Genomic DNA, 56,676 nt, shown 5'->3' with positions numbered 1-56,676 from the left:
CCTGTCGCCGGTGAGTTCGATCGTGCGCACGCCCGCGAGCCGCGACCCCAGCCCGATCCGGTCCACGAACGCCTCCAGCATGGGACCCCAGGCGTGGCCGCCGGTGACGATGGCAAAGCGCGCGCCGAGCTGCGCGGCGACATGGCACGAGGCGTCGGCCATGCCGAGCACGGGAACGGGCAAGAGCGCGCGCGCTTCGAAGAGGCCGGGGTCGCCGAAGCAGGCGATCATCACCGCGTCGGGCGGTCCGGCCGTCGCGAAGGCCTCGGCCATGCCGCGAACCACCTCGCCCGCGCGGGCTGCCGCTTCGGGCGTCGAGATGTAGGGCGCGCCTTCGGGCGCCGTGTGACCTTCGATCGCGACGCCCGCCGGCGCCAGTCGCCGCGCGGCGTCCACCATCCGTTCCGTCATGGCCCGGGTCGTGTTGGCGTTGATCAAGGCGATGCGCGTCATGGCGGGTGCGATTCGGAAAGCGTTCGGGAGATCACCATCAGCGAGTCGATGCAGAAGGCCAAGCCCCTTGGGGGAAGGATTGGAACGTCGGGCCAATATCGGGAAGATGCCGACGGCCAAACGCGGACCTCCGAGCGCCCCGCAACGTTCGCTCGGAATCGAAGCTGGAGATTTGCTGGGTAAGGAGATTCACGCGCCGGCAAAAGCCGCCGACGAAATCCCGCCTCATCAAGGGGAAGCGAAGCGGGTTCCGTCGGCCTCGTCCAGGGTTCGCAACGGGCTAAGCGGGCAGCGCGAAGCGGCGGCCGAGCATGGTCCCGGCGAAGATCGCGCGCGATCGGCGATCCCATCGGCCCCGCCCGCGCCGGTGCCCGAAGACCGCCCGGTCAGCCCTTGCGCATCTGCCGGGCTGCGTAGCGCGCGTCCCGCTTGGCCTTCTGGGCCGCCTGGTCCTCCATGGCCTGCGCGATCAGCTTGTCGCGCTCGGACACGGCGGCCTGCTCGGCGGCTTCCTTCGCGGCGGCCCGCTCCTGCGCCAGCGCGGCCTCCCGCTCGGCCTCGGCCTCCTGCCGCTGACGGCGCTTGGCCGCCTCGCGCTCCTCGCGGGCCGCGACGACGGCGGCCCGCTCGGCGCGGCGCGCTTCCAGCTCCGGGTCGTTCTGTTTCGCCTTCATCTTCTCCAGGAGGGCTGCCTTGGCATTCTTGGCAGCGTTCCGGCGATCGATGAAATCGGTGTCTGTCTTCAAGGCTTAAGTCCCATTCGATGTTGGGATGCCGCCGGTGCGGCATCGTGGTTCCTTCCGGCGCAAGTGCGCCGGAAAACCGGCTATATCACGGCTCGGGGCGATAAATCCTCAAGCGTCGCGAGCGGCCATGTAGGCGTCGAGCTTTCGGCGGGAGGGCCCATAGCGCTTGATGATCGTCTTCGCCTCGCCGGCGGGAATGCCGAACTTGCGCGCGAAGGCTTCGGGTTCGTACGGCTCCTCGTGGGGAGCCGTCTTCGGCGACTTGCCGGACGACTTGTTGGCGGCCATGGGTGGAATTCCTTTTTTCTCGTTCAACTCGGAGAAGGGGAAGCGGGAGGCGTCTCGTGCGCGGCCGCGTCATCGCGGGGCTCGTTCCCGTCCGCCTTGGCAGCGGCTTTGGCGGCGGCCTTCTCAGCCTTCTTGGCGGCCTTGGCCCGATCGCGCTCCTGGCGTTCGAAATTGTAGTTCGGTGTCCGCATCGGGGATCGATCCTTTCGTGTCGAAAGAATTCATATGGGGATGATCGGGCGGAAAGTCGCCCTTACACGCTTCGATGGCGCCGACTTTCGCTCATCCATCGGGAAAAGAGCGTCCTCGCCAGTCCCCGTCGATGCTTCCGGGACTTAGGCCCCAGCCACCGATCGCTCTTCGGGTCGGTCTCATAGAACCCGCAAACGCTGGAAGGGCTTCGCGACGGACGGACGTACACTGACCATTACCGCTCGACGGACACTCGCATCTTCCCAAATCAAACTGTTGTAAAACTCATTTTACAAATGTAGTTTGGCATCTGCCTCGATCGCCGAAGGGATGTCGGCTCGGGTGCGGAGGGCGCATCGATGCGCTGGAGGAACGGGAGACAAGCCATGAAGAAACTCGCACTCGCATTGGCGGGCGCCGCCGCGCTCATGCTGCCGACGGTGGCCGGCGCCCAGGACGCGCCCGGCACCGTGAAGAAGGACAGCTACCGCTTCCTGATCGTGCCCAAGGTCGTCCATCCCTGGTTCGACAAGGTGAACGAGGGCGCCCAGATGGCGGCGGCGGCCCTCAAGGCGCAGACCGGGGCCGATGTCGAGATCGTCTACTCGGCGCCGCAGACCGCCGACGTCGTCCAGCAGGTCCAGATCGTGGAAAGCGCGATCTCCACCCGCCCCGACGGCATCGCGATCGACCTTCTGGACCCCGCCGGCAACCGCGCTTCGCTGGAAGCGGCGCAGGGTCAGGACATTCCGCTGGCGATCTTCGATTCCGTCGCGCCCGAGGGCATGAAGATCCCGACGATCGGCATGGACTTCTGCGAGCAGGCCAAGATCGCCGCGCGCCGTCTCGTCGAGATTCTCGGCGGCGAAGGCGAGGTCGCCATCATGATGGGCGTGCCGACCGCCCCCAACCATTCGATCCGCGCCCAGTGCCACCGCGACGTCTTCGCCGAGCACCCCGGCATCAAGGTCGTGGCCGAGGGCATCGACAACGACAGCATCGAGACCGCGCAGCAACAAGCGGCCGCGATCATGCAGGCCAACCCGAACCTCAAGGGCTGGGTCGCCTCCGACGCGGCGGGCCCGATCGGCATCGGCCAGGCGATCGTCGAAGCCGGCAAGGGGGACCAGGTCAAGCTCGTCGGCCTCGACAATCTCGCCGAGATGCTCGACCTCATCCGCTCCGGCGTCGCCGACAGCTCGTCGGCCTCCCTGCCGGAGATGCAGGGCTACTGGTCGGTCATGCTGCTCTGGGCGCAGGTCACCGGAGCGCCGGTGCCGGACTATGTCGACACCGGCAGCGCCTTCCTGACCAAGGACAACATCGGCGGCTGATCGATCGCGGGTGCGGGGGGCAAGGCGAGCGACCTTTCCCCCCGCGCCCCGGCTTCGCCGACCGGGCGTCGTCGTCGAAGGGGGAGGGAACCCATGGCTTATCTCGAAACGCGCGGTCTCACGCGCGATTTTCCGGGCGTCAAGGCGCTGTCGGGCGTCGATCTGTCGATCGAGCTCGGACGCTGCCACGTCCTCGCCGGCGAGAACGGGGCCGGCAAGTCGACGCTGGTCAAGATCCTGACGGGCTCGGACCGCGCCAGCGCCGGCACGGTGTCGATCGAGGGCCGCGACCCGCTCGAACACGGCGAACTGTTCCGCCGGATCGCCTATGTGCCGCAGGAACTTTCGCTGTTTCCCGACATCAGCGTCGCGGAAAACCTCTTCATGCCTTTCGACCGGACGGGGCATGGCGGCTTCGTGAACCGGCGCCGCATGCGCGCCGAGGCGCAAGGGTATCTCGACCGTTTCGGCATCGAGGCGCGCCCGGGCGACCTCGTGCGCCACATTTCCGTGCCCGACCAGCAGCTTCTCCAGATCGCGCGGGCCTCGACCAACGCCGAGATGAAGGTGCTGATCCTGGACGAGCCGACCTCCGCGCTCACCGCGCGCGAGGTGGAGCGCGTCTTCCGGGTGATCCGCGGCTTCCTCGACCGCGACCATGCGGTCGTCTTCATCTCGCACAAGATGGAGGAGGTCTTCGCCATCGGCGACGACTACACGGTCCTGCGCAACGGCGAGAAGGTCGAGGCGGGCCGCATGGCCGATATCAACGAGCCGCGCCTGATCCGCGCCATGTCGGGACGCGAGATCGCGATCGACGACCATTTCCGCCCCGCCTGCGCGGCGGGCGCGCCGATCATGGAGGTCGCGCATCTGTCGGGCGACATGTTCGAGGACGTCTCGTTCACGCTCCGGCGCGGCGAGATCCTGGGGCTTGCCGGCCTCGTCGGCGCCGGCCGCTCCGAGCTGATGCAGACCGTCTTCGGCTTTCGCAAGGCGCGCGCCGGATCGGTGCGCGTGGAGGGCAAGGCCTGGCGCCTCGGCGACACGGCCGCGTCGGTGGCGGGCGGGATGCTGTACCTGTCGGAGGAGCGCAAGCACCACGGCATCTTCCCGCTTCTGTCCTTGCGCGAGAACATCGGCATCTCGGTCCTGTCGCTGACCTCGGGCCCGGCCGGCATCGACTTCGCCAGGGAGCGCAGCCTCGTCGGGCGCGTCATCGACGACTACGGCATTCGCGCCGCCGGCATGGGCCAGCGCATCTCGCTCCTGTCGGGCGGCAACCAGCAGAAGGCCATCATCGGGCGCGCCATGGCGACCACCCCCCGCATCCTGATCTTCGACGAGCCCACCAAGGGCATCGACATCCGCACCAAGGCCGAGATCTACCGCATCATGAAGACGCTGGCCGAGGAGGGCGTCGGCATCGTCCTGATCTCCTCCGAGATGACCGAGCTGCGGCGCTGCGCCAGCCGCATCCTCACCCTGCATTCGGGCCGCCTCACCGGCGACTTCGACGCCGCCACGACCGAGACCGAGACCCTTGTCGGCGCGATCTTCGCGACCGGCCCCGCAACGCCCGCCCAGACCCGCTCGGAGGCTCGCCATGTCGACTGAAGCTGCAACGGCCAAGGAGGCGGGCGCCCGTCGCGCCGGCTGGCTGGCGCTCCTGATCCGCAATCCGCTGGCCGGCGTCTTCGCCGCGCTTCTCGCGATCTTCGTGATCTCGTCGCTGGTCTCGCCCTACTTCCTGTCGGGCTACAACATGTCGGTGATCGCGCGGGGTCTCGCCTTCGTCGGGCTCATCACCATCGCGCAGTCCTCGCTGATGATCCTGGGCGAGCTCGACCTGTCGCTCGGCGTGATCGGCGGCCTGTGCGGCATCGTGTCGGGCATGCTGATGGTCCAGGCCGGCCTGCCGCCGGTGGTCGCCCTGCCGCTGGCGCTTCTCCTCGGCGCTATGCTCGGCTTTCTCAACGGTCTTCTGGTGACGCGGCTCGGGCTGCATTCGCTGGTGCTCACCATCGGCACCGCCGGCATCTACGGCGGCGCCATCCTAGTCCTGACCAAGGGCGTCGCCATCACCGGCATCCCGGCCGACATCCAGTTCCTCGGGCGCGGCGACTGGCTGGCGCTGCCCGTGCCCTTCGTCGTCATGCTGGTGGTGCTGGCGCTGGCCTTGTTCCTGACGGTGAAGACGCCGATGGGCCGCTACATGTACGCGATCGGCAACAACCCGGCCGCCGCGCGCATGCTCGGCATCCGCGTCGACCGCATCCGCCTCCTGGTGTTCACGCTGGCCGGGCTCCTGTCGGCGCTGGCGGGCCTTCTCATGGTGGCGCGTCTCGGCACCGCCCAGCCTTCGATCGGCCAGACCTGGGTGCTGGCGCCGATCGCGGCCGCCGTGATCGGGGGCGTGGCGACCACGGGCGGCGTCGGCTCGCCGCTCGGCGCGATCTTCGGCGCGGGCATCATCGCCATCATCGAGAACATCATCGTCCTCTTCGGCGTCTCGCCCTATTGGCAGGGCGTCGTGTCGGGCGCGATCGTGGTGCTTGCCATTTCCTTCGACGCGCTGTCGCGCCGCTACCTTCGCCGCGACGCGGCCTGACCTTTCGGAGACCTCGCGTGGCCAAGACCAAGAAACTCATCAACGCTCCCGAGACGATCATCGACCAGATGATCGGCGGCATGACGGGCGCGCATCCCGACCTCCTGCGCGTCGAAGGCCATACCGGCCGCGCGGTCGTGGCCGTGGATGGCCCGCGCGATGGCAAGGTCGGCATCGTCGTCGGCGGCGGATCGGGGCATGAGCCCGCCTTCGCCGGCTATGTCGGGCGGGGCCTGGCGGACGCGGCGGCGGTCGGCAACATCTTCGCCTCGCCCTCGCCCGAGCACATCCTCGACGCCGCGCGCGCGGCCGACGGCGGGGCGGGCGTCGTTCTTCTCTACGGCAACTACACGGGCGACGTCCTGAACTTCACCATGGCGGCCGAGGAACTGGAAGCCTCCGGCGTGCCGGTGCGCCATGTGGCGGTGGCCGACGACGTCGCCTCCGCGCCCTTCGACAAGCGCGCCGAGCGGCGGGGCATTGCGGGCGACTTCTTCGTCTTCAAGATCGCGGGCGCGGCCGCCGACCGGGGCGAGCCGCTGGCGCGCGTCGAGGCGCTGGCCCGCAAGGCCAACGACGCGACCCTTTCCATGGGCGTCGCGCTCGGCGCCTGCTCGCTGCCGCAGACCGGCAAGCCGAACTTCGAGATCGGCGACGACGAGATGGAAATCGGCATGGGCCTCCATGGCGAGCCGGGCGTGCGTCGCCAGACGCTGGCCTCCGCCGACGCCGTGACGGACGAGCTGATGGAGACGATCCTCGCCGAACTGAACCCCGGCGAGGGCTCGCGCGTCGCGGTTCTCGTCAACGGTCTCGGCTCGACCTCCTATGTCGAGCTCTACATCGTCTTCAACCGCGTCCGGCAGATCCTCGACGCGCGCGGCGTCTCGATCCACCGGTCCTGGGTCGGCGAATACGCGACCTCGCTGGAAATGGCGGGCGCTTCCATCACGCTCCTTCGCCTCGACGACGAACTCGCGACGCTTCTCGACCATCCCTGCCGGACGGTCGCCCTGACGGTCGGATCGGTGCCGGCGGGCTCGACGAGCGCCGTGCGCAGCGTCCAGTCCGCGCAGAAGCGTGTGTCCGCCGCGCCCGTCTCGAACGGCGCCGGCCCGCGCAGCCTCAAGCGCGAGGGCGCGGTAACGCCCGCGATCTTCCGCGCGATGATGCGGCGCGTCGGCGACGACATCATCGCCGAAAAGGCCTGGCTGTCCGAACTCGACGGCGTGATCGGCGACGGCGACCACGGCATCACGATGGAGATCGGCTGGAAGGCGGTGCAGAGCGCGCTCGCCGGCAACGACGAGGACGACACGATCGAGGCGATCTGCAAGCGCATGGCCAAGGCGTTCCTGGATGCCGTCGGCGCCTCGTCCGGCCCGCTCTACGCCACCGCCTTCCTGCGCGCGGGCGCGGCGGTGAGCGACCGGCTCCACCTCGACGCGGCGGGCGTCGCGACCTGGCTGGGCGCCGCCCTCCAGGGCATCCAGGATCGCGGCCGCGCCGAGCCCGGCGACAAGACGATGATCGACGCCTGGGTGCCGGCGGTGGCGGCCGCGCGCGAAAGCGCCAGTGCCGGCGGCTCGGAACTCGACGTCCTTCGCGCGGCGCGCGACGGGGCGGAAGCGGGCATGCGGGCCACAGCCGATTTGGAATCGCGCCGCGGGCGCTCCGCCAAGCTCGGCGCCCGCTCGAAAGGTCATATCGACCCGGGCGCGGCGTCCTCCTTCGTGATCATGCGCGCCATGACCGCCGCCTTGGAAAACTCGGAACCGGACGTTCGGGCGGCCTGACGGGTGGCGGCAACCGCCACCGCATGGTTCCTCGAACGCTTCAGCGCGGGCCCGCCAGAAGGGCCCGTGCGACGCCCTCGTTGGTGACGAGCCGGTTGACGTAGCCGGCTCTCAGAATGGCGCGGATGATCGGGATCTTGTCCGTGCCGCCAGACACCAGCACCGAATAGGGCTTCAGCTTCAGCTTGTCCGGGCTCAGCGCGATCACCGCCTCGTTGAGGAAATGGTCGATCGGGCGCCCTTCCATGTCGAGGAAGCAGCCCATGAGTTCGCCCACCGCGCCGAGCCGCAGGATGTCGTCGAGATGGTCCTTCACGACGCGGATGTGGGTGAGCGTCGTATCCTCTGCGAGCGATCCGCAGGAGGTCATCGCGAAGTCGGCGATCTCGGTGCGGGCGAGAACGTCGGTCAGCTCGTCGTTGAGAAGCAGCGCTTCGCGGCTTTCCGCCGTCGCGCAGTAGATCGGGGCGGTGAGATAGTGGCACTCGACGCTGAGAAGCCGGGCGAAGCTCGTCGCGACTTCGAACGTGTTGGTGCCCGACGAGCGCGTGACGCCCCCGGTGAGGCCGACGATCCAGGAGCTCGGGTGCGGCTTGGCCGGGATCGCGCGCACCGCGAAGCTCAAGGTGCGACCGCTGGCGATGCCGATCCCGAAGTCCTGGCCCTCGATCAGCGCCGCCGTCATCGCGCCGGCCGCCTCGCCGATGACGCGCTTCTGCTCGATATAGTCCTCGATGTCGGGCACCACGACGACGTCGACGAGGCCGTAGCGCTGGCCCACATCCTCGGCGAGCGCGATGCAGTCGACCAGCGGCAGCCGGACGTCGACCTGAACCTGGCCCTCGGCCTGAACCTGTCCGATGATCTTGTTGACCCGCAGCCGCGTCAGGCCGAGGCGCGAGGCGATCTCCTGCTGCGTCAGCCCGCCGATGAAATAGAGCCAGGCGACGCGGGCTCGCTCGAGGTCTTCGGTCAGGGCTTCGTATCGTGCGCGCATGAGGCGCTCTTAGCATAGGCCTGCGTCGCAGGCGCCGGGCAAAGAACCGGGGCTCGGTCGAAAAATCCGCGGCGGAGCGCGCTCCTGCTTCAGAAGGACACCCACGATCTCGGCAGCATCAGCAACACCAAGAGAAGGAGCATCGGCGCGTAGGTGATTAGGAAGTGGACCGACCGGACGGTTCGCGCCACCATCCGCACCCGCGGCCAGCCGCGCTTTCGCGCCTGCCGCTCGACCAGGAAGCAGACCAGCAGCGACGGGAGATAGCTGAGCGCCACGACATAGCCGGTGAACCACCACGAGGCTTGCCCTCGCCCCGGCTCCGCCTCGCCGATGAGGCCCGTCGCCCAGAGAAGGATGGCGACGGGATAGCCGAGGATGCCGATATAGGGGATGACGTCCATCGCCTGCGCGAAGCCGCGCGCGACCTCCCGGGGGCGCCAGACGAACCGGTCGGGCAACTTCACGCGTTCGCTCTTCCCCTTCGTCGTGGCCCCGGTCGTTCGTTGCCAGGCCCTTCCACGCTATCGCGCCCGCAAGCGATTGGCCACGCACGTGCGAAGGGCTCCGCCCGGCGACGGCCGGTTCAAGTTTCGGGGTCGATGCGTGCCCATTCCTTCTCGAGGAATCTGCGCAGCAGCCAACGCTGGAGAAGCGCCCGGCGCGGCCTACCCGGCGCGTGCAGGCGGGCGAGGATCGAGGCCCGCAATTCCGCCTCGTCCCAGCCGTCCCAGACGCCGGCGCCCGAAAGGAGGTTGGCGTGGAGAACGGGCGCGACCTCGCGCTCCAGAATGTCGCGCAACTCCCGGCTGCCGTATCCTGATCGGAGGAGCGTGCGGCGAATGGATCGGTACCCGGCCTCGGTCAGCTCCGTGTCGAGGAAGAGCTCGGAAAAGGCCATCCACACCGGCATCCTGCGAGCGACATCCCGATCCTCCATGCGGTGCCTCCCGGCGAAGACAAGCGACGCGGTGAAGGCTGAAGCGCCTGTCGACGCCGCCCCGCTCGCAAGCTTTCACCGGCGATCATCCGGCAACGCCGGCCGACGATCAACCGCTCCCCTCTGCCAAGCCGCCATGAACCCTCGGGAACAGGGGTGCGCGAGGATCAGGTCGCGGCGCAGCGCTCAGGCTGCGGCGCGCAGCAGCATTCCGAAGAGATCGCGGGGCTCGTCGGGATCGGCGAGAAGGTCGAGCTCCTCGAAGAAGGGGGCTTCCACCAGCTTGTCGCTGACGTAGCGCAGCGCCGAGAAGTCTTCCGTGGCAAAGCCGACCGAATCGAAGAGCGTGATCTGCGCCGCGTCGCGCCGGCCGGGCGTCCGCCCGTCGATGACCTGCCAAAGCTCGCTCACCGGATGGTCGGGCGCGAGTTGTTGTATCTCGCCCTCGATGCGGGTCTGCGGCGGGTACTCCACGAAGATCGCGGCGCGGCGCAGGATGTCGGCGTGCAGCTCGGTCTTGCCCGGGCAGTCGCCGCCGACCGCGTTGATGTGAAGGCCGGCGCCGACGAGGTTGTCGGTGAGGATCGTGGCATTCTGCTTGTCGGCCGTCACCGTGGTGACGATGTCGGCGCCCTCGACCGCCTCGGCGGTGGAGGCGCAGATGCGGATGTCGAAGCCGAGTCCTTCGAGGTTGCGCGCGCATTTCGCGCTCGCCGCCAGGTCGATGTCGTGGAGGCGAAGACGATCGACGCCGAGGAGCGCCTTCATGGCAATGGCCTGGAACTCGGCCTGCGCGCCGTTGCCGATGATCGCCATGGTGCGGCTGTCCGGCCGGGCGAGGTGCCGTGCGGCGACCGCCGAGGTGGCGGCGGTGCGAAGGGCGGTGAGGATGGTCATCTCGGTGAGAAGCACGGGATAGCCGTTGGCGACATCAGCCAGGACGCCGAAGGCCGTCACCGTCTGGCGCCCGTCGCGCGTGTTCTTCGGGTGGCCGTTGACGTACTTGAAGGCGTAGGCCGCCCCGTCCGAGGTCGGCATCAGCTCGATCACGCCTTCGTCCGAATGGGCGGCGACGCGCGCCACCTTGTCGAAGCTCTCCCAGCGCCGGAAGTCCTCCTCGACATAGGCGCTCAGCTCGGTGAGGAAACGCTCCACCCCGACCTGGAGGACCAGCTTCATCATGTGGTCGACGCTCACGAAGGGAACGACGTTCAGCTTGGGGGTCATGGTTCTGGTTTTCCGCTTCGTCGGGAGATCAGGCCGAAAGGGTTGCATTCTGCTCGCCGCGCTCGGCGAGGTGGATTCCGGCCAGCATGCAGCGGACCGAGCCGCCCGCGAGTTCGATCGTGGGCACCTCGATTGGCAGGAGCGGGGTCACCGCCTCGATCGCTTCGCGCTGCGCGGGCGTCAGCGAGGCGGCCGCGCGCGCCGAAATGGCGAGAAAGCGTCCGTCCCGTCCGCGAAGCTCCAGCGCGTTGCCGGCGAAGTCGGCGATCTGCGCATGGGACAGGTCCACCACGAGCCGCCCGGTTTCCTCCAGACGCTGGCGCACCTCGGCCCGGCGCGCGGGCTCCACGATCGAATCCATTCCCACCAGCGCGATCTCGGTGCCCACGCACATGATCACGTTGGTGTGGTAGATCTTCGCCCCGTTCGCGTCGGCGGCCTCGAAGAGCATGGGCTCGAAGTTGAAATGAGTGCAGAAGCGCTCCAGCGCGACCTCGTTGGTGCGGTTGGAGCGCGCCGCATAGGCGATGCGCCCGATATGGTCGAGCACCATCGCGCCGGTGCCCTCCAGAAAGACGTTGTCGGGTTCGAGGCCGGAATAGTCGATGACGTCCTGCACGCGGTAGCGGGTCTTCAGCATTTCGACGACGTCGGAGCGGCGCTCTCGTCGCCGGCTCGGATTGAACATCGGATACACCGCGACGTGGCCGCCGGCATGGGTCGAGAACCAGTTGTTGGGAAACACCGAATCGGGCGTTTCGCGCTTCTCGTCCTCGAACAGGTGGACGGTGACGCCGGCCTCGCGCAGGCGCCCGGCCATGCGCGTCACCTCGTCGAAGGCGGCCTCTGCGATCTCGCCGGCCGTTCGCAGCCCGTCCGCCGTCTGGAAGACGTTGTCGGCAGCCGTTTCGGGGTTGGGTGTGAAGTGATGAGGGCGGATCATCACGACGCCGGACGGCGCCTGAACGGCAAAACCACGCATGGACGACGATCTCGGACGGGTTGGAAGAAGGGAGAACGAGAAGGAGGATAGCCGCGCAGAATGACAGCCGAAATTGCGAACATGGGTAGGAATGCATGATAGATTGCGCAAATCGATCGATCCGACCGGATAATTTGCATGTACCAGTTCGACGAACTCGATCGACGCATGATCGAGGTCCTTAGGGGCGACGGACGGGCGCCCGTGTCCAAGCTGGCGGAGATCCTCGGCGTGACGCGGGGCACCGTGCAGGCGCGGATCGACCGGCTGACGGAGAGCGGGGCGCTTCTCGGCTTCACCGTGCGCGTGCGCCAGGACAACGAGGCGGGAGCGATTCGGGCGGTGATGATGATCGAGGTGGCCGGCAAGTCCACCACGGCGATCATCAAGCGCCTGCGCGGCATGCCGGAGCTGCATTCGCTGCATACGACCAACGGGGCGTGGGACCTGATCGCCGAGCTTCGCGCCTCCTCGCTCCACGACTTCGACCGGGTGCTGCGCGAGGTGCGCCAGATCGACGGCATCCTCAACAGCGAAACGAGCATTCTCCTCAGCTCGGTCTGAGTGCCGAACGCGAAACGGCCTCCCGGCTTCAGCTCGAAGCGCGGGAGGCCGTCGGTTCCGGTGGGCGCTGGGAGAGGGGCCGTCAGGCCTTCTGGCGGGCGATCACGCCGAGCGCGGTGGTGATGACGCGCGCGAAGAACAGGGCGCCGATCCCGTCGACGTCGCGTTCGGGCATGAACTCGACGAAGTCGATCGCCGCGATGCGACCGCGCGCGGCCGCGCCGCGCACGAGGTCGGTGATCTCGTCATAGGTGAGCCCGCCCGGCGAGCGGGCGATGACGCCGGGAACGAGCGACGGGTCGATCGCGTCGGCGTCGATGCACACGATGATGTCGCTGCCCTCGGGAATGAGGTCGAGCGCCGCCTGGACGCCGGCGCGGTGCAGCTCGCGCGCGGGCACGAAGGAAACGCCCCAGGCCAGCGCATCCTCGTAGTCCGTGGTCGCCGCCGATCCGATGCCGCGCGCGCCGACCTGCACGATGCGCTCGACGTGCGCCATTTCCGAGGCACGGCGCATGGTGGACGACAGGCCCATCGGCTCGTTCATGTGCGTCTGGCGCCAGTCGATATGGGCATCGATCTGGAGGATGGTGAACCGGCGCTCCCCGGCCGTGTCCCCGATCGCCTGCAGCATCGGGATGGGAATGGAATCGTCGCCGCCCAGAAGTACGGGAACCGCGCCGCGATCCAGGATGGTGCGCACGGCGCCGCGAATGGCATCGCGGTTGGCCGCCCCGTCGCTCTCGTCGAAGGCGAGGTCGCCGCAGTCCACCGCGCGAAGGCGCTTTTCGGGGAAGACCTGGCCGCCGCTGTCGAAGTCGTGGCGTTCCAGGTTGGCGGTGAGAGGGGCCGTCGCCTGACGAAGGGCTGCCGGCGCGTTGCGGCAATAAGGGCCGACGGATGCGTAAGGGGTCGCGCAGGGAACGCCGAGGATCGCGATCGGCGCGTCGAGCGTCGAAAGATCGGTGCAGGCGTCGAGGCCGAGAAAGGTCGAGGTCTCGCCCGCGCCGAACAGGGCGCCGAGATCGGGCTTCTGGTTCATGGAATGTCCTTCGAGCAAGGCGCGGTCAGATCCGCGCCTGGAGATAGCCGGCCCACCGGCTTTGGGCGAGCTGGAAGAGGAGCACGAGTACCAGCGTCAGCGCGAGGTAGATCCCGGCCGCCGTCACGTAGGGCTCGAACATGATGTAGGAGTTGAGGGTGATGTTGCGCGCGACGCCCGTGACCTCCAGAAGCGTCACCGTGCTGGCGAGCGAGGTCGCGTGGAGCATCATCACCGTTTCGTTGCCGTAGAGCGTCAGCGAGCGCGTCAGCATGGCCGGCAGGAGGATGCGCCGCGCCCGCGTGAAGGGCGACATGCCGTAGGCTCTCGCCGCTTCGATCTCGCCGGGCGGCAGGTGACGAAGCGCGCCCGCGAAGATTTCCGTCGTGTAGGCGCCCGTGTTGAGGACGAAGGTCAGGATGACGCAGACCAGCGGGCTCGACAACCAGGGCCACAGGACGCTGGTGCGCACGAGATCGAACTGGGCGAGGCCGTAGTAGATCAGGAACAGCTGGACGAGGAGCGGCGTGCCGCGAAACACCAGCGTATAGGCGGCGATGGCGTTGCGCAGGATCGCGTTGTGCGAGTTGCGCCCGAGAGCGAGCGGCAGCGACAGGAGAAAGGCGAGGCCGAGGGAGGCGATCGTCAGCCAGAGCGTCAGCTGCGCGCCTTCAGCGAAGAAGCCGAGATTGTCGGCGATGATGTCCCAGCTCATCGGGCCAACTCCTTGACGCCGACCTCGTAGCGCCGGGCGATCCGCGACAAGACGAGAAGCGAGACGGCGGTGACGAGGAGATAGAAGCCGGCGGCGACGAGATAGAAGGTGAAGGGCTTGGCGGTCGCTTCCGCCGCGCCCTTGGCGCGGAACATCACGTCCTGCAGGCCGAGAAGCGAGACGAGCGCCGTCGCCTTGGCCAGAACCAGCCAGTTGTTGGTGAAGCCCGGCAGCGCGAGGCGCGTCATCTGCGGCAGGAGGATGCGCCAGAAGATTCGCAACCGCCCGAGCCCGTAGGCCTCGGCCGCCTCCACCTGGCCCTTGGGAATGTTCATCAGGGCGCCGCGGAAGGTTTCGGTCATGTAGGCGCCGAAGATCAGGCCGAGCGTCACGGTTCCGGCCACGAACGGGCTGAACTCGACATAAAGGTCGTATCCCCGGTCCTGCGCCGCCTGGTTGACGAGCGCGGGCAGGGAATAGAAGACGAGCAGCATCATGACGAGGTCCGGGATGCCCCGGACCACGGTGGTGTAGAACGTGGCGCCGACGCGCAGGACGCGCGAGCGCGACAGCTTGGCGAGCGCCGCCGCCACGCCGATGAGGACGGCCAATGCCAGCGACGCGAAGGCGAGCGACAGGGTGATCCACCCTGCCGCCAGCACGGATGCGACATAGCCGCCGATCATCGCTCAGCCCTTGTTCGCGCCGAAATACTTGGCGTCGATCGCGGCCAGCTCGCCGTTCTGGCGAATGGTGGCAAGCCCAGCGTTGATCTTCTGGAGGAGGTCGGTGTTGCGCCGGTTGATGGCGATGGCGACGCCCTCGCCGAACTCCGGCGCGTCCTGGCCGGTGTATTGCGGGCCGACCAGCTCGAAGCCGCTGGCGTTGTCGCCCGTCAGGAAGCTGTGGGTGATCTGCGCCTCGTAGCTCATGTGCAGGTCGGCACGGCCGGCCGTCAGTTCCAGATAGGGCGCGCTGCCGCCGTCGTAGCGCTTGATCGTCGCCTCGGGGAAGGTCTTGGTGACGAAGGCGTCCATCGGGGTGCCGGTCTGCACCGCGATCGTCTTGCCGGCGAGGCCGCCCGGCTTGATGTCGAGACCGGCGCCCTTCTTGGCGACGAAGCGGAAGGTCGGGTGCGAGTAGATGTCGGAGAAGGCCATGATCTTGCGGCGCGCGTCGGTGACGGTGAGCTGCGAGATCAGGGCGTCGTACTTGCCGGCCGTCAGCCCCGGGATCATGCCGTCCCAGGCGGCGGCGATGATGTTGCAGTCGAGCTCGGCCGCCTTGCACACGGCTTCCATCAGCTCGACGTCGTAGCCGACGAGCTTGCCGTCGGCATCCACCGACTCGAAGGGCGGGAAGGTCGCGTCCGTCGCGACCGTGACCTGTTCGGCCCGGGCGGCGCCCGAAAGGGCCATCGCCAGAAGGGTGCCGAGAACGATACCACGCAGTTCCATATGCCGTCTCCGATTGGGTTTTGAACGAACGCATTCCATCCGGCCCCGCGAGAAGGGCACCGGGATCTCTCGGGCGGTCCGGCGCCGGGCCGGCTCGGCCGTCAGGCCTGAAGGCGACCTGCCAGGAACTGGCGAAGCCGCGGGCTTTGCGGGGCGTCGAAGAGGGCCTCTGGCGGTCCTTCCTCCTCGACGCGGCCCTCGTGCAGGAACATCACCTTGGAGGACAGGTGGCGCGCGAAGCCCATCTCGTGGGTCACCACGACCATGGTGCGGCCTTCCTCGGCCAGGCTCTGCATGACGCGCAGCACTTCGCCGACCAGCTCGGGATCGAGCGCGGAGGTCGGCTCGTCGAACAGCATCACGTCCGGCTCCATGGTCAGGGCGCGAGCGATGGCGACACGCTGCTGCTGGCCGCCGGACAGCTGGGAGGGGTAGCGATCGAACGTCTCGGGCTTCAGCCCGACCTTGGCAAGGTTGCTCTTCGCGCGCTCGGCGGCCTCCCGGCGGGACAGTCCGAGCACGCTGACGGGCGCCTCGGTCACGTTGTCGAGGACGCTCATATGCGACCACAGGCAGAAGTTCTGGAACACCATGGCGAGGCGCGAGCGCAGCCGCTGCAACTGGGCTGCGTTCTTCGCCCTCAAGGTGCCGTCGCGCCGATCCGGGACGAGCTCGAGCGTTTCGCCGCCCACCCGGATCGTGCCGCTGTCGGGACGCTCCAGCATGTTGATGCAGCGCAGAAACGTGCTCTTGCCCGAGCCGCTCGATCCGATGATCGAGATGACGTCCCCGGCGGCGGCCTCGAGGCCGACGCCCTTGAGGACCTCGGTGGCCCCGAAGCGTTTGTGGATGCCGGATATCTGAAGCTTGTGCATGGTGCGCTCGAAGAACGGGAACGAGGTCAGGCCGGCGGCGGCACGATGGTCCACAGCGTGACGCAGGGCTCGCTCGTGGACGGATTGCGCCAGGTGTGGGGGATCTTCGGATCGAAGCTGAGCGTGTCCCCGGACGTCATGTGGTAGTCCTCGCCGCCGACCGATATGTCGAGTTCGCCGCTGATGACGTGGACGAGGTCGAGATCGGCGCGGATGGCGTAGGCTTCCGGTCCCGAGCCGCCGCCCGGTGCGATGACCGAATGCAGCGCCATCATGTGTTCGTTGCCGACACCGCCGACGATGCGCTCGCGCATTCCGACCCCGCCGAGATTGATCGGGGCGCCTTCGCCCGCCTTCACGAAGCTCGTCGCCGGCGGATCGAAGATCGCGCCCGGCTTGACGTCGATCGCATCGCAGATGCGCAGGAGAGTGGCGATCGACGCTTGAACGAGGTCGCGCTCGAAGCGGCTGAGAAACGACTTGCTGACGCCGGCCTTGTTCGCCACGACGTCGATCGAGATGTTGCGCTGTTGGCGGAACGCGCGCAGCCGGGCTCCGACGTTGAAACCGTTCGGAGAACCCGAGACCGGTTCGATCTCGGCGTCCGGCAGTTCTGTGTCGGTGGTCGGTGCCTGATTCATCGGCTGGCCCGGAAGTTGCTCTACAGGCAACTTTTCACCAAACCATTGCCTTTTCAAGTCCGTATATTAAGCAAATACGGGGTCGGATAGGTTGCTTATTAGGCAACGAGACCGCCCCGGGTTCTTGCTGCGCGCTTCGATGCCGAAACGTCGCATCCTCAGTAAGGGTGTCGGCGAGGCGCTCAACCTGTGTGTTTGCCCTGATGCGGCAACGAGGGCGTGCCCGGAGCCAGCCGGAGAACCGCGGCGCCCGCGGCCATGCTGAGAAGCGATCCCATGAGAACGCCGACCTTGACCTCGGCTTCGAGATCGGGCCGTTCGGCAAAGGCGAGGAGGCCGATGAACAGGCTCATCGTGAAGCCGACGCCGCATAGGAGCGCCACCCCGTAGACCTGCGTCCAGGACGCATGCGCCGGACGAGGAGCCAGTCCCGACTTCACGCTCAGCCACACGGTCGCGAAGACGCCCATCTGCTTGCCCAGAAAGAGGCCGAGCGCGACGCCGAGCGTGACGGGGGCGAAAAGCATCGACCCCGTGAAGCCGGCCAGCGACACCCCCGCGTTGGCGAAGCCGAAGAGGGGAACGACGAGATAGGCCGACCAGGGCAGGATCGCATGTTCCATCCGGTGCAGCGGCGAGGCGCGAACATCGGGCCGGCCAGGGCTTTCGCGCAAGGGGATGGTGAGGGCCAGGACGACGCCGGCGATCGTCGCATGGACGCCCGAGCCCAGAACCAGGGCCCACAGGACGACGCCCAGGATCGCGTAGGGCGCGAGCGAGCGGACGCCGATCCGGTTGAGGCCGGCGAGAGCCGCCGCCGCGAGGGCCGCTCCGGCCAGCATCGGCCACGACAGTTCGGCCGTGTAGAACAGGGCGATCACGAGAACCGCGCCGAGATCGTCGAGGATGGCGAGCGCGGCCAGGAACACTTTCAGCGAAACGGGAACGCGCGGGCCGACGAGCGCCAGGACCCCCAGCGCGAAGGCGATGTCGGTGGCGGCCGGAATGGCCCAGCCCCGGAGCGTGTCGGGCGAGGACGCGTTGACGACGAGGTAGACGAGGGCCGGCATCGCCATGCCGCCGAGCGCCGCCATGCCGGGAAGGATGCGGTCGGGCCAGGTCCGCAACTGGCCGTCCAGAAGCTCTCGCTTGATCTCCAGCCCGACCACGACGAAGAACAGGACCATCAGCCCGTCGTTGATCCAGTGGAGGACGCTCAAGGGGCCGAGATGGGCGCCGAGGATCGCGAAATAGGCCGGCCCGGCGGGCGAATTGGCGACCAGAAGCGCCAGCGCGGCACAGGCCATCAGGACGAGCCCGCCCCCGGTCTCCCCACCAAGCACGGCACGAAGAGCGGAAAACGGACGGCGGGTCTGGAACGAGGGCAAGGGCACGGATCTCCGCCGCTGGCGGCCCGACCAACGCGACGTTCACCTGCCGATCCACGATGAACCCGCACCCGAGACCGGTATCGCATCGCCGGCCAGGCGTTGCAACAGGTGGGCCGGCTCAGATCTCCGCTGCGATCGCTTGGAGCATTCGTTTGTCGGGTTCGAACTCGAGCGCCCGCTCGGCTCGTTCCAGCGCCTGGCCCGAATGTCGACGCGCCGCCGCCGAAAAACCGGGATGGTCGATGCGCGACAGCGTCCGCAGCGCCTTTTGCAAGCGGGTGCCGACTTCGACGACGCTCGCCCCGTCCCGCCCGATCGCCAGAAAGGCATCGTCGAAGAGGTCGTCGACACGAAGCGGCGGCACGAAGACGTTGTCGATCGTGTCGTCGTCGGCCTCGGCCGGCTCGGCCCAGGCGGCCAGGACGCGCAGGAGGCGTCCGATCACATCCACCGCCGTACCCAGATCGTTGGTGGCGGGCGAAAGCGCGCGGCTGGCGACCTCGGTGAGGACACAGATGCCGAAGCGTGGATCCTGGTCGAAGGAGCGCCGGTCGCCGATGGTGAAGCAGTCACACAGTGCCGTGGCGTCGAGCTCGCCACCGGACACGGCCGCGATCGCTTCCGTGGGGTCTGTCAGTTCGCCGGGAAGCCGGCGAACGTAGATCACCGCATGCGCCTTCGCCGCCAAGGCGGACAGGGCTTCCACGTCCACATGCTGCACGTAGCCGATGGACGCGGCCATGACCGGCCGGGCGGCTGCCGGAATGTCTCCTTTCCGATCCCACAAGGGTCGACAGCCCAGATGCGGATTGCGACGGCGATCGCGGATGGCCCGGATCGCGGCTTCCTCGACACGCTGCGTGGTCTCGGTAACGCGCCCCAGCCGCGACAGATGGTCGATCCAGCGCAGAAGCGTGACCACGATGAAGCCGATGACCAGAATGGTGACGCCGAAGAGGATGACGCGGCCCCGCTCGCCGTAGGCTCCGGTGGACAGCGCGATGATGCCGACCAGGCTGAACAGGAACGAGCCGATGAAGGTCGACAGGACGTTCTGAGTGGTGGCGTCCTCCATGATCAGGACGTTGGCGCGCGGCGTCACGTTCGAGGTCGCCGCCGAATAGGCCGAGACCATGGTGGACAGCGAGAAGGTCGTCACCGTCAGCATGGACGAGGCGAGGATCGCGAGGATGTTGTCGACCGCGTCCGATCCGATCTTGGCGGACAGATCGAGCGGGATGAAGGGGCTCGCCCAGGCGCCCAGAAGAGCGGTCGCGATCGCCAGAAGCGAAAACAGCCCGGCCCGGAACCAGATGCGCCGTGTGACCTGGCGCAGAAGCCATTGCCAGCGCCCGGTCATGGCTTGCGCCCTTCCTCAACCGCTCGCCTCTGCCGCAGGACATCGGCCACGAAGTTGCGCGACAGGCTGTGATAGAGCGGCGCGCCCGACACGAGGCGGGCGGTTCCGAAGCCGAGGATCGAGGCGAGCATGATGGGCACGACGCTCGCCCGGTTGCCGGTCATCTCAAGGATGATGACGAAGGCGGTCATCGGCGCCTGGACGACGCCCGCGAAATAGCCTGCCATACCCAGCGTCGCCGCCAGCCCCGAGCCGGCGCCCAGCACCAGCCCGATCGTCGAGCCGAGCCCCGCCCCCACCGCCAGCGACGGCGCGAAGATGCCGCCCGGAATGCCCGACACCATGGAGGCCAGCCCGGCCGCGAACTTCTGCGCGAAGAAGAACGGGGGCAGGGGGGTGCCCTCGATCGCCGAGCGGGCCTCCTCGTAGCCGGTGCCGTAGGTGGTGCCGCCCGACACGAGGCCGACCAGGGCGACCGCGAGACCGCAGGCGGCGGCAAAGCCGACGATCCTGGGCATCGAACCGCGGGTCCAGCGACGCACCCGGCGCAGGAGAGCGAGCGCTCCAGCGCTGAACAAGGCGCCGAGCGCGCCGCCGAGGACGCCGCAGGCGACGACCAGCCCCCAATCGCCGGCGGTGGCGACCAGCGCCTCGCTGCGGCCGAAATAGGTGTAGTTGCCGGTCAGCCCGAGCGAGGCGAGCCCGGCCAGCACCACGGCCGAGATGACGAGGCCGTTGGTGCGCGCTTCGTAGGCCCGCCCCATTTCCTCGATCGCGAACACGATGCCGGCGAGCGGCGTGTTGAACGCCGCGGCGATCCCGGCCGCCGATCCCGCCAGGATGAGGCCGCGCGCGTGCGCCATGCCGCCGAACCGCCCCGCCGCCAGCATGATCGCCGCGCCCACTTGGACGGTCGGCCCTTCGCGCCCGATGGAGGCGCCCGACAGGAGGCCGAGAACGGTGAGCAGGATCTTGCCCGCGGCGATGCGCAGCGACAGGAGGAGGCCGCGTTCGCCGTCGCTTTCGAGATGGCGGGCGGCAATCGCCTGCGGGATGCCGCTTCCGCCCGAATGGGGAAAGAAGCGCAGGGCGAGGTAGCTCGACAGCGCGAAGCCGAGCGGCGGCACGAGGATCGCCGCCACGGGGCCGGCGGACGACGACGCGCGCAGGGCGGCAAACACCTTCTGAGCCTCGTCCGCGAGCTCGGCGAACGCCACGCTCACCAGCCCGACCGCGAGCGCACCCAGCCAGAACACGAGACGGGGCCGCCAGAGCCGGGGCGACATCCAGACCGCGCGCGAGCGTCGCACCATCGGGGCGCGGCGCAGGCGCGCGCGGGTCCGGGCAATGTTGGGCTGTGGCATGAACGACGACCGTGGCTGGTGATCCGTGGCCGTGATGACGGTGCGGGGACCACATGTCGAGACCCAACGCTCGTTCCGGGCGGTCGATGGACCCCTTGCGATCGCGAAGGTGCCGGGGACAGTGTCGCGGCCGAGCCTAACTCGCTTCGCGTCCGTCCTTGCGCCCTTCTTCGCCGTTCCGTGCCCTCGATGGGCCCGGTCCTATCGCCAGAACAGGCAGGTCGGGCGGCCGTCGATGCGCTGCACGGGGAAGGGGACGCCGTAGATCGTCTCCAGAACCTCGGTGCGCACGATCTCGTCCGGCGTGCCCTGGCATGAGACGCGCCCGCCGCGCATGGCCACGATATGGTCGGAATGCCAGGCGGCGAAGTTGATGTCGTGGAGCACCACCACCACGGTGCGGCCGAGTTCGTCGGCCGCGCGGCGCAGGAGCCGCATCATGGCCGCCGCGTGCGGCATGTCGAGATTGTTGAGCGGCTCGTCGAGGAGCAGGGTGTCGGTGTTCTGGCACAGGACCATGGCGACGAAGGCCCGCTGGCGCTGGCCGCCGGAGAGTTCGTCCAGGAAACGGTCCGCCAGATCCGCGAGGTTCAGGTAGGCAAGCGCGCGCGACACGTGTTCCGCATCGCCTGGCCCCGGTCGTCCGCGCGAATGGGGATAGCGACCGAAGGCGACGAGGTCGCGCACCGTCAGGCGCGCGGTCATGGGATTGTCCTGGCGCAGCACCGCGAGCCGGCGCGCCAGAACCGGCCCGGCGGTGGTCGTGACGTCGAGCCCGCCGACGCGGATCCGGCCGGCGTCCAGCCCGACAAGGCGCGCGATCAGCGACAGGAGCGTCGACTTGCCGGCGCCGTTCGGGCCGATGATCGAGGTGAGCCCGCGCGACGGAAGGGTGAGCGTCACGTCGTCCACCACCAGCGTGCCGCCGTAGCGCTTGGTGGCACCCTGAATTTCGATCATCGGGCCGCTCCGCGCGTGACGAGGACGATGAAGACGATGCCGCCCAGGAACTCGACGATCACCGACAGGGCCGTGTCGAAGGCGAAGACGCGCTCCAGGACGGTCTGCCCCCCGACCAGCGCGATCACGCCGAGCAGGACGGCCGCCGGAAGAACGTCGGCATGGCGGCTGCGGCCGACGAGGGCGTGCGCGAGGCTGGTGACCAGGAGGCCGAAGAAGGTGATCGGCCCGACCAGCGCGGTGGACACGGCGACCAGCACCGACACGGCGGCCAGGATGGCGAGGACGGTGGGCGCGTAGTCGACCCCGAGGTTGATCGCATGGGCGCGGCCGAGCGCCAGGACATCGAGGGCCGGGCCGAGGCGCCACAGCACAAGCGTGACCACCCCCGCCAGGGCGTAGGACAGGCCGAGAAGGGTGGTGTCGACGGTCCCGAAGCTCGCGAACAGGGTGTCCTGGAGAACCTGGAAGCTGTTGGGGTCGAGCAGGCGCTGGAGAAAGGTCGAGGCCGAGCGGAACAGGATGCCGAACACGATGCCGACCAGGACGAGAAGATGCAGGCTGCGCTCTTCGCCCAGAAACAGCCATCGGAACAGAACGGCGGAGAAGCCGACCATCAGCAGGGTTTCGCCGATGAACCGGAGATGCGGGTCGGCGAGAGCCAGGAGGTGGGCGCCGAGAAAGAAGGCGATCGCCGTCTGCATCAGAACGTAGAGCGCATCGAAACCCATGATCGCGGGCGTCAGGATGCGGTTGCGCGTGACGGTCTGGAACAGGACCGTGGACACGGCGATGCAATAGGCCACGAGGACGAGCGCCAGGAGGCGCCGGCCGCGAAAGGCGAGAACGAAGCCCCAGGAGCCGCGCGCGCCGACGAGGAGGAAGGCAAGGGCCGACACGAGGGCGAGGGCGGCGAGGATGCCGAGCACCACGGCCGCGCGTGAAGCGCGAGGGCGCTTCGAGGCAAGGTCCGGGGGCGCGGTGGTGGACCCCTCAGCCGGCATGTCGTCTCGTGCGCAGGACAAGGTGGAGGAAGGCGAGGCTGCCCAAGACACCCATCACGACCCCGATGGGGATCTCGTAGGGGTAGCGCAGGACGCGCCCGAGAATGTCGCAGGCGAGCACCAGTGCCACGCCGCCCACCGCTACGAAGGGAACGGTGCGTCGCATGTTGTCGCCCACCGCGAGGCTCACGAGGTTGGGCACCACGAGGCCTAAAAACGGGATCGCCCCGACCGACACGAGGCAGACGGCCGCGATCACTGAGACGAGCGCGAGGCCGAGCGTCATCGAAGCCTCGTAGTTGGAGCCGAGATTGACGGCGACGTCGCGGCCCATGCCCGCCACCGTGAACCGGTCCGCCGCCCAATAGGCCAGAAGCGTGGCGCCGAGCCCCAGCCAGAGCAGCTCGTAGCGCCCCCGCACGACACCGGAGAAGTCGCCCGTGGTCCAGGCCAGGAGCGAGGGAAGGAGATGGAAGCGATAGGCGAGAAACGTCGCCAGCGCGCCGATCACACCGCCGAGCATGAGCCCGACGAGCGGCACCAGCATCGCATCGCGCAGCGGCACGAAACGCAGGATGCGCAGGAACAGCACCGTGCCGGCGAGCGCGAACAGGGCCGAGATCGCCATCTTGCCCATCAGCGGCCAGCCGGGCACGAGGAGCGTGGCCACCAGGAAGCCCAGCGAGGCGGCCTCCGTCGTGCCGGTCGTGGAGGGCTCGACGAAGCGGTTGCGCACGATCATCTGCATGACGAGGCCGGCGATCGCGAGGGAGGAGCCGGCAAGGAGGATCGCGAGCGTGCGCGGAATGCGGCTGGCGACGAGCACTTGAAGAGCCCGGTCCTCGCTCGACGCGCCGAACAGGGCGCCGGGCGAAACGTCGCTGACGCCCACGAAGAGGCTGAGCGTGGCCAGCATCGCCGTCGCCAGGATCGCGAGGGGAAGGGCGGCCGGCATCGATCTCGGCCCGGTCGGCGCCGCGCTCAAGCCGCGCCGCGATATCCCGCGATGACTTGATCGAGCAGCAGCATCAGGCCGGTAACGCCATGCATGGTGACATAGGCGGCGGCGGGATCGAGATAAACGATCTGGTTTCTTTGCCAGAAGGTGGTGCGGCGGATCAGCTCGTTGTCGAGCGTGGCGCGCGCCGCGCCCGCATGACCGATCCCCGCGTCTCGATCCACCACGAAGAGCCAGTCCGGGTTGGTTTCCAGAAGGTACTCGGCCGAAACCGCGTCGCCGCCGTGGTTGGCGTCATCGACGGTGCCGAACACCGAAGGGATCCCCAGCGCATCGTAGATCCAGGCGACGCGCGAACCGGGACCGTAGACGCCCAGCCGGCCGCCGTTGGTCACGACCACGAGGCCCGTGCCCTTGCCGCGCGCCGCCTCGCGCGCTTCCGCGACCTTGGCGTCGAGGGCGGCCGCGAGCTCGCCTGCGCGCGCCTCGCGCCCGAACAGCGAGCCGTACTTGGCGAGGTTTTCCTTCACGCCGCTTACGATATCGGCGTTGTCGATCGTCGCGTCGATCGTGGGCGCGAGTTGCGACAGGGTCGGATAAGCGGTGCGCGAGCGGCTGGCGACGATCACGAGATCGGGTTCGGCGGCTGCGATACCCTCGATATCGGGCTCCTGGAGCGAGCCGACGCGCGGCGCGTCGGCGGGCACGAGGTCGGCGAGATAGGGCGGAAGGGCGGAGCCGGGGACGCCCGCGACCGGAACGCCCAGCGCCTGGAGATTGTCGAAGGCCGCCCAGTCGGTGACGACGACGCGCTCCGGCACGGTGTCGATCCGGGTCTCGCCCTGGGCATGATGCACCATCACCGGTTCGGCGGCGGCGGGCGACGCCAGAAGGGCGAAAAGACCGAGGGCGGCGCTGAGGCGGGTCTTGGACATGCTCGGTCTCCGGGGGGAGAGTTGCGGATCTGACGTGTGGTTTCCAATACCGGACGGCTATTGTCCAGTTTTCTGCCGGAGATTTTTTCGACCCATGTCCCGTGTCGATCGCATAGCTGGAAGCCCTCGGAACCCCCGAATTTGACGATATCGTGATTTGCTGTGGCGAATATGCAAATATGATCAAATAACTCATATTCTGGAATCGTTCTTCGTTGAGGCCGGGCGGTGTCTTTTCGTAAGCCGGGAACACAACCTCGGCGCGGAAAGGCCGCGCGATTTCGGAGACCCGTCATGCGACCGCGCGCCGTCACCCTGTTCCGCTCCGCCATGCTCGGGGTGTCGTTCGTCGCTCTCGCGCAGGCTTCGGCATCGGCGCAGGACGCACGCCGCGCCGCTTCGGACACGGCAGGCCGGGCGGGCGCGCCGATTGTCGCCTCCGGCGCCGAGATCACGCTCGACACGGTCGTGGTCGAAGGAGCGGGTGGGCAGGCACCCGAAACCGGAACCGTCGGGCAGCCGCCCGCTCCTTACGCCGGGGGGCAGGTCGCCACCGGGGCTCGCCTTGGCGCGCTCGGCAACCGGTCGATCCTCGAGACACCTTTCAACGTCACGAGCTTCACCGAGAAGCTGATCCGCGACCAGCAGGCCCGCACGATCGCCGACGTCGTTCTGAACGATCCGTCCGTGCGCAACGACGCGCCCGCCTTCTCCGAGCGCGACTCGTTCTTCATCCGCGGCTTCTCGGTGGTGAACCTCGACACCGCCTATGACGGGCTGTTCTACATCGCCAACCCGCGCCGCCACTTCCTGGAGGGGATCGAGCGCGTCGAGGTGTTGAAGGGGCCGACCGCGCTCCTGAACGGGGGCACCGGCCGCGTCGGGGGGACGATCAACCTCGTGCCGAAGCGCGCCACGGACGCGCCGATCACCCGGTTGACCACGACCTTTCTCGGCGACTCCCAGATCTGGCCGCACTTCGACATCGGGCGCCGCTACGGGCCGTCCGGCGAATGGGGCGTCCGCGTCAACGGCTCCTATCGCGAGGGCGAAACGGCGCTGGATCGCAACGAGAACGAGGTCGTGGTCGGCGCGCTCGGGCTCGACTACCGGGGCGAGCGCGTGCGCGCCTCGATCGACCTCAACCACCAGGACCAGAAGATCCAGGCGCCGGTTTCCCTGTTCAACGCCGCAGCGCCCGGCACCCCGATCCCGCGCGCACCGGACGGGCGCACCAACACGGCGAACGGTTTCGAGTTCATCGACACCAGCTACAACATGGCGACCGGCCGCATCGAGTTCGACATCCTCGACGACACGACGATCTACGCGGCGGGCGGCGCCAGCCGATACCGCGAGGACTTCCTGACCGGATCCTACACGATCGGCTCGCCGCAGATCCGCAACGCCGGAATCGGCGACGCGCTGGTCGCCCTCGGCTTCAACCCGCAGGAGATCGAGGGCCGCTCCGGCGAGGTGGGCGTGCGGACCCGCTTCGATACGGGGCCGGTCGGCCACCAGCTCAACGTCTCGGCCTCAAGCGCGCGCAACGCCAACAATCGCGGCGAGTTCAACCCGGCCCGGCTCGGCTTCCCGACCTACGTCACCAACATCTACAACCCCGTCCCGTTCGGCGGCACGCCGCCCGACCTGTCCCGCCTGCCGCGCGCCAGCGACCTCATTCCCTTCGCCGACATCCTGGCCAACAGCCTTTCGGTGTCCGACACCCTGTCCTTCGCGCAGGATCGCTTCCAACTGACGCTTGGCGGGCGCTACCAGGAAATCCGCTCGCGCGGCTTCAACACGCGTCCCGGCATCCCGAGCGCGCCGGTCGGCGAACGCAACTACTTCTACGAAGACAGCGAGGTGACCCCCGCGATCGCCGCCGTGGTGCGCCTCACCGATCATCTCTCGGTCTACGGCAACTATATCGAGGCCCTGACCGAGGGGCCGACCGCACCCTCGACCGCCCTCAACGCCAACGAAATCTTCGCGCCCTTCGTGAGCGAGCAAAGGGAAGTCGGCGTCAAGTACGATGCCGGCTTCTTCGGCGTCACCGCCTCGCTCTTCCAGATCGAGCAACCGAGCGGCTTCACCAATCCGGCGACGCGCCTGTTCGGCGTGGACGGCCTCCAGACCAACCGCGGGGCCGAGTTCACCGTGTTCGGCGAGATCACCGAGGGCCTGCGCCTGCTCGGCGGCGTCACCCTGATCGACGCCCAACTCGAACGCACGGCGGGCGGCACCTTCGACGGCAACTCGGTGCCGGGCGTGCCGAAGGTCGCCTTCAACCTCTACGGGGAATACGACGTGACGTGGCTCGCCTCCGGGCTGACCCTCGCGGGCCGCGTGCTGCATACCGGCTCCACGCGCTACGACCAGGCCAACCGGCAGCGCGTGGACGACTGGACGCGCGTCGATCTGGGCGCGCGCTACGGCTTCGTCGGACCCTACGAAAAGCCGGTCGAGGTCAAGTTCAACGTCGAGAACGTCTTCAACGAGAACTACTGGGCATCCTCGGCGCGCGGCTTCCTGGCGTCGGGCGCGCCCCGCACGTTCCTCGCGTCGGCCTCGATCGAATTCTGAGCGAAGGCGACGTTCGGCGGAACGGCGCCGAGAGGCCTTCGCAGACCGGCAGGTTTCAAGGCGACAGGTCGCCGGCGCCGGTCTCGATATGGGGGGCCCAGAAGCGGATCGATTCGGCGATCTCGGCGATCACGTCGCGATCGCTCGGCTCGCGTTCCTTGAACGACAGTTCGAGGCAGATCTCGTTGTTCTCGGCGCCGCCCTCGGCCAGCGCGGCCAGGAGTGGCTCCGGCTGCACCCGGCCGGCGGCGTTGTGCGCGGTCGTGAAGGGGCGGTGGCCGCTCTTGTCCATCTTGGACTGCTTGATGTGGATGATCGGCGAAACGCGCGGCACCGCGCGGGCCCAGGCATAGGGATCGGTGTCGTCCGGGTCGGGGCTGGTGACGTCGCCGTGATCGATGTCGGCCATCATCCACATCGGCAGCGCCATATCGGCCGCCGTCAGCCGGTCCTGGAGCGCGAGGGCCGAGGCGATCGTCTCGCCGAACTCGCGGCCGACGCTCATCGGCTCCCAGAAGACGTAGGCGAGGCCAGCCGCCTTCGCATGCTCGGCCACCTCGGCCCAGCAGTCGATCGCGATCGCGACGAGCGCCTCGCGGCGCCCGGCGTCGTCGAAGTCGCGATAGGTGGAGATGGCGAACTGCGTGCCGACCGAGGTGCCGCCGAGATCGCCCACGATGTCGGCGAAGGTCTTGAACCAGTCGACGTAGTAGCGCCGCACGTCGCGGTCGGGATGGCCGAAATGGTTGAGCCGGCCGTAGGGGCCGGTCATGCCGCTCGTCACCCGCACGCCGGTGCGACGGAGGGCGGTCTCCATCTGCCGGGTGAGGCGGCGAACCACGGGGGCCGGCCAGGACGGATTGACGAACTCGTGCGTCAGCTGGAGGTCGCGGATGCGAAGATCGCGCGCCACGGTCTCGACGAGGTCGTCCGGGTCGGCGAAGCGGTTCACCAGCGGATTGGTGTTGAGCGAGAGCGTCAGGGGCATCGGGTCTTCCTTCAGGCGGCGCGGCGGAGCGCGGCGCTCTCGAACCATTCGGCGAACTCGGCGCGCTCGGACGGGGTCATGTGCAGCCCCTCCTTGGTGCGGCGCCAAAGGATGTCCGCCGGCCGCTCGGCCCATTCGTGGGCGACGAGATAGCGCACCTCCGCCTCGAACAGGCGACGGCCGAAGCGTCGGCCGAGTTCCTCGACCGACGTGGCGGAGCCGACGATCGCCTGCATTCGCGTGCCGTAGAGCCGTCCGAAGCGGTGGATCGTTTCGCGGCTCATCCAGGGATAGGCCGTGCGCATGTCCTCGCAGAACCCGATGAAGTCGGCGTCCGCGATATCGCCGCCCGGTAACGTCGCGTTTCCGGTCCAGGCCGGACCCATCGCGGGGAAGAATTTGCCGATCCGCTCGATCGCGTGCTCGGCGAGTTCGCGGAACGTCGTGATCTTGCCGCCGTAGATGCTCAGCATCGGCGCGCCGCCGTCCTCGTCGAGGTCGAACGAGTAGTCGCGCGTCACCGCCGAAGGGTTGCCCTTGCCGTCGTCGAAGAGCGGGCGCACGCCCGAGAAGGTCTCCAGGACGTCCTCGCGCCGCAGCTTCTCCTTGAAGTAGCGATTCACGGCGGCCAGGAGATAGGCGATCTCGCTTTCGTCCGCCTTCACCTCCTCGGCGCGTCCCTCGTAGGCGATGTCGGTGGTGCCGATCAGCGCCTTGTCGCCCTCGTAGGGGTTGATGAAGATGACGCGCTTGTCGGTGTTCTGGACGAGATAGGCGTGCTCGCCGCGCCAGAACTTCGGCACGATGATGTGGCTGCCCTTCACGAGGCGCACGTTGCGGCGCGAGTTGCGGCCCGCCACGCGCCCGACCATGTCGTTGACCCAGGGGCCCGCCGCGTTGACGATGCAGCGCGCATCGAGGCGGCGCGTTTCGCCGGTCGCCTCGTCGCGCAATTCCACGGCCCAGGCGTCGCCCTCGCGCCGGGCCGAGGTGCAGGCGGTGCGCGTCAGTACCTCGGCGCCCCGCTCGGCCGCGTCCACCGCGTTCAGCGTGACGAGCCGGGCGTCGTCCACCCAGCAGTCGGAATATTCGAAGCCTCGCGGATACTTGTCGAGGATCGGCGCCCCTTCCGGATCGCGCAGCATGTCGAGCGTGCGCGTGCCCGGCAGCTTCTTGCGGCCGCCAAGGTGATCGTAGAGGAAAAGGCCGAGCCGAACGAGCCAGGCCGGCCGGTCCTCCGGCGAATGGGGCAGGACGAAGCGCATCGGCCAGATGATGTGGCTGGCCGAGCGGAGCAGCACCTCGCGCTCGATCAGCGCCTCGCGCACCAGGCGGAACTCGTAGTATTCGAGATAGCGCAGGCCGCCATGCACCAGCTTGCCCGAGCGCGAGGACGTGCCCTCGGCCAGATCGTCCTTTTCGCAAAGGACGACCGACAGGCCCCGTCCCGCCGCATCGCGCGCGATGCCGACGCCGTTGATGCCGCCGCCGACCACCAGCACGTCGACCGTCTTCGTCTCGCTCATCGCATCAGTTCCTTGTTTCCCGAGCCGGCGGCGATCGCCAGTTCGGCGGGCTCGGCGCCCGCGTCGAGGCGCGCGTCGCGCGAGCGCAGCGTCGCCATGTGTTTCCAGACCGGCGCGAGGCCTTGGCGCGCCGTCCGGTAGCCCTCGAAGGCGGCGGCATAGCGCGCGGCGAGCGGTGCGTCGGGCGCTTCCGCATCGCCCAGAAGCGGCGTCACCCAGGTTTCGATGCAGGCTTCCATCGAGGGGAAGACCTTAAGCGCGACGGCGGCCATCATCGCCGCGCCGGCCGCGCCCGCTTCCTCGCGCGCCGAGGCGCGAACGCTCGCCCCCGTCGTGGCCGCCAGAACCGAGCGTAGCGCCCGCGAGCGGGCGGCGCCCCCGGTGAGGCGCAGCTCGCGCGGCATGTCGCCCATCGCGGCGTAGCAGTCGCGCGCGGCCATCGCGATGCCCTCGACGACCGCCCGCACGAGGTCGGGATAGCGGTGGCCGCTCGACAGGCCGACGAAGCCGGCCCGCGCGTCCGGATCGATGAAGGGTCCGCGCTCGCCGGCCGAGATATAGGGATGGTAGAGGATCGCGCCGGGCTCGGAGCGCGCGAGCCAGCCTTCGATCCGCCCCACCAGATCGGACTTCGATGGCCGATCGCCGAACTCGGACAGGAGATCGGAGGCTAGCCCCAGCACCCAGTCGATGTTGAGCGTCGCGGCCATGTTGGTCTGGACCTGCGTGACGACGCCGGGGATCGGCAGGGCGATGACGTAGCCGGTCCCTTGCGCGTTCAGGACCACGTCCTCCGATCGCACCGCGCGCATGTGGACGCCGGTGGAGCCGACCGTGGAGCAGGCGACGCCGGGTGAGCTGTCATGGACGCCGGCGCCGAGCGCCGTCATCACCATGTCGACATAGCCGAGCGAAACAGGGGTGCCCTGAAGAAGGCCCGTCGCCTCCGCCGCCTCGCGCGTCAGCGGGTGCGTCGCCGTCGTCCCGTCGAGAATCGGCGGCAGGAGGTGTCGATGCGCGGCAAGGCCCAGCGCCTCGATCACCGTGTCGTCGTAGGCGCGGTCGCGGAAGTTGCCGAAGGTGAAGCTCGCCTCGGACGGGTCGCTCGCGCGAACGCCGGTGAGGCACAGATGCAGCCAGTCCTTGCAGTGAAGGGCGACCTCGGCCTGGCCGACGAGTTCGGGACAGGCGGCCGCCATATGCGCGAGTTGCGCGCCCTGCTGGCAGGTGTTGAGCCCGGTGCCGGTGCGCTCGAAGCGCGTGCGCTCGAGCGCACCCTCCCACAGGCGCCGCACGGTCGGGGCCGAGCGGGCGTCGAGCCAGAGCCAGGCATCGCCCACCGGACGGTTGCCGGCTCCCACCAGCCACGTTCCGTCGCCCTGGCCGGTGACGGCGACGGCGGCCGTGCGCCGGGCGAGGCCGTCGATCATCTGGCCGAGCTCGCGCAGCGCCCTTGCGCAGTCGGCCCAGGTGCGCTCCATCGACTGGACGGCCGCACCGTCCGGCTCCTCGCGATAGGTGTTGACCACCGCCGCCGCGCCGAGCTGGCGGCCGGCGAGATCGAAGGCCACGGCCTTGATCACCGACGTGCCGGCATCGATCCCGATTAGGATGTCCGCGCCCTCACGCATCAAGGCGGCTCCGGGCCTCCGGTGCGCCTGCCGCACGCGCGATCTCCTGCCTTCCCATGGTCCGCTCCCTCATTCCCGGCCCTTCATGAGCGCGCGCGCGGTGCGCTCGTCGGTGATCAGCCCCGTCAGGACGCCGCTGCGCAGAACGGCGCGGATCGCCGCCACCTTGCCGGGCCCGCCGGCGATCGCCACCGCCCGGCGGCCGCGAATGTCGTCGAGCGCGGGCGAGACCGTGCGCCCGCTCAAGGGCGTCTCGACCGGCACGCCGTCCTCGTCGAGGAAGTGGCCGAGCATCTCGCCGACGCCGCCGCCCCGGCGCACCTCCTCGATCTCGGCGGGCAGGATCATGCCGGAGCCGACGAGCTGCGCGTCCACCTCCGCCGTGCCGATGCCCATCAGCATCAGGTCGGCGCGGCAGGCGAGGGCGAAGATCTCGTCGACGCCGCGCTGCGACACGAGGACGTCCCGGTCGGCCGGAGAATTGGCGACGAAGGGGATCGGCATGACATAGGCGAGCGCGCCGGTGCGCTCGGCCAGCCGGTGGATGACGTCGTGCGGGTTGGCCGCGAAGTTGCGCGTCAGGCCCCCCATCAACGAGACGAAGCGCATGGCGCCCGAGCCCGTCGGCGTCATCGCGGTGACGGCGGCCGCGAGCGTGCGCCCGAAGCCGATGCCGAGCACGCCGCCGCTCCCCGCCTCGATCTCTCGTTCCAGGAAGTTCGCCCCGGCCCCGCCGAGCGCGCGCAGCGGCAGGCCGTCCTCCTCGTGGAGGTCGGGCACGACCTCGCAATGGGCGAGCCCGAACCCGTCGCGGATCGCGTCTTCCAAGGCGACGCATTCGGCCACGCCCCCCACCACCGACACCTTCACCGCGCCGTTCTGGTAGGCCCAGGCGATCAGGCGATGCGCCTTGGTGGAGGACACGCCGAGCTTCTGCGCGACTTCGCCCTGCGTCATTCCCGCCGCGTAGTGGAGCCAGGCCGCGCGGATGGCGAGGCTTTCGTCGGCATCGCGCTTGTTCGACGTGCGCACCGGCCCTCCCTGGCTCGTCGCCTGCACTGCAAAATTTTTCAGTATGAGAAAACTATTGCATTCTTCGATCGAGTGTCAATAATTTCGCTCGTGCCGAGGGGTCGCAGACGAGCGATCCCCGCTTCCGGAGATGGAGCCCCGGAAGCGCGACGGCACCGGGAGGATGGATGCATGCGACAGGCAACGGGATGCCCGCTTCGGCGGCCGATCGAGCATCGGCGGATGCCGCCGCGCGCCGTCCTTGCGGGCGCGTGGCCCGCCGCCCGGCCGTCCCAGACGAGGAGCGTTCGATGACCCTTCAGGCTGAACCGGCGCCGCGCCGCCCGTCGCGATCGCGCGGAGCCATGATCGCCGCCGTGCTGGCGGTCATGCTGGTGGCAGCCATGGCCTTCGACACGCGCATCGTCACCATCGGCGGCGAGCACGACATGCAGGCTGCGGCGTTCTCGCCGGAAACCTACGGCACCAAAGCCTTTCCCGAAATCCGCACGAGCGTGGAAAGTCGCGCGGTCGAGGCCGCGCAGCTGTCGGGCGAACTGGCGGCCGACAAGACGGCGGCGACGCAGAAATACGGCATCGCCGGCGGCACCGGACCGGTCTTCCCCGTCAAGTTCACGGGAACGGTCGGCGAGGGCAAGTCGGGCCTCTACAAGGTGGCGGTCCCCGGCATGCCCCCGGAAACCACCGTGCGCGTCCAGACCGGCCCCGCCATCAACGGCACGGAGCTGCGCGATGCGACCGGCACGATCGTCTTCGGCCAGTTCAAGAACCAGATCGAGTACCAGAACGCGGGCGCGGCCATCAACGACCAGATGAAGAAGGACGTTCTGGCCGGAATCGACAGCGCTACGCTTTCGGGAAAGACGATCGACGTCACCGGCGTCTTCCGCCTCGTCAACCCGAAGAGCTGGCTGGTGACGCCGGTCGCCGTGAGCGTTCGATGACGGCGACGCCCGAAAGCTCGGCGGGCGAGGTCGTCCTGTCGGCGCGCGACGTCGCCAAGTCCTACGGCAACGTCCATGCGCTGAAGGGCGTCAATTTCGATGTCCGCAAGGGGCAGGTGACGACGCTGTTCGGCGAAAACGGAGCGGGCAAGTCGACGCTGATGAAGATCCTGTCGGGCGTGGTGCGCCCGACCTCCGGCGAGATCGTCCTCCAGGGCGAGCCCGTCGTCTTCTCCTCCTCCACCGATGCGCGCGACCGGGGCGGCATCTCGATCATCCACCAGGAACTGTCGCTGGCGCCCAATCTTTCGGTGCGCGACAACATCTTCATGGGCCGCGAGATCGTCGGCCCGGCCGGCGTGGTGGATTTTGCCGAGGAGGAGCGGATCACCCGCCTCCTCCTGGAGGAACTCGAGGAGGACATCGACCCCCTCACCCCGGTCGAGGATCTTCGCCTCGGCCAGCAGCAGATCGTCGAGATCGCGCGCGCCCTGTCGGTGAAGTCGCGCATCCTGATCATGGACGAGCCGACCTCGGCGCTGAGCGCGAGCGAGGTCGAGGTCCTGTTCAAGGTGATCCGCGATCTGAAGAGCCGCGGCGTTTCCATCGTCTACATCTCGCACCATCTCGAGGAAGCGCTGGAGATCACCGACCATGCCGTGGTGCTGCGCGACGGCGCGATGACCGCCACCGCACCGCGCGCGGCGATCGACCTGGAATGGATCGTGCGCAACATGGTGGGCGAGAACTACGATCTCGGCTCGCCCCCTTCCGGCTACGAGTTCGGAGCGGTCGCGCTGCGGATCGAGGCTTTGAGCGTTCCCGACGCCGCGCGGGCCGATCGCTCCGTGGTGGACGGCTTTTCGCTCGACGTGCGAGCGGGCGAGATCGTCTGCATCTACGGGCTGATGGGCGCGGGGCGCACCGAGATGATGGAAACCGTGGCCGGGCGGCTGCGGCCGAGCGGCGGGCGCGTGCTCCTCGAAGGCGAGGACCTGTCGGGCCTGTCCATCGCCCAGCGCATCGCGCGCGGTCTCGTTCTCGTGCCCGAAGACCGCCAGCGCGACGGCCTCGTCCAGACCATGAGCGTCGGCGAGAACCTGTCGCTCGCTTCTATAGGCTCCTTCACGCGCGGGCTCTTCACCTCGAAGCGCCGCGAGCGGGAGATCGTCGCCGGCTCGATCCGCGACGTCCACATCAAGACCGACGGGGGCGGGGCGCCGATCGGCTCGCTGTCGGGCGGCAACCAGCAGAAGGTCGTGATCGGCAAGATGCTGGCGACCGACCCCCGGGTCGTGCTTCTCGACGAGCCGAGCCGGGGCATCGACATCGGCGCCAAGTCCGAGGTCTTCAAGCTGCTCGCCGAGGGCGCCCGCAAGGGGCTCGCCGTCGTCTACTCGACCTCCGAGGTCGGCGAGTGCCTCGCCGTCGCCCACCGCATCGTCGTCATGCATCGCGGCCGGATCTCGGCCGAGTTCGGCGCCGACGCCACCAAGGAAGAGATCATGGCCGCCTCGGGCGAAGCCGTGGCGCACGGAACCGGAGTTTCGTCATGAGCACCACCAACACCCTCAAGGCGTCCGGCAGCGGGTTCGATCTCGGCCGCGTCCTCCTGGAGGGACGCGCCTTCTTCGCGCTGATCGCGATCGTGGCGATCTTCTCCTCGCTCTCGCCTTACTACTTCTCGACCGCCAACTTCCTGACCATGGCCTCGCACGTGGCCATCTTCGGCCTTCTGGCGATCGGCATGCTGCTGGTGATCCTGACCGGGGGTATCGACCTGTCGGTCGGCTCGACGCTCGGCCTTTGCGGTGTGATCGCCGGCGCCTTGATGCAGGGCGTGACGCTGGAGCCCCTCGGGGTCATCCTCTACCCGCCGGTCTGGGTGGTCGTGGTGCTCACCTGCGCCGTGGGCGCGCTCGTCGGCCTCACCAACGGCATCCTGATCGCCTTCTTCAAGGTGCCGGCCTTCGTGGCGACGCTCGGCCTTCTCTACGTGGCGCGCGGCATCGCGCTCCTGATGACCAACGGGCTAACCTTCAACAATCTCGGCGGCCGCCCCGAACTCGGCAACACGGGCTTCGACTGGCTCGGCTTCAACCGCGTCGCGAACGTGCCGATCGGCGTCCTGATCCTGGCCGCGGTGGCGATCCTCGCCAGCATCCTTCTCAGCCGCACGGCCTTCGGCCGCTGGGTCTATTCCACCGGCGGCAACGGGCGCGCGGCCGAGCTGTCGGGCGTGCCGGTCAAGCGGGTGACCATCCTGGTCTATGTCCTGTCGGGCGTGTGCGCGGCCATCGCCGGCCTCGTCCTGTCCTCGCAGCTGACCTCGGCGGGCCCGACCGCCGGCACGACCTACGAGCTGACGGCGATCGCGGCCGTGGTGATCGGCGGCGCGGCGCTGACCGGCGGGCGCGGCAACATCCGCGGCACCATGCTTGGCGCCTTCGTGATCGGCTTCCTCGCCGACGGCCTCGTGATCATCGGCGTGTCGGCCTATTGGCAGACCGTCTTCACCGGCGCGGTGATCGTCTTCGCCGTCCTCCTGAACTCCATCCAGTACGGCCGTCGCGGGCCGAGGCCCGCCAAGGCGGCCGCCACCTCTTCGCCATCGAAGGCATGACGCCTCCACGACGGCAAGCATCGCCGGAAACCGGCATTCATCAGGGAGTGAGACAACCCATGCGCAAGAACCGGACGCTTCTGGCCGCCGCCGCGGCCGCCGCGATGACGATCTTCTCCGCCCCGGCCTTTGCCGACGGCGCGATTTCGATCATCGTCAACGACCCGTCGAACCCCTACTGGTTCACGGAAGGCGAGGTCGCCAAGGCCGAGGCCGAGAAGCTCGGCTACACCGCGACGGTCGCCGCCCACAAGGGCGACACCAACGCCGAGTCCCGCCTGATCGACACCGCCATCACCAGCCAGGTGAAGGCGATTATCCTCGACCCGGCGAACGCCGACGGCTCGGTGGGCGCCGTCAAGAAGGCCGTGGATGCCGGCATTCCGGTGATCCTCGTCAACGCCGAGATCAACCAGGAGGGCCTCGCGAAGGCGCAGCTCGTGTCCAACAACGCGCAAGGCGCGGCGCTCGGCGCCCAGGCCTGGGTCGAGGCGGTCGGCGACACCGGCAAGTATGTCGAGCTCTTCGGCGCCCCGTCCGACAACAACGCCCAGACCCGCTCCAACGGTTTCGAAACGGTGCTGACGCAGTATCCCGATCTCGAGAAGGCCGGCCAGGAGGTCGCCAACTGGGACCGCACGCAGGGCTACAACAAGATGCAGTCCCTCCTGCAGGCGAACCCGGACATCATCGGCGTGATCTCCGGCAACGACGAGATGGCGCTCGGCGCCGTCGCGGCGCTGAAGGAGGCCGGCAAGCTTTCGGCCATCAAGGTCGGCGGCTTCGACGGCTCGCCGGACGCGGTCGCCGCCGTCAAGGCGGGCGATCTCCAGTACACCGTGCTCCAGCCGGTCGCCGTGTTCTCGGCGGAAGCGGTGAAACAGGCCGACAACGTCATCAAGAACGGCTCGACGGGCGTTGCCGAGGAGAAGCAGCTCTTCGACTGCATCCTCATCAATAAGGACAATGCCGACAAGGTCACCGCGCCGTTCACGCTGGCGCCCTGACGACATCGCTCCAGGGTGGGGGCGGGGGGCTCATGAGCTGCCCCACGCCGTCCCGCTTTGGATCGGCGGTCCGGCATGACCGAATGGGTGGTGGCGCATCGTGGCGGCACCACCCCCGCCCTTCGACCGCCCACCGTTGAAAGGGCGCCCGGTCCGCCATCCCTCCGTTTTCCCGGAGAACACCTGTCCGGCTGGCAGCCACCGCAACCGCGACTGTGCCCGCCGCTGTCCGGCCCTGGCTGAAAGAAGATCCTCGGCGCCGAGGTTGCGCAAAGACGTTCGGCGCTCGAAGTGCCGCGGCGAGGCGATCTCCGGGTTGACGGGAATGCCGGCGGGGAACGGGACGGTTTTGCGCCGGCCCCCTTGCGATCGTCACCCGGCGCACCGACCCGTCCGGATCCCGTCCCGAAAGAGTGCGGCACCGCAGGCGACGCGGCGTCGAGGGTCGGTGCGAGCGAAAGGAAGCCGGCCAGCCCGAGGATCGCGGCGTGCCGAATGTCGTTCCGCGCGCGGTCTCACACCATGCGGTACCCGATGCCCGGTTCGGTCAGGATCAGGCGGGGAGCCGCCGGATCGTCCTCGAGCTTCTGGCGGATCTGCCCGACATAGACGCGCAGGTACTGCGTGTCGCCCTCGTTCGCCGCCCCCCAGACTTCGCGCAGGAGATGGGTGTGGGTGACGACCTTTCCGGCGTGGCGCATGAGCACGGCGAGAACGTCGAATTCGCGCTTCGTCAGGCGAACCTCGTCACCCCCCTTGCGGACCAAGCGGGCGCCGAGGTCGATTTCGACGTCCCGTGTCGCCAGAATGCCGTCGTCGGCTCTCGGCTTCGCATGGCGTATGGCCGCGCGCAACCGGGCCATCAGCTCGCCGACCCCAAAGGGCTTTTCGACATAGTCGTCGGCGCCCAGATCCAGGGCGCGGATCTTCTCGGCCTCGCGGTCGCGCGCCGATAGCACCACGATCGGAACCTGCGAGATCCCTCGCAGCCGCCGGATGACCTCCTTGCCGTCGAGATCCGGAAGGCCGAGGTCGAGGACGATGGCGTCGGGCGCGCTGTCGGCGGCCATCCCCAGCGCCTGGGCGCCCGTCGTCGCCTGGACGACGCGATAGCCCTCGGCGGTGAGGACGGGCTTGAGGAAGCGGTGGATGGCGGGCTCGTCGTCGACGACGAGGATGGTCGGCTGGGTCATGGGCCGGTCGCGCGTTCGCAAGGCAGTTTGATGAGAAAGGTTGTCCCGCTGGGGCGCGAAGCATCGGGAGCCAACAGCTCGACGGTGCCGCCATGCGCTTCGACGATGCCCTTGGTGATGGCAAGGCCCAGCCCCGCGCTGTCGCCGCCGTCCGCGGCGGACGTGCGCGCCCGGGTGAATTTCTCGAAGACATGGCCGCGCAGATCCGGGGGAATGCCGGGTCCGTCGTCGGAGATCGCGATCGCCACGATGCCCGGTTCCGCGCGCGCCCGCAGGGTCACGGCTGCATTCGGCCCCGCATGCTTGACGGCGTTGCCGACGATGTTTCCCACCGCCTGGTCGAGAAGCGCCCCGTCCCCGTAGACGAGGATCGGCTCCGGCGGCAGGTCGATCGCGAACCGCTGGGTCGCGCCGCGCCTGCGGGCCTGGTCGATCTGCCGGTCCAGCATCTCGCCCAGGTCGATCCAGTCCCTGGTGATTTCCAGCGCGCCGGCCTCCAGGCGCGTCATCGACAGGAGGTTGCGGACCATCTGGTCGAGATGGCGCGCCTCGTCGCGCACCTGGGCGAGGAGGTCGTCGCGCGCGGCGGTGTCCAGCCGGTCGCGATAGTCGATGAGCGCGGTCGCGGATCCGAGGATCGAGGCGAGCGGGGTTCTGAAGTCGTGGCTGATCGAGGCGAGGAGGATGTTCCTCACGCGCTCGGTTTCGGCCGCGGTTCGCGCGCTGCGCACCTCGGTCGACAGGAGCGCGCGTTGGAGGGCTGCGGCGGTCTGCTCGGCCAGCGCCGAAAGGAGCGTCCGCACCTCGGCGTCGAGAGCTTGGGCGTTGGCGGGCCGCTCGACGCCGAGGACGCCTACCTTGCTGTCCTGGACCACGAGCGGAAGGAAGGTCCAGCCGCTGGAGGGAAGGGTCTGCGTCCCCACGCCTGCCGGCTCGCCGTGCTCGTGCGCCCAGCGGGCGGCGGTGCGGGCGGGAACGTCGAGCCGGTTGTCGGGCGGCCAGGCGGCGGCGATCGCCAGATCGCTTGCCTCGGGCCGGAGGATCGTGACCGCGCGGCCGATCGCGGCGTTGATCTCGGTGGCGGCGGCATCGGCGACGGTGCCCGCGTCGGGCAGCGCGGAAAGCGTGCGGGTGAACTCGTAGAGCCGGCGGGCGGCGCGGGTGCGCCGCGCCGAGGCGCGCATCTGCTCGCGCGCCTGTCCCGCGACGGCCGAAATGGTCACGGCGATGATCAGGAAGACGACAAGCGCCAGAAGCTCGTGCGGACGCGCGATGGTGAAGGTGCCGGTGGGGTCGATGAAGAAGAAGTTGTAGGCGGCGAACGACAGGAACGAGGCGAAGACGGCGGCCCATACGCCATGGAGGAGCGCCGGGACGAGCACTGCCAGAAGGTAGAGCATCGAGACGTTGGGAAGCGATACGTAGCGAACCAGCTCCGTGCCGAGGAGGGTCGCGAGGGCGACGCTGGCAAGGGCCGCTCCGTAGCCGACCCAGCCGCCGGGCTCGGGCCAGCGCCATGCGGGCGGTGGCGCCGGCTCGCCTTCGGTCAGGACGAGGACCGATACGCCCCTGGCCCGGCCCACCAGCGCGTCGGCGAGGTTCGTCTCCGACCAAGGCAGCGGGAAGCGACGCGACCGCGCCTTGCCCACGACGATCTGGGTGACGTTCTCGAAGCGCGCGAAGCGCAGGATCTCGGTCGGAAGATCGGCGGCCACGAGATTGTGCGCGTCCGCTCCCAGGTTCCGGGCGAGCTGCAGCGAGGCATCCAGCCGGGACGCCTCGTTCGGCCCGGGCACCGAGCCCGGACGCTCGACCGTGACCGCATGCCAGGGCGCGTCGAGAAGATCGGCCAGACGCTTGCCCTCGCGGACCAGCCGCTCGGCCTGCGCGTCGGGTCCGATGCACACGAGAAGCCGCTCGCCGGCCGCCCAGGGCCCCTCGATCGCCCCGCCCTGCATGCGCTCCACGAGGTCCGAGTCGACATGGGCCGCCACCTGCCGCAGGGCCAGTTCGCGCAGCGCCGTGAGGTTGGAGGGTTTGAAGAAGTTCTGCGTGGCGCGGGTCGCGGTGTCCTCGACATAGACCTTGCCTTCTGCGAGCCGGCGAATGAGCTCGTCGGAGGGCAGATCCACGAGGACGATCTCGTCGGCGACCTCCAGCGTCGTGTCGGGCACCATCTCGCGCACGCGCACGCCCGTGATGCGCTGGACGACGTCGTTGAGGCTCGTCACGTGCTGGACGTTCATCGTGGTCCAGACGTCGATGCCGGATCGCAGGCATTCGGCGACGTCCTGCCAGCGCTTGGGGTGACGCGAACCTTCCACGTTGGAATGGGCGTATTCGTCGACGAGCAGCAGCGACGGACGCCGGGCGAGCGCGGCGTCGAGATCGAACTCGGCGACGAGGCGGCCCTTGTAGGGGACGAGCCGGCGCGGCAGCACCTCGAGGTCGGCGACCATGGCCTCGGTGTCGGCCCGCCCGTGCGTTTCGACGATCCCGACGAGGACGCCGCGCCCTCCCGCCTTGGCCGCGCGCGCGGCGCCGAGCATGGCGTAGGTTTTGCCGACGCCCGGCGCGGCGCCCAGAAACAGGCGCAGCTTGCCGCGCCCCGCGCGCTCGGCCTGGCCGAGAAGGGCGTCGGGTGAAGCGCGGGGCGCGTCGTCCTGGATCATCGTCGGTCTGATCCTTCTAGGGGCATGGACCCGGGAACGGTCACGGGCGCGGGGGCAAGGTGGAAGCCGCCGGTGCCGCGGAGCGGACAGTGCGGTCCGGTGGGCGGGACCGCAAGATGCGTTCGTCAGTCGACAGGCGTCGTGGCCGAGGCGGTCGGGGTGCCGGGACCCGGAACCCCAGTTGCCGGCACCGGGGCGATCGCGTCGAGCCCGAGGTTCACCGCCAGGACGTTGACGCGCGGCTCGCCAAGGACGCCGAGGGTGCGGCCGGCGGTGTTCCGGGCGATGACGCGGCGCACGGCCTCGGCCTCCATCCCGCGCGCGGCGGCGATGCGCGCGACCTGAAGGTCGGCGAAGGCCGGCGAAACGTCGGGGTCGAGGCCCGAGCCCGACGTGGTGAGCGCGTCGGCGGGAAGCGTCGTGGCCCCCGTCGCCGCCTTCATGGCCGCGCCGTCCGTCTTTACGCGGTCCGCCAGCTTGGCGCTGGTGGGCCCGAGATTGGTGCCGGACGAGGCGGACGCGTCGTAGCCGTTGCCGGCTGCCGACGGGCGCCCTTGGAGGTAGCCGGGTTGCGCGAACGCCTGGCCGATCAGCGAGGAGCCGATGGGCCGGCCGTCACGCATCACGAGGCTGCCATGGGCCTGCGCGGGCATCACGGCCCCAGCGATCGCCGTCATGGCGGCGGGGTAGAGGATCCCGAGAAGGATCGTGAGGAGGCCAAGGAGCGTGGCCGCGGCGCGGAGTTGGGAAAGCATGGTCGTGCTTCTTTCAGGTACGGCTTTATGCGAGGCCGAGCGCGGAAACCGCGAGGTCGATGATCTTGATGCCGACGAAGGGCACCAGGATGCCGCCGAGGCCGTAGACAGCCAAGTTTCGGCGCAGCACCGTTGCGGCGTCCATCGCCCGGTAGGGCACGCCGCGCAGCGCCAGCGGGATCAGCGCCACGATCACCAGCGCGTTGAAGATCACCGCCGACAGGATCGCGCTTTCGGGCGTCCCGAGCCGCATGACGTTGAGGATCCCGAGTTCCGGGATCGCGGCGACGAACAAGGCCGGGATGATGGCGAAGTATTTGGCGACGTCGTTGGCGATCGAGAAGGTGGTGAGGCTGCCGCGCGTCATCAGGAGCTGCTTGCCGATACCCACGATCTCGATGAGCTTGGTCGGGTCGGAATCGAGATCCACCATGTTGCCCGCCTCGCGCGCCGCCTGGGTGCCGGTCTGCATGGCGACGCCGACATCGGCCTGGGCGAGCGCGGGTGCATCGTTGGTGCCGTCGCCGCACATGGCCACCAGCCGTCCCTGCCGCTGCTCGACCCGGATGTAGTTCAGCTTGTCCTGGGGGGTGGCCTCGGCGATGAAGTCGTCGACGCCCGCCTCGCCCGCGATCGCGGCCGCCGTGACCGGGTTGTCGCCCGTCACCATGACGGTGCGCAGCCCCATGCGGCGCAGCTCGGCGAAGCGCTCCTTGATGCCGGGCTTCACCACGTCCTTGAGATGGATCACGCCGATGAAGCGACCGTTCTCGGCAACGCCGAGCGGCGTTCCGCCGGATCTTGCGATGCGCTCGGCGGCCTGGGTGAAGGCGGTGGGCTCGGGCACCTCGCGGCCGGCGGTCTCGCGCACGAACTTCCGGATCGCGTCCACGGCCCCCTTGCGGATGGTCTTTTCGCCCATGTCGACGCCCGAGAGCCGGGTGGCGGCCGAGAACGGAACGAAGGTCGATCCTTCCTGCGGGGCGTCCGGGACGAAGATCGCGTACTTCTCCCGCGCGAGAACGAGAATCGAACGGCCCTCGGCGGTCTCGTCGGCCAGCGAGGCTTGGACCGCGATGTGGGCGGCCTCCGTCTCCGTCACGCCCTGGACCGCGACGAACTCGCAGGCCATGCGGTTGCCGAAGGTGATCGTACCCGTCTTGTCGAGCAGCAGCGTGTCGACGTCGCCCGCCGCCTCCACCGCCTTGCCGGACATGGCCAGGACGTTGTGCCGGATCAGGCGGTCCATGCCGGCGATGCCGATCGCCGACAGGAGGCCGCCGATCGTGGTCGGAATCAGGGTGACGAGCAGGGCCACGAGGATCGGCACGCGGATCGGGATGCCCGAATAGGCGGAGAAGCCCGTCAGCGTGACGACCGCGATCAGGAAGATCAGCGTCATGCCGACGAGGAGGATCGTGAGCGCCAGCTCGTTCGGCGTCTTCTGCCGCTCCGCCCCCTCCACCAGCGCGATCATCCGGTCGAGAAACGAGGAGCCCGGTTCCGCCGTGATGCGCACGACGAGCCAGTCGGAGACCACCGTGGTGCCGCCGGTCACCGCCGACCGGTCGCCGCCCGCCTCGCGGATCACCGGCGCGGATTCGCCCGTCACCGCCGCCTCGTTGACGGAGGCGATGCCCTCCACGATCTCGCCGTCGCCCGGCACGAGGTCGCCGGTCTCGACCAGCACGTGGTCGCCGACCTTGAGCTCGAGCGCCGAGACGGACTGGATGGCGCGGCGGTCCCCTGGCGACGCCATGCGCTTGGCGAGCGTGTCGGTGCGCGCTCGGCGCAGGCTGTCGGCCTGGGCGCGGCCGCGCCCTTCCGCGATGGCCTCGGCGAAGTTGGCGAACAGCACCGTGAACCAGAGCCAGGCCATGATCTGGCCGGTGAAGAGGAGCGGGTTGCCGGCCACGATGTCGCGCATGAAGAGGACCGTGACGACGGCGGCCACGACTTCGGTGACGAAGATCACCGGGTTGCGCAGGAGGGCGGCGGGGTTGAGCTTCTTGAACGCGTCGACCGTGGCCCGGCCGACGAGGCGGGGCCGGAGGGTGGACGTTGCGGCTTGGGCAGCCATGGAAGGGGGTTCCTTGTTGTCGGTCTCCCGGAAGGAGCGACGAGGATGGAAGAAGACGGAAATCGTGGGCGGCCCGGCGCGAGCCGGCCGGGCCACGCCCGAGACCCTTAGAAGGTCCTGCCGGCCAGCATCTGCACCTGCTCGGCGATCGGGCCGAGCGCGAGGGCCGGGAAGAACTGGAGACCGCCGAGGATCAGGATGATGCCCGCCAGCAGCCCGACGAACAGCGGACCGTGGGTCGGGAACGTGCCCGCGGAGGGTGCGAGCCTGGTCTTGGCCACCAGCGAGCCGGCGATCGCCATCATCGGCACGACCGTGGCGAAGCGGCCGATCAGCATGGCCAGCCCCAGCGTCGTGTTCCACCAGGGCGAGTTCGCCGACAGGCCGCCGAAGGCCGAGCCGTTGTTGCCCGCCGCGGAGGTGTAGGCGTAGTAGATCTCCGACAGGCCGTGCGGACCGGCATTGCCGAGCCCCGACAGCGCGGCGGGCAGCACGGCGGACACCGCCGAAAAGCCGAGGATCGCGGCCGGCAGGACGAGAAGGGACAGGACCGCCATCTTCATCTCCTTCGCCTCGATCTTCTTGCCGAGATATTCCGGCGTGCGCCCGATCATCAGCCCGGCCACGAAGACCGAGACGATCGCGATCACGAGGATGCCGTAGAGGCCGGAGCCGACGCCGCCCGGCAGGATCTCGCCGAGCATGATCAGGACCATCGGAACCATGCCGCCGATCGGCGTGAAGGAGCCGTGCATGGCATTCACCGCGCCGTCCGACAGGCCGGTGGTCGCGGACGCGAAGAAGGCGGACCCGGCGATGCCGAAGCGGACCTCCTTGCCTTCCATGTTGCCGCCCGACGGATCGAGCCCGGCGGCCGTGAGGACCGGCGTGCCGGCAGCCTCCGCCCAGTAGCAGACCGCCGTGGCGCCGACGAGCAGGATGCCCATGACGCCGAGGATGGCGAAGGTCTGGCGGCGGTCGCCGATCAACCGGCCGAAGGCGAAGACGAGGGCCACCGACATCACCAGCATCTGCCAGATCGTCAGCGCATTGGAGAGCGGCGAGGGGTTCTCGTAGGGATGGGCCGAGTTGGCGTTGTAGAAGCCGCCGCCGTTGGTGCCCAGCTGCTTGATCGCGAGTTGCGAGGCGACGGGGCCGAGAGGCAGCGTCTGGTCGGCGCCCTCGAGGGTGCGGACGGTGGCGGACGCCTCGAAGGTCTGCGGCGTGCCCATCGCGACCTGCCAGATGCCGGTGACGATCGCGAGCGGCAGCAGCACGTAGAGCGTGGCGCGGGTCATGTCGGCGAAGAAGTTGCCGACGGTCTGGGCGCCCGAGCGCGAGAAGGCGCGCACCAGCGCGACCGCCAGCGCGATGCCGGTGGCCGCGGACAGGAAGTTCTGCACGCCAAGCCCTGCCATCTGGCTGAGGTGGCTCATCGTGGTCTCGCCGCCGTAGCTCTGCCAGTTCGTGTTGGTCACGAAGGAAACGGCCGTGTTGAAGGCCAGATGCGCCGACAGGCCGGGAAAACCTTGGGGGTTGAGCGGCAGCGCGCCCTGGAAGCGCAGGAGAAGATAAAGGAACGCGAAGCCTGCCGCGTTGAAGGCGAGCATGGCCAACGTGTAGCCGAGCCAGCCCTCTTCCCTGGCCGGGTCGATGCCGGCCAGGCGGTGGAAGCCGCGCTCGATCGGCCCGAGAACGGGCGAGAGGAGGGTGCGCTCGCCGGCGAAGACGCGTCCCATATAGGCGCCGAGCGGCACGGCGAAGGCGACAACGGCCGCGAGGATGACGAGGATTTGCAGCCAGCCGACGACGGTCATGGCAGAGGCCTTTCACAGACGGGACGGATTCAGAACCGCTCGGGACGCACGAGGGCGAACACGAGGTATCCGGCCAGGGCGAGGGCGACGGCGCCGCCAAGGATCAGGTCGAACATCGTCAGGCCTGCCCGGCCCAGCGCGCGTAGGCGCCCATCGACGCGAAGAAGCCCAGCCCCACGGCCAGGTAGATCAGATCGTACATGCGAACCCTCCTTTCGGGATCGCCGTTCAAGTGGACCCGATCGGCATAAAGGATCCATACGAGTTTTCGCCAAAACGCGGCCCCGCGAAGAGCCGGATGGAAAGCTCGCCGGCGACGTCCGCCTGCGAGCGACAGGACACCGGCGTGCCGGGCGGCGATCCCGGATCGCCAGATCGCCCCATGGGCCGGGTGACTCCTGCGCATGGTCCACGCAGCCCGGTGCCGACACCGTCGGAACGGGTTCCGGGCGGATCGGCTTTGAAAAGCGGTGCCGCGATCCTCACCGAACGCGCCCTCGCCGACGAGGATTTCATGTATCGGGGGGGGGGGCGTTTCCTCTATTCTTCGGCCATCCAACAACTCGTGCATCTCGCCGCTATCGGCATCGGCCGGGCGATGCCGATAGCCGTCGTGATACGTCCAAACGCACCCAGGCCGAGCCGCGCTGGAATGTGTCTGGGAAGCGTATTCGCCGGATGCGGGTCTGGGATCGCGGTTCGACTCGGATCATGTATGGCTTCGAACCGCCGGCTTCCGTCGCGGCCGTGCTACCGCCGCCTCTCGTTGCGAACATACGACGCCAACGCTTTCATGGCCGCGGTGGCATGGCGCACCTTGGCATAGGCAAGCACGAACCCCGGATGCGGTGCGATCCATTCGTCCAGGATCGAGACCAGACTGCCGGCTTCTATGAACGGTTGAGACAATTGCTCGATACCGTAGCCGATGCCTTGCCCCTTCAGCGCCGCCGATAGGGCGAACGTGGTGTCGGAAACGATCCGCGAACCGCTGACCGCCATGGTGAAACGGTTGCCGTCGTTCTGGAATTCCCAGTCGTAGATCTGCCCCGTCAACGAACCCCGGTAGTTGATGCAATTGTGTCGCTTGAGGTCTTCCGGATGCCGCGGGGTGCCGAAGCGGGCGAGATAGGCCGGCGAAGCGTAGACGATCCGCTTCAGTGGCTTTCCCAGACTGATGGCGACGACGTCGTCGCCGAGATCGCGGTTGGGAACCACGCCGGCATCGAACCCGGATGCGGTGATGTCGGTCACGAAGTCTCCGATCGTCAGGTCGATCGTGACCTCCGGATAGGCGGCCTCGAAGCCGCTGAGCAGCGGCTCCATGTAGAGAGCCATCGGGATGCGGGGAATGCAGAGCTTCAGAACGCCAGTCGGCTTGGCGGCCTTCTCCACGAAATCCTCCAACAGGGTGTCGAAATCCGACAGCATGGGCGCCAGACGACGCGCCAGTCCCGCTCCCGCTTCGGTCGGAAGCACCTTGCGGGTCGTGCGATGAAGAAGCGTGATGCCGAGGCGCTGCTCCAACGTCTGGATCGTGTAGCTCAAGGTGGAGGGAGCGATCTGCAATGCCGTCGCCGCGCGGGCAAAATTGCCGGTCTCCACGATCGTCATGAAGGCCCTCAGATTGGCGAAATCGGTCCCGCGCATGTCTTCGATCCCATCGAACGCTGTGATCGAACTTATAGCGATAGACCCGAAACCCCGGCGAAGTCTAATATACTAAAAATATAGACTTTTCAGGTTCCGGATTGTTCCGGAGCGTCGTCGCCATCCGCTTTCGAGTCCCCTTCGCTGGCTTCCGGCTTCTCTGGAGAAGCGTGAGCCGGACGGATCGACCGGGCCTTTTCCTGTCCGAGATGAACTACCGATTCCATTTCCAAAGCCTGGCTCCGTATTGCGCGCAGTTCGTCGACGGACTGCTCGTGACCATCCGGCTCGCGTCCTTGTCGCTGGTCTTCGGTCTTCTGGTGGCGGCAGTGCTCGCTTTCGCCCGGGTGTTCGGTCCCTGGCCGGTCCGTCGGTTGGTCTCCGCCTATACCGAGACCTTCCGCAACACACCGTTCCTCGTGCAGCTCTTCATGATCTTCTTCGGCCTGCCGACGCTCGGGCTTCGGTTGACGCCGTTCGGTGCGGGCCTTCTCGCTCTGGTGCTGAACTCGGCGGCCTATCTGGCGGAAATCCTGCGGGCGGGCATCGTCTCCCTGCCCAAGGGTCAGATCGAATCGGCCCGCGTCCTTGGGATGGGGCCCGTCGCGCTGATCCGCGACATCCTCCTCGCTCAGGTGGTCAGCCGGATGTACCCCGCCCTCTGCGCCCAGATGAACGTTCTGGTGCTGAACACGTCGGTGGCTTCCGCAATCGCGGTGGACGAGCTGACGGGCATGTCGATGATCGTGGCGTCCAACACCTATCGCTCCTTCGAGGTGTTCAGCGTCATGGCGCTGGTCTACCTCGTCTTGACGCTGGCGGTCGCCGGTCTTCTGCGCCTGATCGGTTTCTGGGCCTTTCCCTGGAAGCGGGCCTGAAGCATGCGGGACTTCACCTCCTACGACGTCTGGATGATCGTGTCGGCGGTGCGCTGGACGATCGCGCTGGCGGCCGTCGCCTTCGTGTCGGGCTCGCTCGGCGCCTTCGTGGTCGGGCTGATGCGCGCGTCGCGCAGCGCGCCGGTCCGGGTGGTCGCGATCGCGTGGATCCGCTTCTTCCAGGGCGTTCCGCTGCTGATCATCATGCTTCTGGCGTTCTTCGCGCCGCCGGTGTTCCTGGGCTTCGACGTCGGTCCGTGGACCGCCGTCAGCCTGTCCTTCGCCTGTTTTGCCAGCGCCAATCTCGGGGAGATCCTGCGCGGCTCGATCGAGGCGCTGCCCAAGGGGCAGATCGAGGCGGCGCGCGTTCTGGGAATGACGCGCATCGCCATCCTCAGCGACATCGTGCTGCCGCAGGCCATGCGCCTGTCCCTCATTCCCTCGATCAGCTTCTTCATCCAGCTCGTCAAGGCGACGTCCCTCGCCTCGGTGGTCGGTTTCGTGGAGCTGACCAAGACCGGCCAGACGATCAACAACGCGACGTTCAACCCGTTCACGATCTTCGGGCTGGTCGCGCTTCTCTACTTCCTGATGTGCTGGCCGCTGTCGAAGCTCTGCCAGCATCTCGAGCGCAAGTTCCCCCTGACAACCTAGATGGAAAAGATGAGACGGATGCGAAAGACACTCGCGATCGCGCTGGTCGCCCTGGCGGCGGCCTTTGGGCCCGGAATCGCCGCGCGGGCACAGGACAATCCGGTCGATGCCAGCCTCGACCGGGTTCTGGCGAAGGGCAAGCTGGTGGTCACCGTGATCGACCAGTTCCCTCCGTTCGGCTCGGTCGACGAGAAGGGCGAGCTCGTCGGCTACGAGGTGGACGTCGCACGCCTGGCGGCCAAGCACCTCGGCGTCGAGGTGGAACTCGTTCCCGCCGTGTTCGCCAACGCCATCCCCTATCTTCTGTCCGGCAAGGTGGACGCCCTGTTCAACGTGGTCGGCATCCGGCCGGACCGCGCCAAGCAGATCGCCTACTCGCAGCCCTATTCGGGCACCGATCTGTCGATCATCGCCGCCAAGGCCACCAAGGTCGAGACGGTGGCCGACCTCAAGAACCTGCGGGTCGGCGTCTCGCGCGGGACGACCAACGAGCAGATCACCGTCGAGAACGCCCCTGAAGGGACCGACATCCGTCGCTTCGAGAGCGACGCCGACATGATCCAGGCCCTTCTGTCGGGCCAAGTGGACACCATCACCAATTCGGCCTCGACGGTGGTCGGCATCATCAACAAGGCCAATCCCTCGCTCGAAGCCGAATCGAAGATCCTGTTCCGCCAGCAGTTCAACGGCATCGCCGTGCGCCGCGAGGACAACGACCTGCGCCGTTGGTTCGATACCTTCCTCTACTTCGTGAAGGTCAACGGCGAACTCGATGCCATCCACGCCAAGTGGTTCAACGCGCCGCTGCCGAAGTTTCCCGTCCTTTGACCCATTCGGACGGGGCTCGTGGCCCCGTCCGTCCCCGGAGCATCGACATGCTGATAGAGGCGCAAGCCATCTCGAAATCCTTCGGCGACGCCCTGGTCCTCGACGAGGTGTCGCTGGCGGTCGACCGGCGCGAGCGGATCGTCGTGTGCGGCCCGTCCGGCTCGGGCAAGTCGACGCTGATCCGCTGCTTCGCAGGCCTCGAAAGCGTGAGCGGCGGCACGCTTTCCGTCTGCGGCGAGGCGCTCCACGGTCGTGTCGACCCGGCGAGAGCTCTCAGCGGCAAGGTCGGAATGGTGTTTCAGGACTTCAACCTGTTTCCCCATCTCACCGTGCTCGACAATTGCACGATCGCGCAGCGGCGCGTCCTGAGGCGATCGAGGACCGAGAGCCGGGAGGCCGCGCTCGAGCAGCTGCGCCGGCTCGGTATGGAAGCGCATGCGCAAAAGTTTCCCGGGCAGCTGTCGGGCGGGCAGAAGCAGCGCGCCGCCATCGCCCGCTCGCTTTGCATGAACCCGGAGATCCTCCTGTTCGACGAGCCCACCTCGGCGCTGGACCCGGAAATGGTCGGCGAGGTGCTGCAGGCGATGATGGAACTCGCCTCGGCCGGCGTCACCATGGTGTGCGTCACCCATGAGATCGGCTTCGCGCGCCGGGTCGCCGACAGGGTCGTCTTCATGGACCATGGGCGCGTGGTCGAGACCGGTACGCCCGATGCTCTCTTCCTCGATCCTCAGACGCCGCGTCTGCGGCAATTCCTGGCGCAGGTGCACGGTGGGCTCGCCGGCACGCTCGCGGCCTGACACCGGACGTTACCCGTATGCTCGCATCCCGCACGATGACGCTCGGCCTCTTCATCTTTCCGTTCGGCCACCACCTCGGCGCCTGGCGGCACCCCGAGGCGCCGGAAAACGTCGCCTACGACTTCGACTACCACGCCCGGATCGCGCGCGAGGCGGAGGCGGCGGGGCTCGATCTCCTGTTCTTCTCCGACACGGCCGCCGAGCGCGCCAACCAGGCGATGACGCCCCAGGCCTCCTCCTTCGATCCGTCCACGCTCCTGGCCGCTCTGGCCATGGTGACGCGCGAGATCGGGCTCGTCGCCACGATGACCACCTCGTTCAACGAACCCTACAACGTGGCCCGCCGGTTCGCCTCGCTCGACCTCATCAGCCACGGCCGCGTCGGCTGGAACCTGGTGACGACGTCGTTCCTGCCCGAAGCGCAGAACTTCAACCTCGACACCCATTATCGCCATGCGGACCGGTACCGGCGCGCGCGCGAATTCGCGCAGGTGGTGCGCAAGCTCTGGCAGAGCTGGGACGCGGACGCCTTTCGCTTCGACAAGGCGAGCGGCGTCTACTTCGATCCGGCCAAGGTCCGCCTGACGGAGCATGTCGGGCCCCACTTCTCGGTCCGGGGCCCGTTGAACGTCGGCCCCTCGCCGCAGGGCGAACCGGTGATCTTCCAGGCCGGCTCGTCGAACGATGGGATGGAACTGGCCGCCGCGACCGCCGAATGCGTCTTCACCGTGCAGGACCATATCGACACGGCGCGCGCGTTCTACGCCGACCTGAAGGGCCGGCTGGAACGCTACGGCCGCGGCCCGGACCAGCTCCACGTGATGCCCGGCATCTCGCCCTTCATCGGCGCGACGCGCGAGGAGGCCGAGGCGCGCTACGACGAACTCCTGGCGCTGATCCCGACGGCCGAGGCCGTCGACATGCTATCCAACCAGCTCGGCGGCGTGCCGTTCGCACCGCAGGACTGGGACAAGCCCTTTCCCGAGGTTCCTCCTTCCAATGCCGGCCAGACCCGGCGCGACAACATCATCGCGCTGGCGCGGCGCGGCGGCTACACGCTCGCCGAGACGGCGCGCCGGCATGCCGTCACCGCCGGCCATCTCGAAGTGGTCGGAACGGCCGAGGACGTCGCCGACGTCATGGAGGACTGGTTCACGACGGGCGCCTGCGACGGCTTCAACCTGAAGCCGCCGCTTCTACCGCGCGATGCGGACCTGTTCTACGCCAGGGTCCTGCCGATCCTTCGCCGACGCGGCCTGTTCCGTGAGGCCTACGAGGCACCGACCCTGCGCGCCCGTCTGTTCCCCGCCCATCCCGACCGCAATCCCGCCGATCCGTGAGATGTCGATGCGCTTTCAAGATCAATTGACCCGGCAGGCCGAATTCCGGCGCCGGCTGCGCGGCGGCGAGCGTCTGCTCGGCACCTTCCTGAAATTCCTGACCGGTCAGCCGACGGAAATCCTCGGCGCGCTCGGATGGGATTTCGTGATCGTCGACCAGGAGCACGCCCCCTTCGACCGCCACCGCACGGACGAGGCCGTGCTGGCGGCGCGCGCGGCCGGCATCGCCGCCCTGGTGCGCACGCCGAGCGCCGACGCGCATGCCATCCTGGGGGCGCTCGACGTCGGGGCGAACGGCGTGATCGTGCCCCATGTCGACACACCGGCCAAGGCGGCGGCGATCGTCGCGGCCGCCCGCTACGCGAACGGCCAGCGCGGCTTCGCGCTGGCCACGAGAGCCGCCAACTGGGGGCTCCTTCCACGCGCCGAACATCTGACGCAGGCCGACGACTACGTCGCGGTGATCGCCCAGATCGAGGATCGCGACGGCCTGGAGAACGTCGAGGCGATCGCGGCCGTGCCGGGCCTCGACGGGTTGTTCATCGGCTACGGCGATCTGTCGGTGGCGCTCGGCGAAACCGATCCGGGTTCGCCCGCGATGCGCGAGGCGAGCGCCCGGATCGTCCGGGCAGCCGCCCGCCACGACCTCTCCATCAGTGCCTTCGCCGGATCGTTGGACGATGTCCGCCTGCTCGAGGATCAGGGGATCCGGGTGATCCTCTACGCGTCCGACCAGACGCTCCTGATGCGCGAGGCTAAACGGATCAAGTCGGCGTTCGACACGATGGCCACGGCGGGAGCGGCCTGATGGCGAAGGACCGCTCCCGGACCCCGATGAAGCTCGGCGCGTTTCTCTACGCTACCGGCCACCATCTCGCGGCTTGGCGCCACCAGGACAGCGCGGAGCGTTCGGGCTTCGAGATCGACGACTACGTCCGCTTCGCGCGCCTTGCCGAGGATGCCAAGTTCGATCTTCTGTTCCTTGAGGACGGCGCCGGCATCCGCGAGCCCGACCTCGGCATCGCCGCACAGACATCGCGCGGGGCGCATTTCGAACCGCTGTCCCTTCTGGCCGCGCTGGCCACCCAGACCCGCCATATCGGCCTCGTCGGGACCGTTTCCACCAGCTACAGCCAGCCCTACCAGGTGGCGCGCACGTTCGCCTCGCTCGACCATATCAGCGGCGGGCGCTCCGGCTGGAACCTCGTGACGTCGACCACCGACATGGAAGCGCGGAACTTCTCGCGCGACCGGCAGGACGCGCACGGCGACCGCTACGCCCGGGCCGAGGAGTTCGTCGACGTGGTGCGCGGCCTTTGGGACAGCTACGAGGCGGACGCGCTGGTTCTCGACCGCGCATCGGGCCGATACTTCGACCCGGCCAAGCTGCATGCGCTGGACCACAAGGGACGGTTTTATTCGGTGCGCGGGCCGCTCAACGCCGCTCGCTCGCCGCAGGGCCGCCCCGTGGTCGTCCAGGCCGGCTCCTCGCAGGCCGGCATCGATCTGGCCGCACGCACCGCCGAGGTCGTCTTCACGGCGGCCCAGACGCTGGCGGACGGGCAGGACTTCTACCGGCGGCTCAAGGGACGGATGGCGCATTTCGGCCGGTCGCCGGACGAGCTGGCGATCATGCCGGGCGTGTTTCCCGTCGTCGGTCGGACGCGCGGCGAGGCGGAGGACAAGTTCGCCGAGCTCCAGGCGCTGACGCCCGACGCGGTCGCCCTGGCGCTACTTGGCCAGCATCTGGGAACCGGCGGGCTCGACGCCTTCCCGCTCGACGAGCCGCTGCCCGCCGATCTGCCGGCGACGGAGGCCAACAAGGGGCGCCACGCGCTCCTAATGAAGCTCTCGCGCGAGGAGAACCTGTCCCTGATCGATCTGGCGCGGCGCATTTCCGGCGCGCGCGGACATTGGCAGGTGATCGGCACGGCCGGCGAGATCGCCGACGTGCTGCAGGAGCGCTTCGAGGGCGGCGCGGCGGACGGGTTCAACATCATGCCCGCGACGCTGCCGGGCGGGCTGGAGGATTTCGTCGGCCTCGTCCTGCCCGAATTACGGCGTCGCGGCTTGGCGCGCAACGAGTATTCCGGGCGGACCTTGCGGGACAATCTCGGTTTGTTGCCGAGCGGAGCCACACCATGAACGCCGCTCCAGCCCGTCGCTACCCAAACATCGCGACGCCGGAGGCGCTGGACGAGGCCTTGGAGCGCGTGCTTCCCTCGTTGCGCGAGATGGCGCCCCTGGTGGACACCGACGGCACCTATCCCCATGCCAGCATCGACCTGCTGCGCCGGGCCGGCCTCCTTGCCCTGCCGCTGCCGCGCCGGCTCGGCGGGATCGGATGGGGGGAGGGGACCTCCTATGGGCACTATTTCGATCTTCTGCGCCGCCTCGCAGGGGCGTGCTCCAACACCGCGCAGATCTATTCCGCCCATTGCAACGCCCTCCTGACCATCCAGCAGGTCGGCGGAGCCGCCGCCGCCGAACCCTTCGCCGACGGTGTCCGAGAGCGCGGCGAGCTGTTCTGCTTCGTCGGCAGCGAGCCGACGGACCGCTTCGACGCCACGGGCAACCGGGTCGGCTTCTCGTCCCGTGCCGAGCCCGCGCCGGACGGCTGGTTCGTCACCGCGCGCAAGGTCTTCGCGACCGGCTCCCCCGGCGCGGCCTGGGGGCTGATCCATTGCGTGGCGACGACGCTTCCCGAGCCCGACAACTGGCTGCTGACGCCCCTGCGCCTCGATCGCCCGGAGATCGAGATCATCGACGACTGGGACAATCTGGGTCAGCGCGCCACCGCGAGCGGCACCCTGATTGCGAACCGATACCCGCTTCCAGCCTCCCAGGTGATCGGAGGTCCGGGTGCGGTGCCGCGCGCCAGAACGCTCGGCTCCCTGTACCAGACCGGGTTCGCGGCGATGCTGGCCGGTATGGCCGAAGGCGCGCTCGCCTACGCCATCGACTACACCAACACGCAGCGGCGCCCGACCGCCGGCTATGAAAGAACGGCGGACGAGCCCAACGTCCAGCTGCGCATCGCCGATCTCGCCGTCGGCGTCGAGGCGGGCCTCGCGCTCCTGGAGCGCATCGCGCCTCTCTACGACAGGGCCGTCGCGGGCGACTTCGACGTGCTACCGGAACTGTCGCGGCGAATGTACATCCTCAAGGTCTTCGTCAGCCAGTCGGCGGTCCAGATCGGTAGCGACCTGTTCGTCCTGTGCGGTGCCCGATCGACGGCACGTCGCCACGCCGCCGATCTATACTGGCGCAATGCCAGAACGTTGTCGCTGCACGACAACATCGACAAGCAGAAGGGAACGATCGGCAAGCAGGCGCTGGGCATCGCACAGCCGACGCTCGGGATCCGCTGATCGATCTGAATCGCGAGGGGACGATGGCTTGTCGCGAGAAGAACCGGAGTCGGTCGCCTAACCCCAGTGGCATGCTCGCGATCGAGCTCATCAAGCGCAACGGCGAGGCGGAGGGACCACGAAGGCCGACGGTTGCTTGCTCGTATTGGAGGCGATAGCAAGCCATTCCTCTAGCCGCGCACATGACGCGTTTGACCGAGTTGCCGTTGTCGTAGGGATCCAGTCCGGGTCGGCGACCGACGCTGCATGGCAAAGCGGTGGGATTGCAGGCCGACCGCCTATGCCCCGGCGTGCGGACGGCAGGCATGGTTGGCGAGATCTGTTGGAAGATGGGGTCGCCGAGGCGACGTTCTATCGATGGAAAAAGGTCTACGCTGGGATTGGCGTCTCGAAGAAACGTGCGATATTGGGGTCGGGTCGACAATTGCCGTCAGTGTTGCGCTGGAGCGACGCAGCGACCGGTGAGAGAGCTTCGCCTGCCTCAATGAGAAACCACGGCGACCTTCCATGTCCAAACTCACAGCGCGCTCGGCTAGGAACAAATCGGGTTGAATCACCCGCTCCAGTCCGCCAGGAGGGCTCGGTCCCAGTCGCCTGCCAGAGTTACGTTTTCCTGATGGGTCACCGTACGAGGGCCGTCACGTACGGCTCGCCAGACGCTCTCCAGACAGCCGAGGACGACCGCCTGACGAAGCTTGGCCTTGGTATGGTCTCGCGTGCGCAGCGACAACCGGACGTCCTGCGCCTTCGTGGAGAGGGTAAAGATGACTGTCGTCCCCGACCGGAACGACCAGCGTTCTACCCCTGGCCTTCGCAGTGATGTCAGACCGGATGCGCTGAACGAACTGATGGTAGGAGGTGCTTGAGCGCTTCAACGGACGGGGCATTGCAAGGGCCACTGTTGAACAGTCCTGTTGAACAGGCTGCCGACCCTAACCCCGTGATGTCGCGTAAGACTTTGGCTTCCCTGACTAATCAGGGGAACTGGTGCCCAGGAAAGGAATGCCAAATTTCCGATATACAATAAGCAAATTCAATAACTTATGTCGCACGTATTTGGTGCTTGTGTAGCACTCCTGCGTTGCGTTGTCGAAGGCAGCTTCCCGATAATTGCTTTTTGGTTGGTGAGGACATGCTCTACGAACTGGCAATCCGCCGGTGATGCTGTCATCACGACCTGTGTGTGTCGCTAAAGGGGTCCCGCCAACCTTATCGACCACCGGTAGCGGTCTCCAGCGCAGTTCGGACTTACCAAAGCGGCTTTCGGCCATAACTCTCCAAACTGAGCAAACACGCGCGTTGCGTATTTCTGTGGCGATGGGAACTCGGCCAGCAAATCCCGAGGTTTGCCACTGATCATGGGATCGTCAGCACTCGGGTTGCCGGCCGATGCGACCCAACGATCCGGGTGAGAGCAAGCGCCCAAGGAGGGCGACAGATATGTCCAGAGCAACGGAAGTCCGCAGCTC

Annotated in this window: 51 protein-coding genes (1 of these 51 only partly in view); 18 read left to right on the top strand and 33 right to left on the bottom strand. The window is 68.3% G+C overall.

Annotation, left to right across the window (positions count from 1 at the left end; translation table 11 throughout):
- The 4 genes from H7A85_RS13295 to H7A85_RS13280 form a co-directional block, all read right to left on the bottom strand.
- A protein-coding gene (locus H7A85_RS13295) for an aspartate/glutamate racemase family protein (RefSeq protein ID WP_182086433.1) crosses the window boundary here: on the bottom strand, window positions 1-453 show its 5' portion. Its footprint begins 249 nt before the window's first position; only the first 453 of its 702 coding nucleotides appear in the window; the start codon lies at window positions 451-453; its stop codon lies beyond the left edge, outside the window.
- A 386-nt stretch (window positions 454-839) separates the two neighbouring features.
- Window positions 840-1,199, bottom strand: coding sequence for a DUF6481 family protein (locus tag H7A85_RS13290; RefSeq protein WP_182086432.1), 360 nt, complete (start codon window positions 1,197-1,199; stop codon window positions 840-842).
- A 108-nt stretch (window positions 1,200-1,307) separates the two neighbouring features.
- A complete protein-coding gene (locus H7A85_RS13285) occupies window positions 1,308-1,487 on the bottom strand; it encodes a DUF3606 domain-containing protein (RefSeq protein WP_182086431.1) in 180 nt (59 codons plus the stop codon).
- A 23-nt stretch (window positions 1,488-1,510) separates the two neighbouring features.
- Window positions 1,511-1,678, bottom strand: a complete 168-nt coding sequence (locus tag H7A85_RS13280) for a hypothetical protein (RefSeq protein WP_182086430.1) — start codon at window positions 1,676-1,678, stop codon at window positions 1,511-1,513.
- 387 nt (window positions 1,679-2,065) lie between these two features.
- Here H7A85_RS13280 and H7A85_RS13275 point away from each other — a divergent pair, with 387 nt between their 5' ends.
- The 4 genes from H7A85_RS13275 to dhaL all read left to right on the top strand — a co-directional run bounded on the left by H7A85_RS13275 (window position 2,066) and on the right by dhaL (window position 7,420).
- Window positions 2,066-3,013 carry a substrate-binding domain-containing protein gene (locus H7A85_RS13275; protein WP_182086429.1) on the top strand — a complete coding sequence of 316 codons (948 nt, stop codon included), beginning with the start codon at window positions 2,066-2,068 and terminating at the stop codon, window positions 3,011-3,013.
- 93 nt (window positions 3,014-3,106) lie between these two features.
- Entirely contained in the window at window positions 3,107-4,630 is a 1,524-nt protein-coding gene (locus H7A85_RS13270) for a sugar ABC transporter ATP-binding protein (RefSeq protein ID WP_182086428.1), read from the top strand.
- Window positions 4,620-5,624, top strand: coding sequence for an ABC transporter permease (locus H7A85_RS13265; protein WP_182086427.1), 1,005 nt, complete (start codon window positions 4,620-4,622; stop codon window positions 5,622-5,624). The genes H7A85_RS13270 and H7A85_RS13265 overlap by 11 nt, the downstream gene beginning before the upstream one ends.
- Window positions 5,625-5,641: 17 nt before the next feature.
- A complete protein-coding gene (gene dhaL, locus H7A85_RS13260) occupies window positions 5,642-7,420 on the top strand; it encodes a dihydroxyacetone kinase subunit DhaL (protein WP_182086426.1) in 1,779 nt (592 codons plus the stop codon).
- A 40-nt stretch (window positions 7,421-7,460) separates the two neighbouring features.
- On the opposite strand, the gene H7A85_RS13255 is transcribed toward dhaL, so the two are convergent.
- From H7A85_RS13255 to H7A85_RS13235, 5 genes are all read right to left on the bottom strand, one after another.
- Entirely contained in the window at window positions 7,461-8,417 is a 957-nt protein-coding gene (locus H7A85_RS13255) for a sugar-binding domain-containing protein (protein ID WP_182086425.1), read from the bottom strand.
- An 89-nt stretch (window positions 8,418-8,506) separates the two neighbouring features.
- Window positions 8,507-8,884 carry a hypothetical protein gene (locus H7A85_RS13250; RefSeq protein WP_182086424.1) on the bottom strand — a complete coding sequence of 126 codons (378 nt, stop codon included), beginning with the start codon at window positions 8,882-8,884 and terminating at the stop codon, window positions 8,507-8,509.
- Between the two features lie 119 nt (window positions 8,885-9,003).
- On the bottom strand, window positions 9,004-9,357 hold the full coding sequence (locus H7A85_RS13245; protein ID WP_182086423.1) for a hypothetical protein: 354 nt from the start codon (window positions 9,355-9,357) through the stop codon (window positions 9,004-9,006).
- Between the two features lie 186 nt (window positions 9,358-9,543).
- Entirely contained in the window at window positions 9,544-10,584 is a 1,041-nt protein-coding gene (locus tag H7A85_RS13240) for an ornithine cyclodeaminase (RefSeq protein ID WP_182086422.1), read from the bottom strand.
- A 28-nt stretch (window positions 10,585-10,612) separates the two neighbouring features.
- Window positions 10,613-11,566 carry an arginine deiminase-related protein gene (locus H7A85_RS13235; protein WP_182086421.1) on the bottom strand — a complete coding sequence of 318 codons (954 nt, stop codon included), beginning with the start codon at window positions 11,564-11,566 and terminating at the stop codon, window positions 10,613-10,615.
- 138 nt (window positions 11,567-11,704) lie between these two features.
- On the opposite strand from H7A85_RS13235, the gene H7A85_RS13230 reads away from it, so the two are divergent.
- Window positions 11,705-12,130, top strand: coding sequence for an Lrp/AsnC family transcriptional regulator (locus H7A85_RS13230; RefSeq protein ID WP_182086420.1), 426 nt, complete (start codon window positions 11,705-11,707; stop codon window positions 12,128-12,130).
- A gap of 82 nt (window positions 12,131-12,212) precedes the next feature.
- Here the strand turns inward: H7A85_RS13230 and H7A85_RS13225 are convergent, their stop codons facing one another.
- The 13 genes from H7A85_RS13225 to H7A85_RS13165 form a co-directional block, all read right to left on the bottom strand.
- Complete coding sequence (locus H7A85_RS13225) at window positions 12,213-13,172, bottom strand: arginase family protein (RefSeq protein WP_182086419.1); 960 nt, start codon at window positions 13,170-13,172, stop codon at window positions 12,213-12,215.
- Between the two features lie 25 nt (window positions 13,173-13,197).
- Entirely contained in the window at window positions 13,198-13,887 is a 690-nt protein-coding gene (locus H7A85_RS13220; protein ID WP_182086418.1) for an ABC transporter permease subunit, read from the bottom strand.
- Complete coding sequence (locus H7A85_RS13215) at window positions 13,884-14,573, bottom strand: ABC transporter permease subunit (protein ID WP_182086417.1); 690 nt, start codon at window positions 14,571-14,573, stop codon at window positions 13,884-13,886. The genes H7A85_RS13220 and H7A85_RS13215 overlap by 4 nt, the downstream gene beginning before the upstream one ends.
- Before the next feature lie 3 nt (window positions 14,574-14,576).
- The gene (locus H7A85_RS13210; RefSeq protein ID WP_182086416.1) at window positions 14,577-15,344 is read right to left on the bottom strand and encodes a transporter substrate-binding domain-containing protein; all 768 of its coding nucleotides are present in this window, start codon (window positions 15,342-15,344) and stop codon (window positions 14,577-14,579) included.
- A gap of 101 nt (window positions 15,345-15,445) precedes the next feature.
- Window positions 15,446-16,219, bottom strand: a complete 774-nt coding sequence (locus H7A85_RS13205; protein ID WP_182086591.1) for an ATP-binding cassette domain-containing protein — start codon at window positions 16,217-16,219, stop codon at window positions 15,446-15,448.
- A 26-nt stretch (window positions 16,220-16,245) separates the two neighbouring features.
- Window positions 16,246-16,860 carry an XRE family transcriptional regulator gene (locus tag H7A85_RS13200; protein ID WP_182086415.1) on the bottom strand — a complete coding sequence of 205 codons (615 nt, stop codon included), beginning with the start codon at window positions 16,858-16,860 and terminating at the stop codon, window positions 16,246-16,248.
- A gap of 182 nt (window positions 16,861-17,042) precedes the next feature.
- Window positions 17,043-18,248 carry a Na+/H+ antiporter NhaA gene (nhaA, locus tag H7A85_RS13195; protein WP_182086414.1) on the bottom strand — a complete coding sequence of 402 codons (1,206 nt, stop codon included), beginning with the start codon at window positions 18,246-18,248 and terminating at the stop codon, window positions 17,043-17,045.
- A 121-nt stretch (window positions 18,249-18,369) separates the two neighbouring features.
- A complete protein-coding gene (locus tag H7A85_RS13190; protein WP_182086413.1) occupies window positions 18,370-19,611 on the bottom strand; it encodes a DUF2254 domain-containing protein in 1,242 nt (413 codons plus the stop codon).
- A complete protein-coding gene (locus tag H7A85_RS13185) occupies window positions 19,608-20,975 on the bottom strand; it encodes a chloride channel protein (RefSeq protein ID WP_182086412.1) in 1,368 nt (455 codons plus the stop codon). Before H7A85_RS13185 ends, H7A85_RS13190 begins: the two co-directional genes overlap by 4 nt.
- Before the next feature lie 201 nt (window positions 20,976-21,176).
- Window positions 21,177-21,935 (bottom strand): ATP-binding cassette domain-containing protein, encoded by a 759-nt coding sequence (locus H7A85_RS13180; protein WP_182086411.1) that lies wholly within the window; start codon window positions 21,933-21,935, stop codon window positions 21,177-21,179.
- On the bottom strand, window positions 21,932-22,939 hold the full coding sequence (locus H7A85_RS13175) for an iron chelate uptake ABC transporter family permease subunit (RefSeq protein WP_182086410.1): 1,008 nt from the start codon (window positions 22,937-22,939) through the stop codon (window positions 21,932-21,934). The genes H7A85_RS13180 and H7A85_RS13175 overlap by 4 nt, the downstream gene beginning before the upstream one ends.
- The gene (locus H7A85_RS13170; RefSeq protein ID WP_182086409.1) at window positions 22,929-23,894 is read right to left on the bottom strand and encodes an ABC transporter permease; all 966 of its coding nucleotides are present in this window, start codon (window positions 23,892-23,894) and stop codon (window positions 22,929-22,931) included. The genes H7A85_RS13175 and H7A85_RS13170 overlap by 11 nt, the downstream gene beginning before the upstream one ends.
- Before the next feature lie 26 nt (window positions 23,895-23,920).
- Window positions 23,921-24,832, bottom strand: coding sequence for a siderophore ABC transporter substrate-binding protein (locus tag H7A85_RS13165; RefSeq protein ID WP_182086408.1), 912 nt, complete (start codon window positions 24,830-24,832; stop codon window positions 23,921-23,923).
- Window positions 24,833-25,126: 294 nt separating this feature from the next.
- Here H7A85_RS13165 and H7A85_RS13160 point away from each other — a divergent pair, with 294 nt between their 5' ends.
- On the top strand, window positions 25,127-27,418 hold the full coding sequence (locus tag H7A85_RS13160; RefSeq protein ID WP_182086407.1) for a TonB-dependent siderophore receptor: 2,292 nt from the start codon (window positions 25,127-25,129) through the stop codon (window positions 27,416-27,418).
- A gap of 55 nt (window positions 27,419-27,473) precedes the next feature.
- On the opposite strand, the gene H7A85_RS13155 is transcribed toward H7A85_RS13160, so the two are convergent.
- The 4 genes from H7A85_RS13155 to H7A85_RS13140 all read right to left on the bottom strand — a co-directional run bounded on the left by H7A85_RS13155 (window position 27,474) and on the right by H7A85_RS13140 (window position 32,520).
- Window positions 27,474-28,406 (bottom strand): TIM barrel protein, encoded by a 933-nt coding sequence (locus H7A85_RS13155; RefSeq protein ID WP_182086406.1) that lies wholly within the window; start codon window positions 28,404-28,406, stop codon window positions 27,474-27,476.
- An 11-nt stretch (window positions 28,407-28,417) separates the two neighbouring features.
- Entirely contained in the window at window positions 28,418-29,932 is a 1,515-nt protein-coding gene (locus H7A85_RS13150; RefSeq protein WP_182086405.1) for a glycerol-3-phosphate dehydrogenase, read from the bottom strand.
- Window positions 29,929-31,563: an FGGY-family carbohydrate kinase gene (locus H7A85_RS13145; RefSeq protein WP_182086404.1), complete on the bottom strand. Its 1,635-nt coding sequence runs from the start codon at window positions 31,561-31,563 to the stop codon at window positions 29,929-29,931. Before H7A85_RS13145 ends, H7A85_RS13150 begins: the two co-directional genes overlap by 4 nt.
- A gap of 69 nt (window positions 31,564-31,632) precedes the next feature.
- A complete protein-coding gene (locus tag H7A85_RS13140) occupies window positions 31,633-32,520 on the bottom strand; it encodes a sugar-binding transcriptional regulator (protein WP_182086590.1) in 888 nt (295 codons plus the stop codon).
- A gap of 365 nt (window positions 32,521-32,885) precedes the next feature.
- On the opposite strand from H7A85_RS13140, the gene H7A85_RS13135 reads away from it, so the two are divergent.
- The 4 genes from H7A85_RS13135 to H7A85_RS13120 are packed head-to-tail and all read left to right on the top strand — an operon-like array spanning window position 32,886 to window position 37,169.
- Window positions 32,886-33,539, top strand: coding sequence for a DUF2291 domain-containing protein (locus H7A85_RS13135; RefSeq protein ID WP_244631183.1), 654 nt, complete (start codon window positions 32,886-32,888; stop codon window positions 33,537-33,539).
- Entirely contained in the window at window positions 33,536-35,095 is a 1,560-nt protein-coding gene (locus tag H7A85_RS13130) for a sugar ABC transporter ATP-binding protein (protein WP_182086403.1), read from the top strand. Before H7A85_RS13135 ends, H7A85_RS13130 begins: the two co-directional genes overlap by 4 nt.
- On the top strand, window positions 35,092-36,162 hold the full coding sequence (locus H7A85_RS13125) for an ABC transporter permease (RefSeq protein ID WP_182086402.1): 1,071 nt from the start codon (window positions 35,092-35,094) through the stop codon (window positions 36,160-36,162). The genes H7A85_RS13130 and H7A85_RS13125 overlap by 4 nt, the downstream gene beginning before the upstream one ends.
- Before the next feature lie 59 nt (window positions 36,163-36,221).
- Window positions 36,222-37,169 (top strand): D-ribose ABC transporter substrate-binding protein, encoded by a 948-nt coding sequence (locus H7A85_RS13120; protein WP_182086401.1) that lies wholly within the window; start codon window positions 36,222-36,224, stop codon window positions 37,167-37,169.
- Between the two features lie 515 nt (window positions 37,170-37,684).
- Here H7A85_RS13120 and H7A85_RS13115 read toward each other — a convergent pair.
- The 6 genes from H7A85_RS13115 to H7A85_RS13085 form a co-directional block, all read right to left on the bottom strand.
- Window positions 37,685-38,362 carry a response regulator gene (locus H7A85_RS13115; protein ID WP_182086400.1) on the bottom strand — a complete coding sequence of 226 codons (678 nt, stop codon included), beginning with the start codon at window positions 38,360-38,362 and terminating at the stop codon, window positions 37,685-37,687.
- A complete protein-coding gene (locus H7A85_RS13110; protein ID WP_182086399.1) occupies window positions 38,359-41,034 on the bottom strand; it encodes a sensor histidine kinase KdpD in 2,676 nt (891 codons plus the stop codon). Before H7A85_RS13110 ends, H7A85_RS13115 begins: the two co-directional genes overlap by 4 nt.
- Window positions 41,035-41,159: 125 nt before the next feature.
- The gene (gene kdpC / locus H7A85_RS13105; protein WP_182086398.1) at window positions 41,160-41,789 is read right to left on the bottom strand and encodes a potassium-transporting ATPase subunit KdpC; all 630 of its coding nucleotides are present in this window, start codon (window positions 41,787-41,789) and stop codon (window positions 41,160-41,162) included.
- Window positions 41,790-41,814: 25 nt separating this feature from the next.
- On the bottom strand, window positions 41,815-43,869 hold the full coding sequence (kdpB, locus tag H7A85_RS13100) for a potassium-transporting ATPase subunit KdpB (RefSeq protein ID WP_182086397.1): 2,055 nt from the start codon (window positions 43,867-43,869) through the stop codon (window positions 41,815-41,817).
- Window positions 43,870-43,976: 107 nt separating this feature from the next.
- Window positions 43,977-45,686, bottom strand: coding sequence for a potassium-transporting ATPase subunit KdpA (gene kdpA / locus H7A85_RS13095; RefSeq protein WP_182086396.1), 1,710 nt, complete (start codon window positions 45,684-45,686; stop codon window positions 43,977-43,979).
- Between the two features lie 750 nt (window positions 45,687-46,436).
- The gene (locus tag H7A85_RS13085) at window positions 46,437-47,336 is read right to left on the bottom strand and encodes a LysR family transcriptional regulator (RefSeq protein WP_182086395.1); all 900 of its coding nucleotides are present in this window, start codon (window positions 47,334-47,336) and stop codon (window positions 46,437-46,439) included.
- Between the two features lie 170 nt (window positions 47,337-47,506).
- Between H7A85_RS13085 and H7A85_RS13080 the strand changes: the two genes are divergently transcribed.
- From H7A85_RS13080 to H7A85_RS13045, 8 genes are read left to right on the top strand one after another with little or no spacing between them, the layout of a single operon-like run.
- Window positions 47,507-48,214, top strand: coding sequence for an amino acid ABC transporter permease (locus tag H7A85_RS13080; protein ID WP_182086394.1), 708 nt, complete (start codon window positions 47,507-47,509; stop codon window positions 48,212-48,214).
- 3 nt (window positions 48,215-48,217) lie between these two features.
- A complete protein-coding gene (locus tag H7A85_RS13075) occupies window positions 48,218-48,868 on the top strand; it encodes an amino acid ABC transporter permease (protein WP_182086393.1) in 651 nt (216 codons plus the stop codon).
- 18 nt (window positions 48,869-48,886) lie between these two features.
- Entirely contained in the window at window positions 48,887-49,696 is an 810-nt protein-coding gene (locus H7A85_RS13070; protein ID WP_182086392.1) for a transporter substrate-binding domain-containing protein, read from the top strand.
- Window positions 49,697-49,743: 47 nt separating this feature from the next.
- Entirely contained in the window at window positions 49,744-50,496 is a 753-nt protein-coding gene (locus tag H7A85_RS13065) for an amino acid ABC transporter ATP-binding protein (protein WP_182086391.1), read from the top strand.
- 17 nt (window positions 50,497-50,513) lie between these two features.
- Window positions 50,514-51,836 (top strand): LLM class flavin-dependent oxidoreductase, encoded by a 1,323-nt coding sequence (locus H7A85_RS13060; protein ID WP_182086390.1) that lies wholly within the window; start codon window positions 50,514-50,516, stop codon window positions 51,834-51,836.
- 7 nt (window positions 51,837-51,843) lie between these two features.
- Complete coding sequence (locus tag H7A85_RS13055) at window positions 51,844-52,644, top strand: aldolase/citrate lyase family protein (protein WP_182086389.1); 801 nt, start codon at window positions 51,844-51,846, stop codon at window positions 52,642-52,644.
- Window positions 52,644-53,981 (top strand): LLM class flavin-dependent oxidoreductase, encoded by a 1,338-nt coding sequence (locus H7A85_RS13050; protein ID WP_182086388.1) that lies wholly within the window; start codon window positions 52,644-52,646, stop codon window positions 53,979-53,981. Before H7A85_RS13055 ends, H7A85_RS13050 begins: the two co-directional genes overlap by 1 nt.
- Window positions 53,978-55,207, top strand: a complete 1,230-nt coding sequence (locus tag H7A85_RS13045) for an acyl-CoA dehydrogenase family protein (protein ID WP_182086387.1) — start codon at window positions 53,978-53,980, stop codon at window positions 55,205-55,207. Before H7A85_RS13050 ends, H7A85_RS13045 begins: the two co-directional genes overlap by 4 nt.
- Before the next feature lie 553 nt (window positions 55,208-55,760).
- Here the strand turns inward: H7A85_RS13045 and H7A85_RS13040 are convergent.
- Window positions 55,761-55,937 (bottom strand): hypothetical protein, encoded by a 177-nt coding sequence (locus tag H7A85_RS13040; protein ID WP_182086386.1) that lies wholly within the window; start codon window positions 55,935-55,937, stop codon window positions 55,761-55,763.
- Between the last annotated feature and the right edge of the window lie 739 nt (window positions 55,938-56,676).

The organism is Aureimonas sp. ME7 (assembly GCF_903970965.1).
Classification (GTDB): domain Bacteria; phylum Pseudomonadota; class Alphaproteobacteria; order Rhizobiales; family Rhizobiaceae; genus Aureimonas.
This window is presented reverse-complemented; position numbering and strand designations above follow the sequence as displayed.

Bases quoted from the DNA above. Each gene is read 5' to 3' on its own strand.
- H7A85_RS13285 (WP_182086431.1), bottom strand. From the start codon at position 1,487: ATGGCCGCCAACAAGTCGTCCGGCAAGTCGCCGAAGACGGCTCCCCAC.
- H7A85_RS13280 (WP_182086430.1), bottom strand. From the start codon at position 1,678: ATGCGGACACCGAACTACAATTTCGAACGCCAGGAGCGCGATCGGGCC.
- H7A85_RS13275 (WP_182086429.1), top strand. From the start codon at position 2,066: ATGAAGAAACTCGCACTCGCATTGGCGGGCGCCGCCGCGCTCATGCTG.
- H7A85_RS13270 (WP_182086428.1), top strand. From the start codon at position 3,107: ATGGCTTATCTCGAAACGCGCGGTCTCACGCGCGATTTTCCGGGCGTC.
- H7A85_RS13265 (WP_182086427.1), top strand. From the start codon at position 4,620: ATGTCGACTGAAGCTGCAACGGCCAAGGAGGCGGGCGCCCGTCGCGCC.
- H7A85_RS13255 (WP_182086425.1), bottom strand. From the start codon at position 8,417: ATGCGCGCACGATACGAAGCCCTGACCGAAGACCTCGAGCGAGCCCGC.
- H7A85_RS13245 (WP_182086423.1), bottom strand. From the start codon at position 9,357: ATGGAGGATCGGGATGTCGCTCGCAGGATGCCGGTGTGGATGGCCTTT.
- H7A85_RS13240 (WP_182086422.1), bottom strand. From the start codon at position 10,584: ATGACCCCCAAGCTGAACGTCGTTCCCTTCGTGAGCGTCGACCACATG.
- H7A85_RS13235 (WP_182086421.1), bottom strand. From the start codon at position 11,566: ATGCGTGGTTTTGCCGTTCAGGCGCCGTCCGGCGTCGTGATGATCCGC.
- H7A85_RS13230 (WP_182086420.1), top strand. From the start codon at position 11,705: ATGTACCAGTTCGACGAACTCGATCGACGCATGATCGAGGTCCTTAGG.
- H7A85_RS13225 (WP_182086419.1), bottom strand. From the start codon at position 13,172: ATGAACCAGAAGCCCGATCTCGGCGCCCTGTTCGGCGCGGGCGAGACC.
- H7A85_RS13220 (WP_182086418.1), bottom strand. From the start codon at position 13,887: ATGAGCTGGGACATCATCGCCGACAATCTCGGCTTCTTCGCTGAAGGC.
- H7A85_RS13215 (WP_182086417.1), bottom strand. From the start codon at position 14,573: ATGATCGGCGGCTATGTCGCATCCGTGCTGGCGGCAGGGTGGATCACC.
- H7A85_RS13210 (WP_182086416.1), bottom strand. From the start codon at position 15,344: ATGGAACTGCGTGGTATCGTTCTCGGCACCCTTCTGGCGATGGCCCTT.
- H7A85_RS13205 (WP_182086591.1), bottom strand. From the start codon at position 16,219: ATGCACAAGCTTCAGATATCCGGCATCCACAAACGCTTCGGGGCCACC.
- H7A85_RS13200 (WP_182086415.1), bottom strand. From the start codon at position 16,860: ATGAATCAGGCACCGACCACCGACACAGAACTGCCGGACGCCGAGATC.
- H7A85_RS13190 (WP_182086413.1), bottom strand. From the start codon at position 19,611: ATGACCGGGCGCTGGCAATGGCTTCTGCGCCAGGTCACACGGCGCATC.
- H7A85_RS13185 (WP_182086412.1), bottom strand. From the start codon at position 20,975: ATGCCACAGCCCAACATTGCCCGGACCCGCGCGCGCCTGCGCCGCGCC.
- H7A85_RS13180 (WP_182086411.1), bottom strand. From the start codon at position 21,935: ATGATCGAAATTCAGGGTGCCACCAAGCGCTACGGCGGCACGCTGGTG.
- H7A85_RS13175 (WP_182086410.1), bottom strand. From the start codon at position 22,939: ATGCCGGCTGAGGGGTCCACCACCGCGCCCCCGGACCTTGCCTCGAAG.
- H7A85_RS13170 (WP_182086409.1), bottom strand. From the start codon at position 23,894: ATGCCGGCCGCCCTTCCCCTCGCGATCCTGGCGACGGCGATGCTGGCC.
- H7A85_RS13165 (WP_182086408.1), bottom strand. From the start codon at position 24,832: ATGTCCAAGACCCGCCTCAGCGCCGCCCTCGGTCTTTTCGCCCTTCTG.
- H7A85_RS13160 (WP_182086407.1), top strand. From the start codon at position 25,127: ATGCGACCGCGCGCCGTCACCCTGTTCCGCTCCGCCATGCTCGGGGTG.
- H7A85_RS13155 (WP_182086406.1), bottom strand. From the start codon at position 28,406: ATGCCCCTGACGCTCTCGCTCAACACCAATCCGCTGGTGAACCGCTTC.
- H7A85_RS13150 (WP_182086405.1), bottom strand. From the start codon at position 29,932: ATGAGCGAGACGAAGACGGTCGACGTGCTGGTGGTCGGCGGCGGCATC.
- H7A85_RS13145 (WP_182086404.1), bottom strand. From the start codon at position 31,563: ATGCGTGAGGGCGCGGACATCCTAATCGGGATCGATGCCGGCACGTCG.
- H7A85_RS13140 (WP_182086590.1), bottom strand. From the start codon at position 32,520: ATGACGCAGGGCGAAGTCGCGCAGAAGCTCGGCGTGTCCTCCACCAAG.
- H7A85_RS13135 (WP_244631183.1), top strand. From the start codon at position 32,886: ATGACCCTTCAGGCTGAACCGGCGCCGCGCCGCCCGTCGCGATCGCGC.
- H7A85_RS13130 (WP_182086403.1), top strand. From the start codon at position 33,536: ATGACGGCGACGCCCGAAAGCTCGGCGGGCGAGGTCGTCCTGTCGGCG.
- H7A85_RS13125 (WP_182086402.1), top strand. From the start codon at position 35,092: ATGAGCACCACCAACACCCTCAAGGCGTCCGGCAGCGGGTTCGATCTC.
- H7A85_RS13120 (WP_182086401.1), top strand. From the start codon at position 36,222: ATGCGCAAGAACCGGACGCTTCTGGCCGCCGCCGCGGCCGCCGCGATG.
- H7A85_RS13115 (WP_182086400.1), bottom strand. From the start codon at position 38,362: ATGACCCAGCCGACCATCCTCGTCGTCGACGACGAGCCCGCCATCCAC.
- H7A85_RS13110 (WP_182086399.1), bottom strand. From the start codon at position 41,034: ATGATCCAGGACGACGCGCCCCGCGCTTCACCCGACGCCCTTCTCGGC.
- kdpC (WP_182086398.1), bottom strand. From the start codon at position 41,789: ATGCTTTCCCAACTCCGCGCCGCGGCCACGCTCCTTGGCCTCCTCACG.
- kdpB (WP_182086397.1), bottom strand. From the start codon at position 43,869: ATGGCTGCCCAAGCCGCAACGTCCACCCTCCGGCCCCGCCTCGTCGGC.
- kdpA (WP_182086396.1), bottom strand. From the start codon at position 45,686: ATGACCGTCGTCGGCTGGCTGCAAATCCTCGTCATCCTCGCGGCCGTT.
- H7A85_RS13085 (WP_182086395.1), bottom strand. From the start codon at position 47,336: ATGCGCGGGACCGATTTCGCCAATCTGAGGGCCTTCATGACGATCGTG.
- H7A85_RS13075 (WP_182086393.1), top strand. From the start codon at position 48,218: ATGCGGGACTTCACCTCCTACGACGTCTGGATGATCGTGTCGGCGGTG.
- H7A85_RS13070 (WP_182086392.1), top strand. From the start codon at position 48,887: ATGCGAAAGACACTCGCGATCGCGCTGGTCGCCCTGGCGGCGGCCTTT.
- H7A85_RS13065 (WP_182086391.1), top strand. From the start codon at position 49,744: ATGCTGATAGAGGCGCAAGCCATCTCGAAATCCTTCGGCGACGCCCTG.
- H7A85_RS13060 (WP_182086390.1), top strand. From the start codon at position 50,514: ATGCTCGCATCCCGCACGATGACGCTCGGCCTCTTCATCTTTCCGTTC.
- H7A85_RS13055 (WP_182086389.1), top strand. From the start codon at position 51,844: ATGCGCTTTCAAGATCAATTGACCCGGCAGGCCGAATTCCGGCGCCGG.
- H7A85_RS13050 (WP_182086388.1), top strand. From the start codon at position 52,644: ATGGCGAAGGACCGCTCCCGGACCCCGATGAAGCTCGGCGCGTTTCTC.
- H7A85_RS13045 (WP_182086387.1), top strand. From the start codon at position 53,978: ATGAACGCCGCTCCAGCCCGTCGCTACCCAAACATCGCGACGCCGGAG.